The following is a 55887-nucleotide window of genomic DNA, read 5'->3' as shown; positions in this document are numbered from 1 at the left end:
TCGGGTCCGGCCGGAGCGGTGGTGCTCATACGCGTCCCTCCTGGGGATCGGTTGGGTCCCAGCGGCGCGGCGAACGGTACCGGAGCGCCGACCGGGACCCGGACGATCAGGCGTAGAAGCCGCTGGGGGCGAGCCGCATCGTGCGCAGTTGCTCGGCGTCGTGGCCGAAGACGACGGTGGCGTCCGACCGCTCGGCGATGCCGCGGATCTTCTCCACCGAGCCGTACCAGGCGGACAGATCGTTGACGATGGCGGCGGGGGTGGCCGGCGGGCCGTAGGAGTCACCCATATAGACGGCGTCCGAGGTGAAGAGCATGGTCCCGGTCTCCGGCAGTTCGACCTTCATCGCCATGGTGCCGGGGGTGTGCCCGGGAGCCTCGATGAGGGTGACACCGGGCAGGATCTCGGTGTCGCCGCTGACGGTGTCGAAGTCACACGCCGCGTAGTCCGCCTTGAGGTGGGCACCGTTGAAGGCGCCGTCGAAGCCGAAGGCGAACTCCTTCTCCTTCTCGTGGCACACCAGCTTCGCGCCGGTGCCGGTGAACATGCCGATGTTCCCGGCGTGGTCGAAGTGCAGATGGGACAGGACCAGGTAGTCGATGTCCTGGGGTTGGACGCCGAGCTGGCCGAGCCGCGCGTCGAGATACTCCTCGTCGCTCACCTGGTCGTAGGGGAAGTACTCCTGCAGACCGGTCGGGGCCCAGCGGGTCTCCCAGTCACGGGGACAGCTGGTGTCCCACAGCAGGGTGCCCCCAGGGGTTTCCACGAGGACGCAGTGGGTGGTGCAGGAGTACCACTCGGGCGGCCGCTGGTGCTCGGTGCGCGTCCGCATCGTACGGCCGGCCTTGAGCAGCAGCCACGTCAGATCGCAGCTCATCGCTCCGCAGCTCAGTACGTGGACTTTGTTGGCGGTCATGGAGCTTCACCTCCGGTCGGGAAACATCGGGAAACATACGGGTCAGTAGGTGTGGGTTGGGGAGGGCAGTGGGCGGGCGGGGGAGGGAATGCCCCGGCTCAGGTGTCGTGCCGGGGGTGCGGATCGCGGCCCCGGGATTCCCGGACGATCAGCGCGCAGACCAGCCCGACCAGCGCCGCTCCCGCCCAGATCGAGGCGATCGGCCAGGACGCACCGTCGGCCGCGTTGACGAGTGCGCCCGCCACGAGCGGCACGAACCCGGCCACGACACCGCCGAGCTGATAGCCGATCGACGTACCGGTGTACCGGACGTCGGCGGGGAACAGCTCCGCGTACAGCGCCGCGGTGGGCGCGTACATACCCGCGTGCGCCACGGCGAGCGCGAGCAGCATGGCCAGCCAGGCGAGCCCGGTCTGCCCGGTCGCCAGCAGCCAGAAGAACGGGAAGGCGAGAACGGCCGTGAACGCGGCGGCGCTCAGGAACACGGGCCGTCGGCCCCATCGGTCCGACAGCGCGCCGAAGCAGGGCACCGTCAGCGCCTCGGCCACCGCCGCGATGAGCATCCCGGTCATCAGCACACTCCGCGACAGCCCGAGGTGGGACGAGCCGTAGGACAGCACGAAAACCGAGACGATGTAGAAGGGAACACCGGCCGAGACGTACATGCCGACGGTGAGGGCGATCGCCTTCCCGTGGTGGCGGAACGCCTCCATGGCCGGCATCTTGCGCGCCCGCCCCGACGCCTTCACCTGGACGAACGTCTGTGTCTCGGTGATGCGCGAGCGGAGGAACAGCCCGACCGCGATCAGCACGATGCTGAGCAGGAAGGGGATCCGCCAGCCCCAGGCGAGGAGGTCGTCATCGGGCAGTGTGGAGACCGCCGCGAACACGGTCGACGAGAGCACCAGCCCCAGCGGCACACCCATCTGCGGCAGGCTCCCGTAGAAGCCGCGCCGGTCCCGCGGCGAGGACTCCACGACCATGGTCACCGCACCGCCCCACTCGCCGCCGACGGCGAAACCCTGGAGGAAGCGCAGCGTGACCAGCAGGATGGGCGCCCAGATGCCGATGGTCTGGTAGCCCGGCAGCAGGCCGACGATGACGGTCGCCGCGCCCATCAGGAACAGCGTGAGCATGAGCGCGCTCTTGCGCCCCACGCGGTCCCCGAAGTGGCCGAAGATCACTCCACCGAGCGGGCGGGCGATGAAGCCGACCGCGAAGGTGGCGAACGCGGCCAGCGTGCCGGCCGCCGGTGAGAAGTCGGGAAAGAACTCCGTGCCGAAGACCAGTGCCGCGGCGAGGCCGTAGATGTAGAAGTCGTACCACTCGATCGTGGTGCCGATCATGCCGGCCAGGGCCGTTCGGCGGATGGCGGAGGCGGCCCGGGGAGCCTCGGGGGACTGGCCGGCTCTGGTATCGGTTGCTGTGTCGGTGACGGGAATATGGCTCATGCGGCTGCGCTGCTCTCGTCTGAGGGAGTCAGGTGAACTTGTCGACCGCGTCAGAGAGTTGGCACCATGCCGCCGTCACACCGCAGGGCACTGCCCGTGACGTACGCGGCCTGGGTGCTGCACAGAAACGCGGCGACGGCGCCGAACTCATCGGGGTCGCCGTAGCGCCCCGCCGGGATCGTGGCCTTGGACGCGGCCTCGACCTCGTCGAGCGACTGGCCGGTGCGCTGGGCGGCGGCCTCGTCGATCTGCCGGGCGCGCGGGGTGGCGATGCGCCCGGGAAGCAGGGAGTTGACCGTCACGCCGTGGGTGGCGGCTTCGGCGGCGAGGGTTTTGAGATATCCGGCGAGCGCGGCCCGCCCGAGGTTGGACAGTGAAAGGTTCGGCAGGGGCGCCTGCACGCTCGTCGAGCTGATGCTCAGGATGCGGCCCCACCCCTTCTCGACCATGGCCGGCAGGGTGCCCCGCACCAGGATCTGCTGGGGGGTGACCAGCGTGGCGATGGCTTGCTCGACCCCGGCGGTGTCGATGGCGCGGGCCGGTCCGGGCGTTGGCCCCGGCCCGTTCAGTACGAGGATGTCGAGGTCGCCGACGGCCTCGCGGGCCGCCGTGAGGAGCCGCTCCGCGCCGCCGTCCGCGACCAGGTCACAGCCCACGCCGACCGCGCCCGGCAGCTCGCCCGCCACCTCCTTGGCTCGTTCGGCCGAGCGGCCCGTGACCACGACGGTGACGCCTTCCTCCGCCAGGGCCCGGGCGGTCGCCCGGCCAAGACCGGAGGTGGACGCGCAGATGAGAGCGGTTTTGCCTGCCAGACCGAGTTGCATGGCACCTTCCTGTGTCTGAAATATAAGACGCTGTCTAATATGCAAACCAGATGGTGCCCACGTGTGCGGCGCACGTCAAGGCTTGACGCCCGCCGAAACCACGAGCGAGACTCCGATTTCTCAGACAGCGTCTGATATCTCGTCGTTCGTCGAACGGCCTTCGACACCCGCACATCGAGAGGCATGACAGTGACCGGCACCCAGCCCCAAGCGGCATCCGCAGCCCCCAAGCGGCCTCGTGTGGCGCGGCAGCGACCCCGGTGGACCGAGCTCCGGGAGGTTCTGCAACTGCGCCGGCCGACCCTCAACCCGGTCGAGCGGCGGCTCGGGGCCGCGCTGACCATCGGCGATCTCCGCGCGGTGGCGGTGCGCACGACTCCGCGTGCGGTGTTCGACTACGTCGACGGCGCGGCCGACGCGGAGCTGACCGCGCGGCGCAACAGGGCGGCGTTCGCGGCGGTCGAACTCGTGCCGGAGTACCTGTCGCCGGTCGACCATCCGGACTTGTCCACGCGGCTGTTCGGCCGGGAGATCGCGATGCCGCTGATCTTCGCGCCGACCGGTTACACCCGGATGATGCACCACGAGGGCGAGGCGGCGGTCGCGCGCGTGGCCGCCCGCCACGGCCTGCCCTACACCCTGTCCACCGTGGGCACCTCGACCGTCGAGGACGTCGCCGCGGCGGCTCCCGGCGGCGAACACTGGTTCCAGCTCTACCTGACCCGGAACGAGCGCCTCAACGCGGAACTTCTCGACCGCGCGCTCGCGGCCGGGTTCACCACTGTGGTCCTCACCGTCGACACACCGGTGGCGGGCAGGCACCCGAAGGACATGCGCAACGGCCTCACGATCCCGCCCTCGCTCACCCTGCGGACGCTGTTCGGCATGGCCCGCTACCCGTCCTGGGCGCTGAACAAGCTGACCACGGCCCCGATCACGTTCGCGTCGCTGACCGGCATGAGCGGCACGAGTGGCGCGAGCGGCATGACCGGCGACACGATCGACGCCGTGCGGGTGGCCGACGTCGTCTTCGAACCGACGCTGAGCTACGAGCACCTGGCGTGGCTGCGCGCCCACTGGCCGCACCGGTTGCTGGTCAAGGGGATCCTCAGCCCGCGCGACGCCCGCCGCGTCGTCGAGGCGGGCGCGGACGGTGTGATCGTGTCCAACCACGGAGGGCGGCAGCTCGACCGCACACCGGCCACCCTCACGGTGCTGCCCGAGATACGCGAGGAGCTGGGCCCTGATGCCACGGTGATCCTCGACAGCGGTGTCACCCACGGTCAGGACATCCTCGCCGCACGGGCGCTCGGGGCGGACGCGGTCATGATCGGCCGGGCCTATCTGTACGGCCTGATGGCCGGTGGCGAGCGGGGCGTGGAGCGTGCTGTCACGATCCTGCGCGAGGAGTACGCGCGCAGCCTGCAACTGCTCGGCCTGAAGGCGAGCGAAGCCATCGCGCGGCATCACCTGCGCATGCCTTGAGCCGCCTTGCCCGCACGTGCCGTGAGCGGTCGCATCCGTTGAACGGTCCGGGTACGGGAAAGGGCCCGCCGGGGGAAGCGGGCCCTTTCCCGCGCGCACGGCCCCTTTCCCGTGTGCGCCGCGGCGCCTCAGAAGGCCCGCTGGGGGATCCCGAGCGGGTTCGCGTCGCGCAGGGCCGGGGGCAGGAGGTGCTGCGGCACGCCCTGATAGGCGACCGGCCGCAGGAACCGGGAGATGGCCTCGGTCCCCACCGAGGTCGTACCTGGCGCGGTGGTGGCCGGGTAGGGACCGCCGTGCTGTTGGGCGTAGGTGACCGACACGCCCGTGGGCCACTGGTTCCAGAGCACACGTCCGGCCTTGGCGGCCAGGAGCCTGATCAACTCCGCGGCGATGGCATCGTCGTTTTCGCCCTGGATGGACGCGGTCAGCTGTCCGTCGATGACCTTTGCCACGTCGAGCAGTTCACTCTCCTCCGCGTACTCGACGACCAGCGCGGCCGGTCCGAACACCTCCCGGATGAGCGCCTCGGGGTCACCGAGGAGTTCGGCCGAGGTCGTGCACAGCACCGTCGGCGACGGATCGGCGGCGGCGTGGTCGCCACTCACCACGACGCGCACCCCCGCCGTGTCGCGCAGCTCGCGTACCGCACTCGCATAGGAGGTCCGGATGCGCTCGTTGAGCAACGTCAACGAGCTGCCCGGAACCGCGCCGGGAAGCCGGTCCACCAGCTTGGCCGAGGCCGGTACCAGCAGGATGCCGGGCTTGGTGCAGAACTGTCCGGCGCCGAGCGTGAACGAGCCGACGAACTCCGAGACGATCTCGGGCCCGCGCCGCTCGGCGGCGGCCTCCGTCACGAACACCGGGTTGACGCTGCCGAGTTCACCGAAGAACGGTATGGGCTCCGGACGGCCCGCGGCGAGGTCGAAAAGCGCTCGGCCCGCCTCGATCGATCCGGTGAACGCGCCCGCCTTCACCCGCGGGTCCACGATGGCGGTCCGGCCGGCCTCCGTACCGAAGATCACGTCGAAGAGCCCCTCGGGTGCGCCCGCGGACCGCAGCGCCTGGTGCACCACCTCCGCCGTGGCGGCCGAGAGCCTGGGGTGGCCGGAGTGGGCCTTGACCACGACCGGGCAGCCCGCCGCGAGTGCCGAGGCGGTGTCACCGCCCGCCACGCTGAACGCGAACGGGAAGTTGCTCGCGGCGAAGACGACCACGGGACCGAGCGGTTCGAGCACCCGGCGCAGATCGGGCCGCGGGCCCATCGGCCACGCGGGGTCGGCGCGGTCGATCGTGGCCCCGAGATACTCCCCCCGCGTCACCACTTCGGTGAAGAGCCGCAGCTGGAACACCGTGCGGACCATTTCGTTCCGCAGCCGGGTCCGCCCGAGGGACGTCTCCTCGTCCGCGATCGCCACGAGCTTCGGCGCGGCCTCTTCGAGTGCGGAGGCGATGGCCTCGAGAAACGGGGCGCGGTCGGCCGGCTGGAGACGGCTCCACTGCTCGAACGCGCCTGCGGCGGCGTCGAGTTTATGCACCAGGACCTGCGCATTCGTCACATCGGGCATCAGGCACGCTCCCTCAATTCGTCTTAAATGTGAGACATAGTCTCAATCTCAAGACACAGTCGCATGCGTCGGCGTACTCGTCAACGCGCTTGACGGCGGCTGAGACCGGCTCACATACTCAACCCGCAAGACAACCAGTAAGACGACGTCTGAAGTTTCGTACATGGTGATCCGTACACAGTGAGGCGTGGCTCAATGAAGGCAGCAGTACTGCACCGGCCCGGTGCGCCGTTGACCGTCGAGGACGTCGATCTCGACGACCCCGGACCGGGCGAGGTCAGCCTCCGCGTGCTCGCCGCCGGCGTGTGTCACAGCGATCTGCACTACATGAACGGCGACCTCAACGTCCGCCTGCCCGCGGTGCTCGGGCACGAGGGGACCGGCATCGTCGAGCGGGTGGGGGAGGGGGTGACCCGGGTCCGCCCCGGCGACACCGTCATCACCCTGTGGCGTCCGCGGTGTGGCGACTGCGAGTTCTGCACGACCGGCCGTCCCGCCCTGTGCCCGCTCGGCCGGGTGCAGGCGGCCTCCAACGGCCTGCTCGACGGGACGCAGCGGCTGAACCTGAACGGCGAGAAGGTCCACCACCTCATGGGGGTCTCCTGCTTCGCCGAGCAGTGCGTCGTCTCGGAACGGTCGGTCCTCACGATCGACCCGGACATCCCGCCGGAGATCGCGGCGATCGCCGGATGCGCCGTGGTGACCGGGGCCGGCGCGGCGCTGAACGTCATGAAGGATGCCACCGGAGAGGGCGTCGTGGTCATCGGCGCCGGTGGCGTCGGGCTCAGCGCGGTCATGGGGCTGCGCCTCGTCGGCGCCGATCCGATCGTCGCGGTCGACACGGTGGACGCCAAGCTGGAGAAGGCACTCGAGCTGGGCGCCACCCATGCGGTCAACGCCCGTACACACCGCCTCACCGAGGAACTCACCAGGATCTCGCCGAAACCGATGGCCTGGTCGCTGGACGCGGTCGGCACGCCCCAGACACTCGCCCAGGCGGTCGAGGTCGTGGGCACGGGTGGCACCGCCGTCGCCCTCGGCCTCGGCAAGGTGGGCGCCACCGCGGCTGTGCCCATCAACCCCTTGGTGCAGCAGGAGAAGCGGCTGATCGGCAGTCTCTACGGCTCGGCCAACACACCGGTCGACATCCCCAAGCTCGTCGAACTGTTCAAGGCCGGTCGCCTGCCCCTCGGCAAGCTGCTCGGGGAACAATACGAACTGTCTGCGATCAACGAGGCTTACGCCGCGCTGTCGCGGGGCGCCACCGGCCGTGCTGTGATCATCCCTGTTCACCAGCGCTCGTAGGGCTCGAAGGGCTCGTAGAGCTCGTAGGGAGAGATCGATGAAGAAGGACCTGATCGCGGACCTGTGCCGACGGCTGTGGCAAGCCGGTAACGAGGCCACCGCGGACGACTCCACCGCGGTCGACGCCGCCGCGGCCGATCAGCTCGATGACCTCGAAATGGCCTACGCCGTCGAGAGCGCGACCCGCGATCTGGCGGTGGCGGCCGGTGGTCGGGTGATCGGCTACAAGGTCGGCCTCACGGCACAGCCCGTGCGGGACACGTTCGGCGCCGACGAGCCCGCCGCGGGCCACCTGCTCGCCGAACGGCTGCTGGCGGACGGCGAACCCCTCGCCACGGCCGGGCTGTTCGCCCCCATGGCAGAGGTGGAGATCGCCTTCACCCTGGGCGAGGCGCTGCCCGGCCCGCAGGTGACCGCGCAGGACGTCCGCAACGCCACCGCCGCGGTCGCGCCGGCTTTCGAGATCGTCGACAGCAGGTGGCGCGGCGGCGCGCGGACGCTCCCCATGCTCGTCGCCGACAACACCAACGCCGCTCGCGCGCTGCTGGGGTCCCCGGTTGCCCCACCGGCGTCAGCGGACCTGGCGAAGATCACCGCCACGCTGTCGATCGGCTCCCGGACGGTGCCGGGGAGCGCGGCCGCCGTCATGGGCGACCCCGCCGAGGCGGTCGCGTGGCTCGCCCGCCACCTGCTGCGCGGCGGACGGCGGCTGGAAGCCGGGGACATCGTCCTGAGCGGCACCCTGTGCGCCCCGACGGCGATCAGCGCCGGTGACCGCCTGGTCGCCGACCTCGGCGAGCTGGGCCGAATCGCCCTCGACGTCAACTGACGAAGACCGCCTGGGCGGATGGCCGGTGCGTCCGGCCCGTCATCCGGTCGTCTCCAGGAGGTGTCCGGCGCACCGTGACGCCTGCGGCGAGCTACTCCCCTCCCCGCCCCTTCCTCAACGGGGGCTCCGCCCCGGACCTCGGGTCCGGGGGCGAAGGCCCTTGGTAACGGGTGCGGGCGGGCCGCTCCCCTCCCCGCGCCTTCTCGCAGCATCGATATGCGGCTCCGCCGAGTGGCGGGGTTCTGCCCCCCGGGGTCCAGGGGCGGAGCCCCTGGTATCGGGAAGGGGCGGGGTGGGGGAAAGATCCGCCGGACACCCCGTAGCACCTTGGAGCCGACCGGTCTGTGCGCCGTCAGCGGGGGCCGGGGTCAGCGCAGCACGCGGTCGGCGGGGAGGACGCGGGGCGTCTCGGCCAGCAGGGTGCGCAGCCGGTGTGCGGGCAGCGGGGTGCCCGGGTCCTTGGGGGGCCGGGTCTGCGCCGGGCCGCCGGACCTGACCTCCTCGCCCAATTTGGCCATGGCAACCCTCCAAGTGTCAGTGTCGGCGCAGTAGGGCACCACGTAGGCGGCGGTCTCCGGCTCGAAGCGCCAGCTCTCGGCCAGGGGGCCCGCGTCGACGGTGTCGAAGCCCAGCCGGTCGATGAGGGCGGCGGCGCTCGCCTTCGCCTCCGGGTCGTCTCCGGCGATCGGCAGGGCGGAGCGGTCGGCGGCTCCGGCGGGACGGGCGAGCGCCGGGATGTGCTGGTCGCTGATGTTGTTGAACGCCTTGACGAGCTTCGCGCCGACCAGGTGCTTCTGGACGAGTTCGCTCGTGGTGGTCCCGCCCGAGTTCAGCACCTCGAACTCCCCGTCGCGGAACGGGTAGTAGTTGATCGTGTCGAGCACGACCTTGCCCGCCAGCGCGGCGGCCGGAAGCTGCCGGTAGGCGGCCAGCGGGATGCTCACCACCACCCAGTCGCCCGCTCGGGCCGCCTCCTCGGGCGTCGCGGCCCGGGCACGCTCCCCGAGCTCCGCGATCGTCTCGGTCAGGCTCTGGGGTCCGCGGGAATTGGACAGGACGACGTCGATACCCGCGGCGATCGCGAGCCGGGCGATTTTCGTGCCGATGTTGCCGCTGCCGATGAAGCCGAGTGTTGCCATGGAAGGAGGTCTCCTCATCTGGCGGACCTCTGGTCCGCCGGCGGTTCTGTCCAGGAGCCGGGCTCGGGCGGGGACGGTCATGCGGAAGCCAGGGCCTCTCACGCCACTCAACCGGAGCGGGTGCTCCTCTTGAAGGTAACACAACCGGAGCGAGCGCTCCGTAAAGGCCGCTTGTAGTCTGAATGCCGTGACCAGCGCCGACCTGTCCGCACCCACGCAGCCCCCCGTCAAACGCGCCCGCCGCGCGGACGCCGAGCGCAACCGCGCCGCGATCATCGAGGCGGCCGGTACGGTCTTCGCCGAGCAGGGCGGCACGGTCGACGTCCGTGAGATCGCCCGGCGCAGCGGCGTCGGCATGGGCACGCTCTACCGCCACTTCCCGACCAAGGGCGATCTGCTCGCCACCGTCCTGGAGCGGGAGTTCGCCTCCTGGCTCACCGCCGCCCACCAGGCGGCGGAGGCGACCGAAGGCCCCTGGGAGGCCCTGACCGGCTTCTTCGAACAGACCCTCGCCCACCAGGCAGGCAACCGCGCCCTTGTCGAGAGTTACACCGCCACCGGTGGTCCACCGCGTGTATGCGCCGAGTACCGCGATGCCTTCATCGACGAACTGCGCACCCGCTGCCTGAACGCCGGTCTCCTGCGCGCCGGTGTCACCACCGCCGACCTGGTCCTGCTCAGCGCATCCCTGAGCCAGGTCGTCCAGGCGACCGGCGACAGCCGCCCCGGCCAGTGGCGCCGCCTGCTCCGTATCTCCCTCGACGGCCTCCGTGCCCGCAACACCGAGCCACTGCCTGAGCTTGAGCCCGAGCCGACACTCCACGGGGACGGGGACGGGGACGCACCCGCGGGCGACTGACCGGCCGCCTGGTCTCGCAGACCTCGGCGTCTGATATTTTGGACGTCGTCTGTTGATAGGTGTGCTGGGAGGACATCGTGGCGCGACTCACCGCTCCGGCCCTGCGCCGGGGCCTGGACATCCTGGAACTGCTCGTCGACCAGGACGAGGGGCTGCGGGTTCCGGAGATCACCCAGCACCTCGGGCTGCCCCGTGCCACCACGCACGAGCTCGTCAACACACTGGCCGACCGGGGCTATGTGACCGTTTCCAAGGAGACCGGACGCGTCGCGATAGGGCTCAACGCACTGCGGCTCGGCGCCGGTTACGAGCGCGGGCTCGACCTCGCGACCGTGGGCCGGGAGTGTGCCGGCGAGGTGGCGCGGGCATGCGGCGAAACGGTCCAGGTGGTCGTACGGGACGGCAGATTCGCGGTGTTCATCGTGCGCATCGACAGCAAGTACTCGGTCCGGTTGGTGTCGCAGGTGGGCAGCCGGCTGCTCGCGTCCTGCACCGCGGGCGGAAAAGCGCTGCTGAGCGCCCTGCCGGCCCGGGAACTCGATGAGCTGTTCCCGAACGACAAGGCGCTGCAGCAGATGACGTCGAACAGCATCTCCACGCGGAAGCGGCTGCTGGCCGAGGTCGAAGAGGCCCGCGAGCGCGGCTGGACCGAGGAGTACTGCGAGTCCAATGACCACGCGGCCTGTGTCGCCGCGCCGGTGTACGACCGGCTCGGCAACTGCGTGGCGGCCATGAGCATCTCGGTGCCGACCCCGCGGTGGGGCGACGCGGAGAAGGAGCACTACGTCGAGTTGGTCCTCGATGGGGCACGGGCGATGGCCCAGCGCCTCGGAGCGAGCGTGTCGTCGTAAATCCCCCCGAGGTGGCGCGGTACTGACTCGTCACCCGGGGTGGCCGCCCGGGTGGGGTCAGCGTTCCAGCATTCGCATACCGGCCTCGGTGTGGGTGTCTCCGACGGCCGGGGGCAGGCTGGAGAGCCTGGCCAGGACCTCCGCGCTCAGCCGGAGGCGATCGGCGGCGGTGTTCTCCTCCACGCGGGCCACGCGCTTGGTGCCGGGGATGGGCGCGATGTCGTCGCCCTGGGCGAGCAGCCAGGCGAGGGCGACCTGGGCAGGTGTGGCGCCCGCCTCGGCGGCGATGGCCTGGACCTCGTCCGCGAGACGCAGATTGCGCTGGAAGTTCTCGCCGGTGAAGCGCGGGTTGCCGCGCCGGAAGTCGCCTTCCTCGAAGTCGGCCTCGTCGCGGACGGTGCCGGTGAGGAAGCCGTGTCCCAGCGGTGAGAAGGGGACCAGGCCGATGCCCAGCTCACGCAGCACCGGCAGGACGTGCTCCTCCAGTCCGCGGGTCCACAGCGAGTACTCGGACTGCACCGCGGTGATGGGGTGGACGGCGTGGGCGCGGCGGATCGTGTCCGGCCCCGCCTCGGACAGGCCGATATGCCGCACCTTGCCCTCGGCGACCAGCTCGGCCACGGCCCCGACGGTCTCCTCGATGGGGGTGTCGGGGTCGACGCGGTGCTGGTAGTACAGGTCGATGTGGTCGGTGCCCAGCCGTTTCAGCGATCCTTCGACGGCGGTGCGGATGTTGGCCGGGCTGGAGTCGAGGTTCCACGGGCCCGCCCCGGAGTGGGCGATCATGCCGAACTTGGTGGCCAGCACCACCTGATCGCGTCGGCCCTTCAGGGCCTGGCCGAGGAGTTCCTCGTTGATGTAGGGGCCGTAGATCTCCGCGGTGTCGATGAGGGTGACGCCCAGCTCCAGCGCCCGGTGGACGGTGCGGATGGACTCCGCGTCGTCCGTTCCGGCGCCGGTGAGGCCGTGGGACATGCCCATCGCACCCAGACCGATACGGGAAACCTCCAGGTCACCCAGGTTAATGTACTTCATCGGTGGTCACTTCTCCTGATAGGTGTGGTCGGATCGGCCGGTCACCGCGGCCGAGTGCGGTGACCCGCCGGGTGCGGCTGTCGCCCTCGGGTGGCGGGTGTCCGCGAGGAGCGCCGGGAGGGTCACGGGCGGATGAGGACCTTCAGGGCCTCGCGGTCGTTCATCGCCCGGTAGCCGTCGGCGATGTCCTCCAGGCCCAGCGTGCGGTCGAAGACCCGGCCCGGCCGGATCGAGCCGTCGAGGATGTGCGGCATCAGCTCCTCGATGTAGGCGCGGGCCGGGGCGACGCCACCGGTGAGGGTGATGTTGCGCATGAAGTCGCCGAACCCGAACGCGACATCGCTGTACTGCGGGGCGCCGACACGGCTGATCGTGCCGCCGTCGCGGACCACGCCGAAGCTCTGCACCAGCGCGTCCCTCAGGCCCACGCATTCGAGGACCTTACGGGTGCCCTCGCCGCCGGTCAGGTCACGCACCCGGGCGATGCCCTCCTCGCCGCGCTCGGCCACCACATCGGTGGCGCCGAAGCCACGGCCCAGATCGGTGCGCCGGGTGTGCCGGCCCATCAGGATGATCTGCTCGGCGCCCTGCAGCTTGGCGGCGATCACGGCCGCCAGGCCCACGGCACCGTCGCCGACGACGGTGACGCTGTCGCCGCGCTCGACACCGGCGGTACGGGCCGCGTGGTAGCCGGTGCACAGGATGTCGGACAGGGTCAGCAGATCCGGCAGCAGCTCGGAGTCCTCGCCGACCGGCAGCTTCACCAGGGTGCCGTCGGCGTACGGGACACGAGCGATCTGCCCCTGGCCGCCGTCGACACCGTTCACGCCCCACTGCCCGCCGTGCACACAGGAGGTCTGCAAACCGTCGCGGCAGTACCCGCAGGTGTTGTCGGCCCACATGAACGGGGCCACAGGTCACCGGGGACGAGGCCGCGCACCTCGGCGCCGGTCTCCTCGACGACGCCCAGGAACTCATGGCCCATGTGGCGGGGGGTGTCGGTGTGCGGCAGGGACTTGAAGGGCCACAGGTCGCTGCCGCAGATGCAGGACAGCACGATCCGTACGACCGCGTCGGTGGGGTTCTGGATCTTCGGGTCGGCGACGTTCTCGACGCGTACGTCGTCGGCCGCGTACAGCAGGGTGGCGCGCATGGGCGCAGCTCCTCGGTATGTGGGCGGGATGGTGGAAGGGGAGCCGCCAGTGGCGGCGCCGGACCGCTCGACCGTCTCCGGGCCCAGGAGGCCGGTCGGCGCGACACCATCGAGCCTGCCGCCTCGCGCCCGTGTCAGGCAGGCCGAGGTGTGCGGGGGAGCGGCCAGCAGGGGTGTGACAGGGCCCCCTCACCGGCGTGTTCCGGCGGAGGCGGGGAGACACTGGCCCTATGGCACCCGAGCAGCACAGCGGCGGCGAGGAACTGGGGCGCTTCCTGCGCGCCCGCCGCACCCAGACCAGCCCCCAGGCCGCCGGCCTCACCCCGGGGCCCGGCATCCGCCGCACCCCCGGCCTGCGCCGCGAGGAACTGGCCACCCTCGCCGGGGTCAGCATCGACTACTACACCCGACTGGAACGCGGCAAGGAAACCCGCCCCAGCCCCGCCGTGGTCGATGCCCTCGGGCGCGCCCTGCAGCTCGACGACGCCGAGCACCAGCATCTGCGCGACCTGGCCGTCCGCGCCGCCCGCTACGCGCCCAAGCCCGCCCCGGCCCCCGGCCGCACCGTGCGCCCCCACCTGAAGCTGCTGCTGGAAACGTTGCGCCCGAACCCCGCGTACATCCTCAGCCGCAGCATGGACATCCTCGCCCACAACCCCGGCGGCCTCGCCCTCTACGCCGGCATCACCGGCTGGCCCGTCAAGCAGCGCAACCTCGCCCGCTACCTCTTCCTCCACCCCGCCGCCCACGAGGTCTTCCCCGACTGGGAGAACCAGATCCGCGGCTGCGTCGCCCGCCTGCGCGCCCTGGCCGGCACCGACCCCGACGCCCCCGACCTCACCACTCTCGTCGGCGAACTGCTCCTCAAAAGCCCCGACTTCGCGGGCCTGTGGGAACGGTACGAGGTCACCGGCCGCAAGCACACCGCCAAGACCTTCCAGCACCCCCACGTCGGCAAGATCACCCTCGTCTTTCAGGGCATGGCGCTCGAAGGCACTCCCGGCCACCGCATGGGCGTCTACACGGCCGAACCCGGCACCCCGGACCACGACGCCATGCTCCTGCTCGACATGACCGCCACGCCCGCCGAGCCACGGCCCTCCGCCTCCGAACAGAAGCGCTGACCGGCCGAGCCGGGCGGCGAGCGACAGCCCCCGTTCGGGCATCGTCCGTCCGAGGTTCCGGGACCCGTCCCGGACCGGGGCGATGTGACCCAACTCGTACGCCTGCCGGAGCCGTTGAGCCTCGGCGCTGGGGCATGCTCCCCTGTGCGCGGGCTTGCTTTTGGGGACGGGTCCCGGAGGAGGGCGTGGATCCTGGTGGGTGCCCATGCACGCGTCGAGAATCGCCCGAACCGAGGAGACCGCCGATGCCCCTCTCCGCCAGTCTCGCGCGCGGAGTCGCGCCCACCACCCCCGGCACTCTGCCCGCCCGCACCGTGACCGGCGACCTCAGTGCCCCGCCCCGGCCGGGGCTGACGGTCTGCTTCGGGCGCGGCGAGAAGCCGGACGTGGACCTGGGTATGGGCGTGGACGATCTCCGGGTGAGCCGGCGGCACGGCGAGATTCCCCGGCGTCCGCCGGACTTTCCGGCCAGTTCGCTGGCGCACCTGGACGCGTGCACGTTGCTCGACGGCAAGGCGCTGGAGAAGGTGGCCGGCATCGACGCCCGGGAGCCGGACGTCGGATTCGGCCGCTGGGACTGCCAGTGGAGGAGCACCACCAACGAGTTCGAAGTGGACCCGCGCTTCGACCAGGGCGACCTGCCGCGCGACAAGAACGCCCGGTCGATCAAGCTCGGCGACAATCGCCAGGCCATCGTTCTGCCGGGGGACGAGGGCCCAGGGAGCTGCCGCGTCGAGGTGGTCCATCGCGACTACACCGGCCTGGACCGGGTGAAGGGGACCGAGCGGGTGGCCCTGGTCATCAAGGGGGGCGGGCCCCAAGGGCCGGCCCTGCGAACTGGCCACCGACCTCGCCGGCTCGGCCGCCGCCGCGCTACCGCCCGCCTGAACCCTTGGGGAGACGGGCGCGCCAGGTGAGCGACGTCTTCTCCACGCTCGCGGCCAGCCTCTTCGCGGCCGGATCGGCGCCCGCCGAGCGCTGCGAGTGGGCGATCTTCGCCGCCTGGTCGAGGTGGTCGCGCATCGCCGCGAGGAAGAGCGTGTCGAAGGCGGCGCCCTTGGTTCCCTTGATGGTGCGCAGTTCGTCCTCGGTCACCATGCCGGGCATGTCGTGCCCCTGGTGCGGGTTGGTGTCGGGGACGCCCGCTCGGGCGAGTAGCTTCCGTAGCTGGACGAGTTCGTCGCGGTAGGCGATGGCCACCGGTTTCGCCCACTTCTCCACCCCGGTGTCGGAAGAGTGGCCCGGGACCAGGCCCAGCAGGACCGTCGTCTGGTCGTCCATCGCGATCATCAGCTGGATCCAGCCGATATCGGTGGAGTTGAAGGTCCCCGACGTCGCCTGCCCGCTCGGGGACCGCGTGGCGGGGTCCCGTACGGCCGACGTCGACCGCGCCTCGCCCGGCGGTTTCCCGCTGCCGTCCCCGCATCCAGCAGTGAGCAGCGTGGCGGTGGCGAGCAGGACCGCTACGGACACCGCGCGCCGGGTGACGGTTGCCGCTGTCATGTCGACTCCCCTCGTCTGGCGTGGGCGGAGCCCCGGTGAGGGGACTCCGCCCACAGGCAAGGCGGTGTCGCCCTGCCGGGCCACGTGGCCTGCCCTCTGCTCCTCCGTCAGGGACGGCCGTCGGCTCCGCACTTGACGATCACGTTGATGCAGTCACGCACCCGCCGGGCCATCTCGTCCTCGGGCCAGGCGTTGAAGAAGTCACCGTGCATGGTGAATCCGGCACCCGACGCCAGCTTGAAGCGCGCGGGGTCGCCGCTGACCGGGTAGCGGAGCACCTGGCGCAGCTTCGGCACGGCGACCGGGTGCGTTGCCGGGCACTGGCCGCCGACCGGGTAGGCCATGTGGCTCTTGTGGTCGGGGGAGTCCAGGTCCTTGCCGTTCCAGCACTGGGGGAAGTCGAGGTAGGACTCCAGCATCGAACCGGCCGGGCAGTTCACGAAGTCCTTGGAGGGGTTGACCTCTCCGTGGTGCAGGCAGGACCAGCGCGCGATGGACGTGGGGTCGCCGACCCCGGTGGCCTTGGCGTTGCCCGCCACGATCCGCAGCCCCAGGGGGAGCGGCTTGATGGTGGCGATCACGTCGTCGCGCACACCTTCACCGAGGTAGTAGAAGGTGGTGCCGGTGGGTTCGACCTCTTTGCCGTTGTCGTAGAGGGTCGGGGTCCAATACGACGACAGGTCGGCGGTCGGACTGCAACTGGTCCTGCCCCTCTGCAGGGCGGCCAGATCGGTGCGCGCGTTGGTCGAGTTGTTCCCGAAGAAGCTGTGCATATGGGACGCGCCGGGGAGCCCCGGGAACACGATCGGGTCGTCCGGCAGCCGGTGGGTGAACGGGCACTCGGCGACGAACTCCGCTACGCGTACTGGTGCGTTGGCGCTCCGCGGGCTCGATGCCGCGCCCGCCTTGTCGGTGGCGCGCAGATCGGCACGCGCACTGGCCGGGCCGATGGAGAGCAGGGACAGGACGAGACCGACGGCGGCGAAGACGACGCCCGGACCTCGCCAGCGACCGAGGACACGCCGTAAGGGCGGGAAGCGCGGGGGTGTACGGGACATGACTCTCCTTTCCGTGCACGCACGGAAGAGCGAAAAGAGCGGGAGAGAGCCCAGCGGTGTGGTCACACGGGGCTGCCGAGAGAGCGCTCTCTCGGAGCGATGCTGCGGACGCTAGAGGTGGCCCAGGTCACTGTCAAGCGTCCGCGGCGAGGAGGGTCAAGAGCCTGCGGCAGCGGGGAGGCCGCGGCGTCCGCTCGGTCAGTCCTCGGAGCCCGGATCGGTTCGCTCGGCCGAGGGCAGCAGGTGAATGAGCAGCAGGACGATCCCGGAGATCATGAACACGCGCGTGGCGGCCTCCAGGCCATTCCACTTCTCCGACTGCCACATGGCGAACCATTCGCCGCCGATGCCGATGAACCCGGCGCCGAACAGCAGCATCAGCATCAACAGCCCCACGGTGCTGGCCTGACGGGCGCGGCGGACGCGGTTTCCGGGCGGCCCCGCGAACCACATGGCCGTCGCGGCGAGGAGGACAAGAGCGGCGAGGGTCTCCCAGGCGATGATGGCGACGTAGGCGGTGTCCTGGAGCGCGGTGGAGTCGATGGCCCGCCACATCAGGTCTTCGTCCTTGAACGTGGTGTCCATCGCCAGGACATGCCGCACGAACTGCTGGTTGCTGTCGAAGTCGGTGATGTTCCCGAAGGCGACGAGCGTGATGTACAACGCGATCGTCCCGGTGAGCACCCCCGAGGTCATCGAGTAGATACGGGGTGAACGTATTCTGCCGGTTCGCTCTGCCACGATGACCTCTGTCTCCCGTTGGATCCCGCTGACCATGAAGCGTGCGGGAGCCGTAGCGTACAACTGACTGGATCAGGGCGGTGATGGACGCCGTACTGTGCCGAGCTGAGCCGACGGCGGGGAGACGCGGGTCACACGCGTCCATGTCACAGGGGGTCGGGCTACCCCGTCTCAGGGGTGTAGCCACTGAACGACCACAGAGGAGCACACCATGGACGCGCGACTGAACTACTCCGCCAGCCAGACCGCCGGCAAGGTCCTGAGGCCCGTCATGGCGGCGGGCCGGGCGGTCAAGGAATCACCGCTGCCGGCGGCGACGCAGGAGCTGGTGGCGATACGCGTGAGTCAGATCAACGGCTGCGCCGTCTGCATCGACATGCACACCAAGGAAGCCGCCGCGGCCGGTGAGACCCCGGTGCGGTTGAACCTGGTCGCGGTATGGCGGGAGGCCACCGTCTTCACCGATGCCGAGCGGGCCGCGCTGGAGCTGGCGGAGGAGGGGACCCGGGTCGCGGACGCGGCTCGTGGGGTCGGCGACGAGGTGTGGGCGAATGCCGTCAAGCACTATGACGAGGAGCAGCTCACCGCCCTGGTGATCCTGGTCTCCTTCATGAATATGGTGAACCGGCTGAACGTCATCACCCAGCAGCCGGCGGCCGGTGACTACGAGGCCGGGCAGTTCCACTGACCGGCAACGGCATCGGTATCGGCAACGGGCCCAGGGGAGGGGAGTCGGCGTGAACAAGGTCGAGGAGTTCGAGGAGCTGCGGCCGCTGCTGTTCTCGATCGCCTATCGGATCCTGGGCAGTGTGAGTGAGGCCGAGGACGCGGTGCAGGAGACCTGGCTGCGCTTCGACGGCTCGGCGACCCGGCCCACGTCGACCAAGGCATATCTGTCGGCCACGGTGACGCGCATCTCGATCGATGTGCTGCGCTCCGCGCGTGTGCGACGGGAGGAGTACGTGGGCCCGTGGTTCCCCGAGCCGCTGCTCAGCGATCCGTATCAGGACCCGGCCCGGGCGGTGGAGCTGGCCGACTCGGTGTCGATGGCGGCGCTGTTGCTGCTGGAGCGGCTCAGCCCGCTGGAGCGGGCGGTGTTCGTGCTGCGGGAGGTGTTCGCCTTCGGGTTCGACGAGGTCGCCACGGCGGTGGGACGGTCGGAGGCGGCATGCAGGCAGCTCCTGGTGCGGGCGCGGCGGCACATGCAGGCCGGGCGGCCGCGGTTCGAGGCGGACCGGCAGGAACGGCAGGAGCTGGCCACGCGGTTCTTCGACGCGCTGAAGGACGGTGATGTGGGCGCGCTGCGGAATCTGCTGGCCGCCGATGTGCAACTGGTCGGGGACGGCGGCGGCAAGGCCCCGCGGCTGGCCAAGGCCGTCATGGGCGCGGAGAACGTGGCGCGGTTGCTGGGCACGGTCTTCCCGTGGCTGCTGCGGATCGACGTGTCGTTCGAGCTTCATGAGGTCAACGGCCAGCCGGGCGCGGTCTTCCGGGAGCGGGACGGCAAGGTGCTCCAGACCCTGGTCCTCGATGTGCTCGACGGGCAGATTCAGGCCATCCGCGCGGTGATCAACCCCGACAAGCTCGGCCACCTCGGGCCGGTCGGCGACGCCTGGGCCGTCGACCGCGAGGTGCGGCAGGCCCGGCGGCGCTCGAACTGACCTCGATGCGTGGTTTCCCACCCCGTGACCGGTCCGACACCCTGATCGTTCGACGATCTTGATAGTCTCGGGGAGCCAGTCGTGCCACATCCGAGGCCAGGGAATCCGGTGTGAATCCGGAGCTGACGCGCAGCGGTGAGGGGGACGGGCGGGGCATGTGACACCACTGGGAGGAGTCCGCGACGGCCGAGAAGCCGCCGCGGACGAGCACCGGGAAGGGGCCCCGTCCGGACGAGCCCGAGTCCGAAGACCTGCTGGTATCTCCGCGCCCCGTGCGGGGAGTACGTCCGTAGGCCAGGCTCCGCGTTCGAGCCCCGACAACCGAGGCATGCCCGTGCTCTGCTCTGCCCGCCGTACCGCGGCCCTCCTGCTCGCCCCCGCCCTCCTGCTCACCGCGTGCGGTGGCTCCGGCCAGGACGGCGCGGACGCCACAAAGCCCGCCGGTGCGGGCTATCCGCGCACCATCGACAACTGCGGCCACAAGGTCACGGTGAAGTCCGCCCCGAAGCGGGCCCTCTCCCTCAACCAGGGCAGCACGGAGATCCTGCTCTCCCTCGGCCTCGCCGACCGCATGGCGTCCACCGCCACCTGGACCGACCCGGTGATGAAGGGCCTGGAGAAGGCGAATGCGACGGTGCCGCGCCTCGCGGACAACGCGCCGTCCTTCGAGAAGGCCCTGGACGCCGAACCCGACTTCGTCACCGCCTCGTTCGTCTCCACCCTCGGCAAGGGCGGCGTGGCCACCCGCGAGCAGTTCGAGAAGCTGGGCGTGCCCACCTACGTCTCGCCGTCCGACTGCTCGGCGGGCCGGGACCCCGACAGCGGTGGCGATGGCTCCCGCAGCAAGCCACTCACCCTGGACACCGTCTACGGCGAGATACGCGACCTGGCCCACGCGTTCGGCGTCGATGAGCGCGGCGATAAGCTCATCGCGGGGTTGAAGCAGCGCGTGCGTACGGCCACCGAGGGAGTGGACGCCTCCGGCGTCTCGCTCATGTACTGGTTCGCCAACTCCCAGTCGCCCTACCTCGCCGGCTGCTGCGGCGCGCCGGGCGCCATCACCCGGGCCGTCGGAGCGAAGAACGCCTTCTCCGACACCCACGACGAGTGGCCGCAGATCAACTGGGAGACCGTGGCCGACCGCGACCCGGACGTCATCGTCCTCGGCGATCTCACGCGCAAGCAGCAGACCGCGGAGACCGCCAAGGCCAAGATGCGTTTCCTGGAGACCAACGCCGCCACCCGCAATCTCACCGCCGTGAAGAAGAAGCGGTACGTCCTGCTCAGCGGGCAGGCCATGAACCCGTCCATCCGTACGGTCGAAGGGGTCGAGCAGGTCGTCGCCGGGCTGCGCGACTTCGGACTCGCCAAGTGACCACCCGCCTCCTGCTGCTGATCGCGGGAGGGCTGGCCGCGCTGTTCGCGTCGATCGCCGTCGCCGTGACCATCGGCCCCGCCGACATCTCCACGGCCGACGTCTGGGCAGCGGTCACCGCCCATCTCGGCCTGGGCGAGAGCACGTTGCCACCGCTGCGCGACGGCATCGTGTGGAACCTGCGCATGCCCCGCACCCTGCTCGCCGCGGTGTGCGGGGCGGGGCTGGCCCTCTGCGGGGCCGTGATGCAGTCCCTGCTGCGCAATCCGCTGGCCGACCCCTTCGTCCTCGGGGTGTCCTCCGGCGCCTCAACAGGCGCCGTCGCCGTGGTCGTCCTCGGCGTGGGCGGCGGGGCCGTGTCCCTGTCGGCGGGCGCGTTCATCGGCGCGCTGCTCTCCTTCGGCCTGGTCCTGGCGCTCAGCCACAGCCTCGGCGGCAGCACCGACCGCGTGGTGCTGTCCGGGGTGGCCGCCATGCAACTGTTCTCCGCGCTGACCTCGTTCACCGTCCTCACCTCCGCGGACGCCGACACCACCCGCGCCGTGCTGTTCTGGCTCCTCGGCTCGCTCACCGGCGCCGGCTGGACCGATGTGCTGCTGTGCGCCGTCGTCCTGGCCGCCGTCCTCCTGGTCTGTCTCGGACACGCCCGGACCCTGGACGCGTTCGCCTTCGGCGAGGAGGCCGCGGCAGCGCTCGGCGTCCGCGTGGCCCGCACCCGCCTCGTCCTGCTGTGCGCGACCGCGCTGCTCACCGCGACCCTGGTCAGCTCCGCCGGGGCCATCGGCTTCGTCGGCCTGGTCCTCCCGCATGCCACCCGCGCCCTCACCGGGTCCGGCCACGCCCGCCTCCTGCCGGTCACCGCACTGGCCGGAGCCATCTTCCTGGTGTGGGTGGACACCGCCGCCCGCACCGTGATCGACCCCCAGGAGGTCCCGGTGGGCGTGGTGACGTCCCTCATCGGCGTACCGGCCTTCGTCGCCGTGCTCTACCGCGGCCGGAGGAAGACATGAACGACTCCCTTCCCGTTGACACCGCGGATGCGGCACCCGGACTCCGCGCGGACCGCGTCAGCCGCCGCGCCGACGGCCGGCTCATCGTCGACGGCATCACCCTCACCCTGCGCCCCGGCGAGACGCTGGGCCTGCTCGGCCCCAACGGCTCCGGGAAATCAACCCTGTTGCGGCTGCTCGCCGGCATCCTCACCCCCTCCGCCGGAGTCGTCACCCTGGACGGCCGCGCACTGCCGCGGGTCGGCCGCCGCGCCACGGCCCGCCGTATCGCCACCGTCGAACAGCACGCCCACACCCAGACCGAACTGACCGTCCGCGAGGTCGTGTCCCTTGGCCGCATCCCGCACCGGCGCGCGTGGTCGCCGTCCACCGCCACGGACACCCGGGCCGTCGACGCGGCCCTGGAGCGCACCGCACTGACCGACCGGGCCGGCCAGTCGTGGCACACCCTCTCCGGTGGCGAGCGCCAGCGCGCCCAGATCGCCCGGGCCCTCGCCCAGGAACCGTACGAGCTGCTGCTAGACGAGCCGACCAACCACCTCGACATCCAGCACCAGCTCGACCTGCTCGACCTCGTCGTCGGTCTGCCGATCGCCACCGTGATCGCCCTCCACGACCTCAACCTCGCGGCGATGTACTGCGACCGCCTGCTGGTCCTTTGCGAGGGACACGTCGTGGCCGAAGGCACCCCCAGCCAGGTGCTGACCCCGTCCCTGATCAAGCAGGTCTACGACGTCCGGGCCGATGTCACCCACGATCCGGGCCACCCGGTCATCCGCTTTCTGCGCCGCACACCGAAGCCGTGAGCCGGTAGACGGTATCCTGCCGAGCGGTTGCATGAACGACGGCGGCTGGACGGTTCTGGCGCGCTTTACCACTAGGCGGCTCTGGAAGGATCCACCACGTGAGCGATGCCGCGGACACACCGCCCCCCGAAGGCGCCCCGATCCGGGTGCTGATCGCGGATGACCAGGCGATGGTGCGCACCGGGTTCCGGCTGATTCTCGCCTCCCAGCCCGGAATCGAGGTGGTGGGCGAGGCCGCCGATGGCTCCGAGTGCGTGGAGCTGGCCCGGCGGCACCGCCCGGATGTGTGCCTGGTCGACATCCGTATGCCGAAACTGGACGGTCTGGAGGCGACCCGGCTGCTGGCCGGGCCCGGAGTGGCGGAGCCGCTGCGGGTCGTCGTGGTCACCACCTTCGACCAGGACGACTACGTGCACACCGCGATCCGCAACGGCGCCTGTGGCTTCCTGCTCAAGGACGCCGGTCCCGAACTCCTGGTGGAGGCGGTGCGGTCGGCCGCGCGCGGTGGCGCGCTGGTGTCTCCCGCGATCACCGTGCGTCTGCTGCGCCAGTGGGCGAGCCGGCCCGGCGCCGCCACCGTGGCGAACCCCCTGACCGGCAGGGAGCTGGATGTCGCCCGGCTGGTGGCGGTGGGCCGGACCAATCAGGAGATCTGCGCCGAACTGCACCTGTCGCTGTCCACGGTGAAAACCCATCTGAGCAACATCCAGACCAAGCTCGCCGTCCGCAACCGCGTGGAGATCGCGGCCTGGGCCTGGGACACCGGAGCGGTGCACAACCGCTAGCGCGGGCGAGCGGACGGCCCGGGCCCGTCGGGGCGTGTGCCCTTCAGGATGTGTGCCGTCAGCACGTCCGCCCGTCATGACGTGTGCCAGTCGGGGTGGCCGGGCATGGCCGGGAGCTTCGTGGAGTACAGCCAGGAGCGCAGAAAGGGCCCCAGGTCGCGGCCGGCGACGCGGCTTGCCAGGCGGATGAAGTCCGCGGTCCCCGCCGTGCTGTCGCGGTGCTCCGCCACCCAGGCGCGCTCGATGCGCTGGAACGTGGCCTCGCCGACCTTCTGCCGCAGCGCGTACAACACCAGAGCACCACCCTCGTAGGCGCCCCAGCCGTAGGGAGCCATGTCCTTGGGCGTGAAGGCGCCGAGGCGGGGATCGGCGACCGGCCCCTGCTTGCGCAGTTGGGCGGTGGCGTCCCGGTACGCGCTCTTCATGGCGTCGGCCGGATCGGTGCCGTGCGCCTCCTGGCTCCACAGGCCCTGGTAATAGACGGCGTGGCCCTCGTTGAGCCACAGATCGCTCCACCGGCGGGGCGAGACGCTGTTGCCGAAGTACTCGTGGGAGATCTCGTGCGCGACGATCGTGTCCGAGCCGTTGGCCTCCATACCCTCCTTGGTGAGCTCCTCCGTGGCGAGCAGGGTCAGGGACTGCGTCTCGAGCTCACCGCCCAGCGGCGTGGCGTAGATGCCGTACGTCCGCAGCGGGAACGGGCCCAGCCGTCGGGTCAGGAAACGCAGCGCCTTGGGCACGACCGTGTCGAGCTGCGGCATGAGGTCGTTGACTTGGCCGGTGGGCAGGGCGTGGCGCAGCTTGATCCCGTCCGGTCCCCGCCGCTTGACCACGGTGAAGTGGCCGACGCCGATCTGGATCAGTTCGGGCGCCAGCTTGTGGCGGCTCTCGAACCGGCGGACGGTATACACCCCTTCGCGCCGGGTGGCGGTGAGTTCGCCGTTCGCGATGGCGTTCACACGCGAGGGTGCGGCGATGGTGATGGTGGTAGGCGCCTTCTGGGCCGGATGGTCGGCGAACGCCGCGATCCGATGTGCGCCCGAGGGCTGGTTGATGGTCTGGACGACCCCCTTCGCCCGCACCATCCCGATCGCCGAGGTGCCGAGCTTCTCGGCCTCCTCAGGGCCCGCCACGGGCGCGTGCACCGTGACCTCCACCGAGAACCCCCGGCCGTCGGGCACCGGGTCCGCGGGAGTCACGCGCAGCTCCTGACCGGTGCGGGTCCAGGTCGCCTCGCGGCCGTCGACCGTCACCGAACGGACCGTGGTACCGGTCAGGTCGAGGTCGAAACGGGACAGGGCGTGGGTGGCCCGGCCGCGTAGCGTGGTGGTCGCGGTGTACGTCTTGAGGTCCTCGGCGAAGCGCAGCGCCAGGTCGGTATGGCGCACGGTGTAGCCCCCGTTGCCGAGCCCGGGATGCAGCGTGTCCCCGATTCCGGCGGCTCCGGGCGTGGGGGCGGTACGGGTGCCGCTCTGGGCGGACGTCGCGTCGGGGGTGCAGCCGGCCACGCCCGTCAGGGCGGTGGCCAGCGCCGTGACGATCCACGGCGTGAGGTTCGAGTGTCGTGTGTGACGAGCCATGAGCCGAGGGTGGCCCGCGGGGCAACCGTCGTGGATCCACCGGATAGCGGGTTCATGGCCACCGGCATCGGCCGAAAGAACGACCGGCGTGCGGCAGGGCTTGTGGGGCATGACGACACCTGCTAATCATTTAACAGGTGTCGAAAGGAGAGGGGCGGGTCATGAGCGTGCGGCAGGGATCGGTCGTCCTTCGGCAGCCGCACCGTCCTCGGGCCATCAGCTTCCTCGGCCTGGAGACGATCGGCGGATGGGCCGTGAAGCTGTACGGCATCAGCGCGGCGGCCGATGTGCCACGCCCCGCGCTGGTGGCCGCGACCGTGGAAACCGCGGCCTCGCTGCTGCCGAGCCCCGCTCGGACGGACAGCCGCTATGGCATCGGGTTCGCCATCGCGCACGACGCGGCCGACTACTGCTTCGCGCTGGTGGACTGGTGGCACGGTGAGCACGAGATTCATCAGCGACTGTTCTCGGCGCCCCGGGAGCGGCCGGATGCGCTGAGTCCGCATCCGGGTGAGGCCATCGGCTGCGTCTGGGAGTTGGCCGTCACCGACTTCGAGCGCCGGGCATGGTTGCGCCATGTGCTGGCCAACCCCGAGGGCCCGGACCCGGATGCCTATCTCAACGCACACTTCACAGGAAGGGTGTAGCCATGGGGATGCCACTGGAGCGGCTGGATGTCTGAGTTCGACGGCGATCGGATCCGGGTGAAGGATGCCTGCCGGCGGGTCCGCGGAGACATCGGTCGTGTTGCCGCCGACTAGGGCCGAGGACGTCGACGGCCTCCCCGACGGCATCGCGCTGCTCCATCACTTCGCCAACACCGAGGACCTCCGCGGATTCGTCGCGCACGGCCGGCGCCTTACGGCTCACGACGATCTCACCACGCCCGGAGATCTGGAACGCTGGCTGCGGGAGCATGGCCTCCTCGACGGCGACACCCCGGACACCAAGGCTCACCAGGGCCACCTGACCAGAGCCCTCGCCCTGCGCGCAGCCCTGCGTGCCGCGCTGCGCCAGGGTGGCGAGGCCGGCCAGGACGGCGGCGCCGCCCCGGTCGGCTACTCCTTCGACGTCACACTGACCGCGGCTCACGGCGCCCGGCTGACCATCTCCGCCGACCCCGTGCACACCGCCCTCGCGCACCTCGTGATGGCCGCCCTGACCGCCACGGCGAACGGGACCTGGCACCGGCTCAGGATGTGCCCCGCCCCCGATTGCCAGTGGGTCTTCTACGACAACTCCCGCCCGGGCCGCGCCAAATGGTGCTCGCCGCAGTTGTGTGGCAACCGCGCGAAGACACAGACCTACCGCCGCCGCCGATCGGGCTGAACCAAGCCGTAGTCACGCTGTGCCGTACGCCGAGGAGGCGCCACGCGCGTCCGGCGCGGCACGCTCCCCGCACAGGGCTCTGCCGTCGGCCTGGTCCCGTGTGCTCCGCATCACGGAAACACCCCCTGTGCTGCGGACAGTTCACGGTATGACGCACACTCCCACGGCCTCCCGCCCCCAGCGGGACACGGCGCCGGGCCAACGGGCCACGGGGCCGGCGCGGCGCCCGCGCGGCCACCACGTATCCCGCTCCGCCGGCCGTACGCCGAAGACCGCGCTCCGGCGCGACATCCAGGGACTGCGCGGGCTGGCCGTCACCCTGGTCGTGCTCGCGCACGCGGGAGTCCCGTACGTCACCGGCGGATACGCCGGGGTCGATGTCTTCTTCGTGATCTCCGGATTCCTCATCACAGCGGGGCTGCTCAAGGAGGCCGAACACACCGGATCGCTGTCCCTGCGGCGCTTCTACGCCCGGCGCGCGGTGCGCATCCTCCCGCTCGCGACCCTGGTCGCGCTGGTCACCATGGCGAGCTGCCGGCTCTTCGCCTCGAAGATCCGCTACACCGAGTTCATGCACGACGCGCTGGCCGGCGCCCTGTTCAGCGGCTGCCGCCGCGGGGCCCGCGGCGTCTGGTGCAGGGGGCACCTCCCAGCGGTAGCTGGGGGCGCCGTGCCAGGCGTCGCGGGCCCGCGAAGATCCACCGGACAGGGCCTAAGTGCCCAGCGTGTCGGCGGAGGGGCGTGGCGCGGCTTGTAGGGTACGTGCCATGCCGGATGCCCCGCCCCGCCCCGAGCCGTTCACCCCGCAGACCGCACCCGCGGCGCTCGAGGACCTCCGCGCGCGGCTGCGCGCGACCCGCTGGCCGGACGCGCCCGAGGACGCCGGGTGGTCGCTCGGGACCGACCTCGACTACCTCCGCGAACTCGTCGCCTACTGGGCGGAGGAGTTCGACTGGCCGGCGCAGGAGGCGGCGCTCGCCCGGCTGCCCCGCTTCCGCGTCCGGCTCGGCGGCCTCGGGATCCACTTCGCCCACGTCCGGGCCGCCGCCCCGGCCGGGCCCGCCCTGCCGCTGGTCCTCAGCCACGGCTGGCCGGACTCGTTCTGGCGCTATACGAAGGTCATTCCGCTGCTCACCGACCCGGGCGCGCACGGCGCCGACCCCGCCGACGCGTTCGACGTGGTCGTCCCCGACATTCCGGGCTACGGCTTCTCCGACCGGCCCACCGGGGCGCCGCTGAACTCCATCGCCGTCGCCGGGCTGTGGGCCGAGCTCATGGACGTCCTCGGCTATGAGCGGTTCGGCGCGGCAGGCGGGGACATCGGCAGCCATGTGAGCCGCTACCTCGCCCTCGACCACCCCGACCGGGTGGTGGCCGTGCACCGCATGGACGGCGGCCTGCCCGTCTTCACCGGCGACCCGGCGGACCTCGCGCCCGAGGAGCGCGCCTGGTTCGAGGAGGTCGCGGCCTGGGGCGCGGCGGAGGGCGCCTACGCCGCCATGCACCGCACCAAGCCGCAGACCGCCGCCTTCGGGCTCACCGACTCACCGGTCGGGCTCGCCGCGTGGATCGTCGAGAAGCTCCGTTCGTGGAGCGACTGCGACGGTGATATCGAGCGGTGCTTCACCAAGGACGAGATCCTCACGAACGTCACGCTGTACTGGCTCACGGGCACGATCGGCTCGTCGATGCGCATGTACCACGCCAACGCCGCGATCCCGCCCGAACAGCACGCCCGCCGGGTCGAGGTGCCGTCCGGCTTCTCGCTCTTCCGCGGCGACATCGTCCGCCCGCCGCGGGAGTGGCTCGAGCGCATGACGAACGTCGTGCGGGTGACCGAGCCCGAGCGCGGCGGACACTTCGCGCCGTTCGAGGAGCCCGAACTCTACGCGGAGGAGCTGCGCGCCTTCTTCCGTCCCTACCGGGCCGCGGCGACGGACTGAGCCCGAATTCCGCCGCCGCGCCCGGCCCCGCCACGCGTCAGGAGACACGCCACGCGTCAGGGGACCGGCGCCGGTTCCGGGGCCGGGGTCCAGCGCAGGTGGACGGCCTGGTCGGCGGGGTCGGACCGGAGCAGGGACAGCCGGGGCCGTACGGCGTCGGTGCGCGCGGCCGGGGGCTTGCGGCGGCCCGCGCCGAACGGCACCGGCCATTCGGCGCCCGGGCCCCGGTACTCCTGCTCGGCCGCCGCGTGCAGCGTCCAGTGCGGGTCGTACAGATGGGTGCGCCCCACGGCGCACAGATCGGCGCGGCCCGCCAGCAGGAGGGAGTTGACGTCGTCGTACGAGGCGATGGCGCCCACCGCGATGACGGCGGTGCCGGTGGCGGCGGCGACCTCATGGCGGATGCGGTCGGCGAACGGGGTCTGGTAGGAGCGGCCGAAGGCGGGGCGCTCGTCCTTGGTGACCTGCCCGGAGGACACGTCGATGGCGTCCGCCCCGTGGGCGATGAACGCGCGGGCGATCTCGACGGCGTCATGCTCGGTGTTGCCGTCCGGCACCCAGTCGGTGGCGGAGATGCGCACGATCATCGGCCGTTCCTCGGGCCACGCCTCCCGCACGGCGTCGAAGACCTCCAGGGGGAAACGCAGCCGGTTCTCCAGCGGGCCGCCGTATGTGTCGGTGCGGTGGTTGGCGACCGGTGAGAGGAAGGAGGACAGCAAGTAGCCGTGGGCGCAGTGCAGTTCGAACAGATCGAACCCGGCCTCGGCGCCCCGGCGGGCGGCGGCGACGAAGTCCGCGGCGATCCGGTCCATCTCGGCGCGGGTGACCTCGCGCGGGGCCGCGGAGCCGGGGCCGTACGGCAGCGCGGACGGGCCGACGGTCTCCCAGTTGCCCTCCGGCAGCGGTTCGTCCATGCCCTCCCACATCAGCCGGGTGGAGCCCTTGCGGCCCGAGTGGCCGAGCTGGAGGCCGATGCGGGCGGTGCTCCGCTCATGGACGTAGGACACGATCCGCCGCCAGGAATCGCGCTGCTCGCCGTTCCACAGGCCCGTGCAGCCGGGTGTGATGCGGCCCTCGGGTGAGACGCACACCATCTCGGTCATCACCAGTCCGGCGCCGCCCATGGCCTTGGAGCCGAGGTGGACGAGGTGGAAGTCGCCGGGTACGCCGTCGACCGCGGAGTACATGTCCATCGGTGAGACGATCACCCGGTTCTTGAGCTCCAGCCGCCCCAGCCGGTACGGCTGGAACATCGCCGGTGCCACCGTGTCATGGCCCTGCGCGGTGGCGAAGGCGGCGTCGACCTGGTCGGCGAAGTCGGGGTCGCGGGTGCGCAGGTTGTCGTAGGTGATGCGGCGCGAGCGGGTCAGCAGGTTGAAGCAGAACTGGGTCGGCTCCTGGTGGGCGTACATCCCGATGTTCTCGAACCACTCCAGCGAGCCCTGCGCCGCCCGCTGGGTGGACTCCACGACCGGGCGCCGCTCGGTCTCGTAGGCGGTCAACGCCCGCTCTGTGTCCGGGTGTTCGTGCAGACAGGCCGCGAGGGCGAGCGCGTCCTCCATCGCCAGTTTGGTGCCCGAGCCGATGGAGAAGTGCGCGGTGTGGGCGGCGTCCCCGATGAGCACGAGGTTGCCGTGGTGCCAGCGCTCGTTGCGTACGGTGGTGAAGTTCAGCCACTTGGAGTTGTTGGCGAACAGCCGGTGGCCGTCCAGCGCGTCGGCGAAGAGCTCGCGGACGCGCGCGACGGCCCGCTCGTCGGAGGCGCCCGGTGCGCCGTCGGCCCGGTCGGTGGCGTCGAAGCCGGCCCGCCGCCAGACGTCCTCGTGCATCTCGACGATGAAGGTGGAGCCGGTGTCGGAGTAGGGGTAGCCGTGCACCTGCACGACCCCCCATTCGGTCTGCTCGACGAAGAACTGGAATGCCTCGAAGACCCGGTCCGTGCCGAGCCACATGTACTTGCTGTGCCGACGGTCCAGGGACGGGCGGAAGACGTCCGCGTGGGCCGACCGTACCGAGGAGTTGACCCCGTCGGCCCCCACCACCAGGTCGTACGACGCGCGCAGCCACTCGGTGTCCGGTGCCACGGTCGAGAAGCGCAGGGTGACGCCGAGGTCGCGGCAGCGCTCCTGGAGCAGGCGGAGCAGCTCCTTGCGGCTCATGGCGGCGAAGCCCTGGCCGCCGACGGTGTGGCTCTCGCCCCGGTAGTGGATGTCGATGTCGGTCCAGCGGGCGAAGCGCCGGGCCATGGCCTCGGCGATGGTGGTATCGGCGTTCTCGATGCCGCCGAGCGTCTCGTCGGAGAACACGACGCCGAAGCCGAACGTGTCGTCGGGGGCGTTGCGCTCCCAGACGGTGATCTCGTGGGCGGGGTCGAGCTGTTTCATCAGGGCCGCGAAGTACAGCCCGCCGGGACCGCCGCCGATGATCGCGATGTTCACGGGGTTCCCCTCAACTCTCGGCGACGGCCTCGGTGGCCCGCTCGTCGTCATGGGCCTGGCGTACCTGGCGCAGCAGCTTGAAACGCTGCAGTTTGCCGCTGGTGTTGCGCGGCAGGGCGTCCTGGAACCGCACATCGCGCGGGTACTTGTAGGGCGCCAGGAGCTGCTTGACGTGGTCCTGTATCTCCTTCACCTTGGCCGCGTCGCCGGACACGCCGTCCCGCAGCACCACGAAGGCGCACACGACCGAGCCGCGCTCCGGGTCGGGGCGGGCCACGACGGCGGATTCCACGACGTCGGGGTGGGTGTCGATGGCGGACTCGACCTCGGGGCCGCCGATGTTGTACCCGGAGGAGACGATCAGGCTGTCGCTGCGGGCGTGGTAGTGGAAGTAGCCGTCCTCGTCCCGGTGGAAGATGTCACCGGTGATGTTCCAGCCCTCCAGGACGTAGTCCCGCTGTCGTTCGCCACCGAGGTAACGGCAGCCGACCGGGCCGATGACACCGAGTCTGCCCGGCTCTCCGGGGCCGAGTTCCGTGCCGTCGGGGCCGAGGATCGTGGCGCGGAAGCCGGGGACCGCCTGTCCCGTGGCGCCGGGCCGGATGGCGTCCCCGGCGGCGGAGATGAAGATGTGCAGCAGCTCGGTGGCGCCAATGCCGTCGACCACCTTCAGGCCACTGCGACTCCGCAGATCTTCCCAGGTGGTGCGGGGTATGTGCTCGCCCGCCGAGACTCCGATCCGCACCCCGGCGAGCTGTGGTTCCCGCCCCTCGCGCAGGATCGCCCGGTAGGCGGTGGGCGCGGTCGCCAGGACGGTGACGCCGTGCCGCCGCACGATATCCGCGAGCTGCGAAGGGGTGGCGGACTCCGTCAGCAGGGCGCAGGCACCGGCCCGCAGCGGGAAGACGACCAGCATGCCGAGGCCGAAGGTGAAGGCCAGGGGAGCGGTGCAGGCGACCAGATCATCCGGTACCAGGCCCAGGGTGTGGCGGCCGAAGGTGTTGTCGATGGACAGGATGTCGCGGTGGAAGTGCATGGTGATCTTGGGGGCGCCGGTGGACCCCGAGGTGGGGCCGAGGAGCGCCACATCGTCGGCGGCGGTGTCCACGTTGGTGAACTCGCCGGACTTGACCGTGGCCCTGGCCACCAGATCCTCCGGGCCGCCACCGCCGTACCCGACCACCGTCAGCCCGGGCAGCACGGTGTCCCGGACGGTGCGGACCTCCTCGGTGAACCGGTGGTCCACCAGGGCGATCGACGGCCGGGTGCGTTCGGCGATCGGGGTGAGCTCCCGGGCGCGCAGGGCGGCCATCGTGGTCACCACGACGCCACCGGCCTTGAGGACGCCGAGCCAGGCCGCGACGGTCCAGGGGTTGTTGGGCGAGCGCAGCAGGACACGCTGCCCCGGCACCAGGCCGAGGTCCTCGGTGAGCACCTGGGCGACCTGATTGGCGCGGGTGCGCAGTTCGCCGTAGGTGCACAGTCCGCCGTCCGGGGTGCGCAGGGCGGGACGGCCGGGGCCGAACAGCGCGGTGGGGGTGTCGATGAGCTCGGTCGCCGCGTTGAGCCGGTCCGGGTAGCGCAGTTCCGGCGTCGTGAACTCGAGCGTCGGCCACAGGTGCGCGGGCGGCAGCCGGTCGCGCGTGAAGGTGTCGACGTGTGCGGAGGGTGAGAGGGGGAGCGGAAGAGTCACGGAAGAGTCCTTCCGGGAGCCCGCCGGGAAGCGCGGCGGATCAGGTGGGGCGGATCAGGCCCTCCTGGACGACAGTTGCCAGGTGGCGGTGGTCGCGGGTGAAGAAGCGGCCCGTGCCCAGGCCGCGGCCCGCGTCGGCGGCGACGGCTTCCTGGACGTAGAGCAGCCAGTCGCCCAGCGGCCCCGGACGGTGGAACCACATCGCGTGGTCGAGGCTGGCGGTGACCAGCCCGGGCCTGGCCCAGGACAGGTCGAGCACGCGCAGGACGGGTTCGAGGATCGTGTAGTCGCAGACGTACGCCAGGGCGGCCAGGTCCCGTTGGGCGTCGGTCAGCCCGTCGACCGGGCGGAGCGGGTCGAAGGGCCTCAGCCAGACCGCCTGGTGCGGAAGGCGTTCTCCCTCGACGGTGAGGTAGACCGGGCCGGGGACATGCCGCATGTCGAAGCCGCGACCGCCGGACCAGTACGCCTTGGACTCCTTGGTCATGGACCCGCCGTCGCGCTCCGCGAGGTACTCCGCCGAGCTGGGCAGGGTCTCCGGGTCGGGCACGTCGTCTTCGAACGCGGCGTGGAAGGCCGCACCGGCCTCGCCCGCCGCGAAGCCGGCCAGGCACACATACAGCGGCTTGCCGTTCTGATAGCCGCGCACCTGCCGGGTGCTGTAGCCGCGCCCGTCGCGCACCACCTCCACCTCGTAACGCACCTCGGCCCCGATGTCGGCGGGCCGCAGGAAGTAACTGTGCATCGAGTGCAGCGACTTGCCGTCGGTCACCGACCGCATGGCCGCCGCCGCGGCCTGGGCGACGAGATCGCCGCCATATGCCTTGGGCCACGGGCAGGGCTGGGTCGTGGCGGTGAACGCGAGGTCGAAGTGCTCGGGCTGGGCGGGCTTCAGGGTGACGGCGGCGGTGAAGACGGCCGAGGTGGGGGGCGTCCCGGACATCAGCGGTCCAGCCAGTCGCGCAACTCGGCGTCGGCGACGTCGGGCAGGTTGACCACGATGTTCTCCGGCGTCCGGGTGGTCATCCAGGTCAGCGGCTTGGTGCGGGAGAGGTTGCACTCCACGTGCGGCATGAAGGGCGGCACGAAGACCCAGTCGCCCTCCTCCATGTCGACATAGTCTTCGAACCGCTCGCCGAAGTAGATGCGGGCCCGGCCGGAGAGGACATAGCCGCCGGTCTCGGCCTCGCCGTGGTGGTGGGTCACCGAGCGGTAGCCGGGTTCGTTGCTGACCTTGCCGAACCAGAGGCGGGTGGCCGGGGTGTGCTGGATGCTCACGCCCGAGACGCGGACGGCGCCGCCCGAGTCGGCGGTGTTGCCGCTCTCCAGGCCGCCGCGCGTCACCACGGGGGCGACGATGCCGCTGGGCAGCCGGTACATCGAATTGTCGCCTTCGAGGCGGTACTTGCTCAGGTCGGGCTCCATGGGGTCGGCTCCGTTCAGTCGGGGACCAGGATCCGATGTCTCGTGTTTCTCACGGTCGTCATTTAAAGTCAATACACCTGGACGGACCTGCCCGACCGTGGGACAGGACGGAACGCAACCGAGCCGGAGGCCCCATGACCCCCGTCCCCGTGAACCCGACCACCCTCCCGACACCCAGCGGCTACTCGCACGGAACACTCGCCGGAAACACGCTCCACCTGGGGGGACAGACCGCCCTCGACGCCGATATGAAGATCGTTCCGGGCGGCATCGTCGAACAGTTCCGGCAGGCGTTCGGCAACCTGCTCACCACGCTGCGCGAGGTCGGTGGCCACCCCGAGGATCTGGTGAGCGTGACCATCTACCTCACCGACATCCCCGACTACCAGGCACACGGCAAGGAGATCGGCAAGGTCTGGCGCGAGCTCGCCGGGCCGGTCTACCCGGCCATGGCGGGCATCGGCTGCACGGCACTGTGGCAGCCCGAGGCCATGATCGAGATCCTTGGTGTGGCCGTGATCCCGGAGAAACGACTCGTGGCGCCGCACACCGGGGGGTGAGGCGGACCCGACTCGTACGGCCCCGAGGTCGGTCGCGCGGTGCGGCGGTGCACCGGGCCTCGTCCGGGAGCAGGTGATCACTCCGCCGCGCCAGGCGTTAGGGTGCCGGTACATGACCGCGCAGACGACAACGGCCACCACCGCAGCGGGCGAGCGGGAGTCCCGCCACGCCCCGCTCATCCTCACGGTCTTCGGCCTCTACGCCAGGGGCGAGCACAACTGGCTCTCGGTCGCCTCGGTGATCAGCCTCATGGCGGACCTCGGCGTGGAGAGCCGGGCCGTGCGGTCCTCGGTCTCCCGGATGAAACGCCGCGATGTGCTGCGCGGCGAGCGCCACGAGGGTCTCGCCGGCTACTCGCTCGCCGACTCCACCCTGCAGACCCTCGCCGAGGGGGACGTACGCATCTTCCGGCAGGCCAGGGCGTCCCGCGAGGACGGCTGGGTCCTCGTCGTGTTCTCCGTGCCCGAATCCGAGCGCGAGAAGCGGCACGCGCTGCGGACGACCCTGACCCGGCTGGGCTTCGGCACCGCTGCGGCGGGCGTCTGGATCGCCCCCGGACACCTGGCGGCCGAGACCCGGCGCACCCTGGAACGCCGGGAACTGTCCGGGTACGTCGACATCTTCACCGGTGACTACTTCGCCTTCGGGGATCTGCGGGAGAAGGTCCGCGCCTGGTGGGATCTCGACGAACTCACCGCCCTGTACGCGGACTTCCTGGACCGGTACCGCCCCGTCCTGGACGCGGTGACACGGCGCGAGCCACCTCCGCTGGAGGCGTTCCGCACCTATGCGCCGATGCTGACCCAGTGGCGCCGCATGCCCTACCGCGACCCGGGACTTCCCCTGGAACTCCTTCCGCCGGAGTGGAACGGCGTGGCCGCGGGCGAACTGTTCCACCGGCTCCACACCCTGCTGAGCGCCCCCGCGGCGGCACACGCCGCGGGGGTCCTCCGCGCCCGGCGCTGACGCGGCACTCGCCTGCGCGCCGCTAGCCGACCGCGGCGAAGCCCGTCAGGAGCGTTTGTCGATGGTGATGAACGGGTCCCACTGGAAGTAGCCCACCAATTTCTGCTCGCTGTCCAGGAGCTGGAAGAAGAAGCGGTACGTGACCTGGCCGGTCTTCTTGACGTCCGCCTCCCAGTAGTGGTCCTCGTAGTCCTGGGTCTCGAAATCCGGCTGGTCGGTGGCCCCGTCCTTCGGAATCGGGTAGGTGCCGTCGCCGATCACGATCCGCGGCTTGCTGATGAGCTGGTCGTTGCTCAGGTACCGGTACAGCAAGGCGCAGTATTCGCTGTTGAGCGACAGCGTCGTCTCGCGCCACCTGATGATGTCCCGGGGGTTGGCCCGGAAGTTCAGCTCGGCCCCGGAGGTGCCGATGACGCGATCCTGACGCGTCGTCATATAGATCAGGGCATGGTCGACCTGTGTGGGCGCGTCGGGGTTCCTCGATGCGTCGGGGTAGCGCTTGGCGATCGAGACCGCGTCGAACGCGATCATCACGTTGATGAATTCCGACATGTTCCTACTCCTCTTCCAGCTTGTATGCCATCGCCCGCGGATAGTCGTGCCGCTGCAGGCGGACGCGGACCAGCAGCGGTCCAGCGTTGACCGGGTCGGTGGGGTCGGTGAGGCGGGCCAGCAGCTCGTCCAGGTCGCAGGCGTGCGCGATGCTGACCCCGTTCGCCGGAGTCTTCTTGCCGGAGAAGACCTCCGCGAGGCGGTCGTAGTGCCACGGGTGCAGGACGTTGTAGAAGTCCGCGCCGTTGGCGCCGTCCGCGTCGCGCGAGTCCCGGTCCGCGAAGTAGGAGGGGTGCACCAGCATCTGCTCGATGCCGTAGAAGTGTCCGTTGTCCATGACGAACACCACCGACCGCAGCCCGAGCCTGGTGTGGGTGGAGATTTCCTGGCAGGTCTCCTGGAAGGCGCCGTCGCCGACGAACACCATCGGGCGGGCGTGGCCGCGCTCGGGGGCGAGCGCGGCGCCGGTGGCCGCGCCGACGGACCAGCCGATGGACAGCCAGCTGATCTGCGACAGGAACCCGCCCGCGGGCAGGGTCAGGTTCATCGAGCCGATGAGGGAGAACGCTGCGTCGGAGACGACCGTCCAGTCCTCCCGGGTCTCCCGGCCCAGGAAGTGGTTGATCCGGTCGAACACGCCGTCGTAGGTGAGCCGTTCACCGGAGCGGGACGACGAGCCGCCGGCGCGCAGCGTGGCGCGGTGGTCCTGGAGGCTGGCGGGCCGGTCGTCGGGCGCGCCCTGGTGGGCGTGGGCCTCGGCGTAGTAGTCGGCGGTCAGGCCCCCGGAGCCGAAGCGCGCCACCAGCGCGTCCTGGAGAGCGGGGATCAGCCGGGTGAGCTGGACGTCGGGGAAGTACCGGGTGCCGACGCTGACGCCGCCCTGGGCGGCCATCACCCAGTCCGTGCCGACACACTGCTCCCCGTCGAGGTTCTTCGAGGTGGACCAGGCGCCGAGGCCGATCCGGCAGGTGGCCCAGTCCTTGAAGATCCAGTGCACATCCGGGTGGCTGGCCTTGCCGTTGTACACGCCGTGGAACTGCGGCCCCCGCTCGTCGACGACGGCCTTGGCGCCGACGGTGGTGCAGAACGGCACCCCGGTGGCCTGCGTCAGGTCGGTGAGCTGCCCGTCGAGGCGGAACCGCTCGACCTCCTCGCCCGCCCATACGATCGGGCGGGGCCTGCCGTCCGGGCCGGGGTGCTCCTCGATCAGGGTCATGATCGCGTCGACGGCGCCCGCCAGCATGGTCTGGTTGCGCGCGCTGAACGGCCGCTCGCGGCGCAGCAGCGGCTCCTCGGCCACCGCACAGGGTTCGTCCCACAGGTCCTCCATGACCTCCAGATAGACGGGCCTGCGCTCGGACAGGCAGGCGGTGAGCGCGGCGTCGATCTGGCCCGGGGCGAGGCCCGGGTTGGAGATGACCTGCGCCTCCACGGTGACCTGCCGGTAGACGTCCAGATTGCTCTCCCGGCGGGGGCTCATATGCGAGGTGAGCAGGCCGAGGGCGCGGTAGTTCTGCCACTGCTCGTAGGGCGGGCAGGCGTTGATGGCGACGAGCGGGACGTGTTCCACATGGGCGCCGCCGCAGGCATTGAGCAGATTGAACGCGCCGACGCTGTAGGTGACCGCGGCCGCGCCGATGCCGTGGAGGCGGGCGTAGGAGTCGGCGGCCTGGCCCGCGCCGCCCTCGGTGGGGGTGCCGACCCACTCGATGTCGCCCTCGGCCCGCAGGACGGTGAGGAACGGGTCGAGGTGGTTGCCGGGCACGCCGAACAGGTGGGTGATGCCCAACTCGGCCAGTCGGCGGGCCAGATAGCGGGCGACCGTGCACTCGGGGGTGCTCTCGGTCATGAGCGGCCCCCCTGGTCCGGGCCCGGGGTGGTGACGGGCGGGGCCTGGTGGACGGCGATGGCGGCGCGGACGGCGCTCTCCAGGGCGCCCTCGATCCAGGCGTGCTTGAGGGAGGTGTGCTCCCCGGCGAAGTGCACGGGGCCCTCGGGCCGGGAGGCGTCCAGGTGGAAGCTGGTCATCTGGTGCGCGGTGTACGTGGCGGCCTCGCCGAAGGCGTACGGATCGCGGGCCCAGCTCTTGGTGGCGCCCCGGCCGGTGAAGAACACCTCGATGCGGCGGCCGTGCAGGGCCTGGAGGTTCCGCAGGGCGTAGACATAGCGCTCCGCCTCCCGCATGGAGTCCCAGCGTGAGGCGTCGTCGGACCAGGAGTACGAGGCGAGCAGCACGCCACCGGTGCTGCCCTCGACCCCGTGCGAGGGGTAGTACACGAACCGGTTGGGGTTGTCGGTGGCGGAGCCCCCGCCGAAGCAGTGGGTGGCGGGGCGGACGGCGGGGCCGCGCAGCGGCATGGTGCTGTTGAACTGCCGCACCTCGTCGGTGACACCGCTGTCCTTGACCGCGGCGCCGAGCAGATCGGCGATGCCGGCCTCGGCGAGCGCGGGGGCGGGAGCGGCGCCACTCTCGCCGCCTCGCTGGTAGTACTCGTGGAGGCCCGGTGAGATGCTCTCCAGCTCGTTGCGCCAGTCGTCCTCGGTGAACTCCCACCACCGGTGGCTGAACTCCAGCAGTACCTTGGTGGCCTGGTCGTAGTGGGTCTCGATGATGGCGCGGCGCTTCTTGTACGACATCGAGGGGACGATCTCCACGAAGCGCAGCGTGGAGAACGGGATGGTGACGATCGCCAGGTCCGCGGTCCACAGCTGGGTCGGACCCGCCGGATTGTCCTCGGCGACGGTCTGCACGGCCACGCCCCACCCGCCCGGTCCGACGGCGCCGGTGCCCTCGGGAACGGAGTCGCGGCTGGGGTCGTCGTACTCGAGGTGGATCATGCGGTGGCCGAACCGCACCTCGTCGCGCAGGCCCCGGTGGAGGGCGTCGGGCAGCCGCCAACTGCCGCCGGGTATCTCCCAGTAGCGCACGGTGGGGCTGATGTCGGTGTGGCTCAGGAAGCTGTGGAAGAAGGAGAGATGCAGCCGCGAGGACATGTTCTCCAGCGTTCCGACCGCCTCGATGGCCTCGTCGCTGAGCCCCGCGTAGTCGCGCAGGAAGCCGCCCATCGAATAGCCGTCGAAGTCGCGGATCACCCTGGCCCAGCCCTCGACCCACTGGTCGAACGGCTTGTTGACGCGCTGCCCGTCCACGACGTCGGAGTAGTGGTCCCGCACGCTCTCCAGCGCGTCGTCGACCATCTGCACGGCGGGCGCGCGGACCTCGTCGTCGGTGAGGTGGAAGGCCTCGTTGATCCGTTCCGGGGTGGCGGCGTAGTCGGCGCGCCGCACCTGGACGCGGTTGGTGCGGATCCAGGTGTTGCCGCGCTTGTCGGGCTCGCGGAAGTCGGGGCTGTCGTCGCCGTAGCTCCAGGTGCGGCCGGTGAAGGAGGTGTACGTCACCGGGAGGGCGGGGACATCGGGGCCGCTGCCGGTGGTGGGGTCGACGTCCACGTTGTAGAACTGGCGGCGGCCGAGCCCGAGTTTGTCGACGAGGGCGAGGACGAGCGGGTGGAAGTCGGGCAACCGCATGGCCCCGGCCTCGGCGTACTGGGCGGGGTCGTCGAACGGCTGATGGTGCTTGGTGGTGCGGAAGGTCTTGATGCGCCCGCCGACGCGGCCGGTGTTGGCCTCGAGGATGGTGACGTCGTGGCCCGCGTCCTTGAGCAGGCGGCCGGCCACGAGGCCGGTGATGCCGGCGCCGATGATGAGGATTTTCTTGCGGGGGTGGCGGGTGGGGCCGAGGCGGCCGGTGTCGATCAGGGTATGGAGATATTCGAGTTTGAGGTCGGAGTTGTCCGGCCCGATGAGGAGGAGTTCGCGGGCCAGCCTGAGACACGTCTGCCAGCGGGCACGGGCGGCGGAGTTGTCGCGGGGAGCGTCGGTCATAGCTTGCGATCGTAGATATGCAGAAACGATTTATCGATTCTGTGACTTGGTAATGCGTTGGTAAAGTCCAGAAACTGGAGGCCTTGCGGCTGACGGAATTTCGACTTGCCGGATTTCCCTCTGGGGAAAGGCCGAGATCCGGCTGGGGCGCGAGCTCTACCAGGGGTGGAGGGGGTGGGGGAATGCGGGTGCGCCCGTGCCGCGGTGAACTGAGCGGTCGTCACACCGGGATACACAACGGGTCCGGATCGGCCATGCCGAAGCCGTGGAAGGATGTCGAACTCCTGCCCGATAAAGGCAAGGGGGAAGTCGCATCAACACCTGTGGCCGCTTGTGTGTCCTTCAGAAACCCCTTTCGGCGGGGCGGGCGGGATGTCCGTAGGAGTTTCAGGCCGCCGAGGACATGCCGTAGGAGAAACGAGGTGGGCGGGTTTCCGGCCCACCGGCCCGCCGGAAACTCGCCCACCTGTTCGCATGGAATTTCAGTTCGAAGTCGGCACCGCCTCCCGACTCGGTGCGCCGTCCGGAGTGGCCCTGTCCTGAGCGTCCCCGCCCGGCTCCGCGTCCAGGCTTCGGCGGAAGGTCTCGGGAGCGGCCGCCATCGTCGCCGCGGCGATGAGGGCACCCGCCGCGACCAGGAGCATCAGACTCCAGGACGCCCCGCCGCTCCACACGATCAACGACGTGGCCAGCATCGGGGTGAAGCCGCCGAGCACCACACTGCCTGCCTGGTAGCCGATCGACACTCCGCTGTAGCGGACCCGGGCGGGGAACAACTCGGCGTAGAACGCGGCCAGCGGGCCGAACACCGGGCCATGCCCGAAGGCCATGACCACGACCAGGGCCAAACAGATCAGCACCGGCGACCGGGTGTCGACCAGCAGGAAGAACGGTCCCGCGAAGGCCGCCATGAACAGCGCGCCCCCGATGAACACCGGCCGGCGGCCCACCCGGTCGGAGAGCGCGCCCCACAGCGGGATCACCGCGATGTCCACCGCGGCGGCGACCATCACCCCCGTCAGCCCCACCTGCCGTGACAGGTCGAGCTGTTCGGAGAGGTAGGTCAGGATGAAGACGGTGAAGATGTAGTAGTTGCCGCCCTCCGCGAACCGGGCACCGACGGCGATCAGCACCTCCTTGGGGTGCCCGCGCACCACGTCGACCAGGGGCCGCCGCGACCGCCCTCCGCTCTCGGCCGCCTGGGCGATCGACTCGGGCTCGGAGATCCGGGAGCGGATGTAGAGGCCGACGGTGGCCAGCAGCGCGCTGGCGAGGAAGGGCAGCCGCCACCCCCACGCCAGGAACTGCTCATCGGGCAGCAGGGATACGGCGCTGAAGACACCGGTGCCCAGCAGCAGCCCGGCCGAGACCCCCGTCTGCGGCCACGCCCCGTACAGACCGCGTCGGCCGCTCGGCGCGTGCTCGACCGCCATGAGCACCGCGCCACCCCATTCGCCGCCCACCGCGAACCCCTGCACCAGGCGCAGGAACACCAGCAGGGCGGGGGCCCACAGACCTCACCGCCCTCGGCGCCGTCGACGGCGCGATCTCCCTGGGCGTGCGGGTCCCCGAGGACGTCTGGGTGGTCGGGTACGACGACATCGCGATGGCCGCGTGGGAGGCGTACGGCCTGACCACCGTGCGGCAGCCGATCACCGACATGGCGCGGATGGCCGTACGCATGCTGATCGAGCGGATCGAGGACCGCACACTGCCCGCCCGGCGCCGGGAGTTCCCGGCCGAGCTGGTGGTCCGGCGGTCCACCGCCCATACGCCCGCTTCCTGACCCTGCTCGCGTACGCCGCCGCCCGGGCGCGTGGTGCTCCCGGGCGGGCGGTCTCCGAGGCGTTCGGCTCGGCGGGCCGTCAGGCGTTTCCACGTGGCGGCCCGTCAGGCGGTCAGCCCTCCAGGGTGTTCCGCAGGGCGGCGAGACCGTCCGCGTAGATGCCGTGGAAGAGCGCGACCGCTTCGTCCTCGCTGACGTCGGTGGGGGTGAACGTCCCGGACCACTCGACATGCGAGGCGCCGGACCGGCCCGGGACCTCGCGCACGGTCAGGGTGGACAGGTAGTCGGTCACCGGGAACGGCGCGTCGAGGATGGCGTAGCTGTACGAGCGCGCCGCGTCGTCGAACGCCACGAGCCGCTCGACGATCACACCGCCCTGCTCGTTGCGCAGCTGGCGGACGCGGCCGCCCTCGGCGGGGACGCTCTCGGAGATGTACGGCAGCCAGTCGGGCAGCGAGTCGAAGCCGCCGATGAGCTGCCACACCTGCTCGGGTGGTACGGGCAGGTCGAGGGACGCGGTGGTGGAGGCCATGGAAATGCTCCTGTCGGGGTGGGAGACGGGAGGGTGGATCAGTCGGTGGGCAGGGGAGCCAGCGGGGAGACAAGGCCGGCGTCGCGCAGCTCGGTCCAGAACGCCGCGGGGACGGTCTCGTCCAGGGCCGCGACGTCCTCGGCGATGCGGCTGGGCCGGGTCGCACCCGGGATGGCGGCGGCGGTCGCCGGATGGGCGAGGGCGAACTGCAGGGCAGCCGCCTTGACGCTGATGCCGTGCCGCTCGGCGAGTTTCTTGACGCGCGTGACCTTCTCGACGATGTGCGCGGGCGCGTCCTGGTATTCGAAGTGGGTGCCGCCCGCGAGGATGCCGGAGCTGTACGGGCCGCCGACGACGAGGTCGACGCCCTGGTCGACCGCCGTGGGGAGCAGCCGCTGCAGGGCGCGGTCGTGGTCCAGCAGGGTGTAGCGCCCGGCGAGCAGGAAGGCGTCCGGCTTCGGCTCGTCCAGTTCGAGGGTGAGTTCAATGGGCTCGACGCGGTTGACGCCGAGTCCCCAAGCCTTGATCACGCCCTCGTCGCGCAGCCTCTGCAGGACGCGGAAGGCGCCGGTGCGGGCGGTCTCGTAGACGGCGAGCCAATCGTCGCCGTGGAAGTCCTGGGCGACGTCGTGGACCCAGACGATGTCGAGCCGGTCGGTGCGCAGACGCCGCAGGCTGTCCTCGATCGACCGCAGGGTGGCGTCGGCCGTCCACTCGTGCACCATCTTGTTGGGACGGCCGTGTTCGAACAGGCCGCCCTTCTCGCCGAGGTCACGGGTGGCGGGGTCCTCCACCTCGTCCAGGATGACGCGACCCACCTTCGTGCTGAGCACGTACTGGTCGCGGGGGCGTCCGGCGAGCGCGTCGCCGAGGCGTATCTCCGCCAGGCCGGCGCCGTAGAAGGGAGCGGTGTCGTAGTAACGGATGCCGTGGTCCCAGGCGGCGTCGACGGTCGCGGCGGCCTCCTCGGTGGAGACGTCGCGGAACATGCTGCCCAGCGGTGCAGTGCCCAAGCCGAGGCGGCCGGGGAGCAGGGACTTGATGGTCATGAAAGGTCCTTGCGAAGACGGGGAGGTGGGCGGACTCACGGCCGTCAGCCGGTCCGCCGTTCTTGCGTCTTCGACAGTAGGATTGCCACTTCAGACTGTCCAAGACTCTCTTGGATAGAGTTGAGTCCTCGGAGGTCTTACGTGCTTGACCTGCGCCTATTGCGCTACTTCAGCGTGGTGGCCGAGACCGAACACGTCGGCCGCGCCGCCGAGCAACTCCACATGTCGCAGTCTCCTCTCAGTCGGCAGATCGCCCAACTGGAGAAGAACCTCGGCCTCACCCTGTTCGAGCGCAGCCAGCAGCGCATCCGGCTCACCCGCGACGGCGCGATCTTCCTCAGCGAGGCCCGGGCCCTGCTGCGCCACGCCGACCGGCTGGAGAACCTGGGCCGCCGGCTGGGCAGAGGTGAAGAGGGCGGCCTGTGCATCGGCTATGTCGCCGACGCCATGCACACGGGTGTGCTGCCGGGGGCGCTGCGCCGGCTACAGGAGGAGAGCCCCGGCATCCATGTCGCGCTGTACAGCATGCCCGCGGCCGAGCAATTCGAGGGACTGCGCCAGCGCAGCCTCGACATCGCCCTGGTGCGGGAGCCACCGGACCGCGACGACCCCGTGCTCCGGGCCGCGACACTGCTGGAGGACCCGTTGCTGCTGGTCCTCCCGGCGGGCCACCCGCTGGCCGCGAGCGAGACGATCTCGGCGCGGGACCTGGACGGCCAGCCGTGGATCGCGGTCGAGGAGCCGGGCGACCCGGTATGGCGGGACACGTTCGTCGCCGCGTGTGTCGCCTCGGGCTTCACGCCCGACATCCGGCTCGACGCCGCGGACCCGCTGACGGCACTCGGCCTGGTGGCCTCCGGCCTCGGGCTGGCGCTGGTGCAGAAGAGCATGGTGCGCGGGGCGACGGACGCCGTGGCCGTGCGCACACTGCCCTGGCACGAGGCGTCCGTTCACCTGTGGGCGGTCTGGCACCACATCGATCTGCGGCCGGTCGTCGCCTCGTTCCGCGAGACGGTGCTGTCGGACGAACGGGAGACGGGTGCGGGGCCACTGGCCGGTGGGCTCGCCTCCGGGGCGTGAGATCAGCCGGGGAGCCCACACCCCGGAATCCGGAGTGACGAAGCGTCAAGGGGCGATGCCTCCAGTGACGCCACGGCCGCGACCAGGGTGGTGAGCCTCGGGTCCCGGCCGGCCAGGTCGAGCGCTTCGCGCAGGGCGCCTTCGTATGTCGGCCGGGCCCGGCGGAGCAGTACCAGACCGGCCTCGGTGACGTTGGTGTAGATCCCGCGCCGGTCGGTGGGACACAGGTAGCGGGAGAGGAGTTCGCGGTCCTCGAGCCGGGTGACCAGGCGGGTGGTGGCGCTCTGGCTGAGGACGACGGCGTCGGCGACCTGCTTCATCTGCAGATGGCCGTTCTCCCCGTCGTGCTGTCGGCTCAGCACGTCCAGAACCGCGTACTCGCGGGCGCTGAGCCCATGGCGGGTGTGCAGGGCCCCCTCGAGATGCGTCTCGATCCTGCTGTGCAGCAGTGACAGGGCGCACCAGCTCTGGGCGAGGGGAGTGGCGGCGAGGTCCGGCGTGGTCATGGGTGCCTCCTGGGTGGGGCGGGGTGCGTCGGGATGGGCGAGGTCAGGGCCCCGCGGCGGTGACGGTGACGTGATACACAGCACGAGCAATATAGCGCGCTTGCAATTAGTGCGTCTGCAAGTATCGTGGACGCCTGTAAAGGGCGGTAGCAATCACTTGGAGTGAACTTTCATGCCCATCGCACTGCTGGCCCTCGCCATCGGGGCCTTCGGGATCGGAACCACCGAGTTCGTGATCATGGGGCTGCTGCCCGAGGTCGCCGGGGACTTCGATGTGTCCATCCCCACCGCCGGATTCCTGGTGACCGGTTACGCGCTCGGCGTCATGGTCGGCGCGCCGCTGATGACCGCGCTCGGTACGAAGATCTCCCGCAAGCGCATGCTGATGCTGCTGATGGGGCTGTTCGTGGTGGGCAATCTGCTCTCCGCGGTCGCACCCTCCTTCGGCGTGATGGCCGTGGGACGGATCGTCGCCTCCTTCGCGCACGGCGCGTTCTTCGGCATCGGATCGGTCGTCGCGGCCGACCTGGTCGCACCCGAGAAGAAGGCCGGAGCCATCTCGATGATGTTCACCGGCCTGACCATCGCCAACGTCGTCGGCGTGCCGCTCGGCACCTCGATCGGCCAGTCGCTGGGGTGGCGGACCACCTTCTTCCTCGTCGCGGCGCTCGGCGTGATCGGCCTGGCGGGCATCGCCAAGCTCGTTCCCGAGATCCCCAAGCCGGAGGGCGTGCACCTGATCCATGAGCTGGCGGCCTTCCGCAACGCGCAGGTGCTGCTGGCCATGGCGATGACCGTGCTCGGCTTCGGCGGTGTCTTCGCCGCGATCACCTACATCTCGCCGATGATGACCGAGGTCGCCGGCTTCGCGGACTCCTCCGTCACCTGGCTGCTGGTCCTCTTCGGGCTCGGCATGGTCGGCGGCAACCTCGTCGGGGGTCGGTTCGCCGACCGGGCGATGATGCGGATGCTGTACGTGTCGCTGGGCGCCCTCGCGGTGGTCCTGGCAGCGTTCACCTTCACCGCCCACAACAAGATCGCGGCCGCCATCTCCATCGCCCTCGTCGGCGCCCTGGGCTTCGCGACCGTGGCCCCGCTGCAGAAGCGGGTGCTGGACCACGCGGCGGGTGCCCCCACCCTCGCCTCCGCCGTCAACATCGGCGCCTTCAACCTGGGCAACGCGCTCTCGGCCTGGCTCGGCGGCCTGGTGATCTCGGCCGGACTCGGTTACACGGCGCCCAACTGGGTCGGTGCCATCCTCGCCGGATCCGCCCTGGCCCTCGCCGTTCTCTCCGCCGCTCTGGAGCGCCGCGACGCCCGCCACATCCACGACGGCGCCACCGCCGAGCCGGTCCGTGTTTCGACCGCCCGGCACTGAGCTACCCGTCACCGAACAGCACCACCACCGTCAAGGAGACCCACCCGCCATGAGCACCACCGAGACCGCCGTCGCCCCGCTGACCACTCAGGACGCCGAGGCCCTCCTCCAGGCCGCCCGCGCCGCCGCCGAGGCGGCCGGGGTGACGGCCGCGATCAGCGTCCTCGACGCCGGTGGCCACCTCCTGGCCTTCCGGCGCGACGACCGGGCCGTACTGATCGCGGGGGAGACCAGCACCCGCAAGGCGTTCACCGCGCTCCAGCTCAACGCCCCCACCGCGGACCTGGTCGACGCGGTCCAGCCCGGAGGCGTCTTCCACACCCTGCCCACCGCCCTCGACCGCCCGCTGCTGTTCCTCGCCGGTGGTGTCCCGGTCCACCGCGACGGCCGGCTGGTCGGCGCGATCGGCGTGGGCGGCGGCGCGCCCGAGCAGGACCACGGGATCGCCACCACCGCGCTCGCGACGCTCGGCTGACCCCGAACCACACCACATACCCGCAAGCACAAGCGCGAACCGAGAAGGACACCATGACTTCCGTACCCAACCTCACCCTCCACACCGGCCTCGAGATCCCGCAACTGGGCTTCGGCGTCTTCCAGGTGGAGGACGCGCAGACCACCGACGCGGTGCTCTCCGCCATCGAGGCCGGCTACCGCAGCATCGACACCGCGGCCATCTACGGCAACGAGGCCGGGGTCGGCCGTGCCCTGGCCACCTCCGGCGTCCCCCGCGAGGAGCTGTTCCTCACCACCAAGCTGTGGAACGCCGACCAGGGATACGACTCCACCCTCGCGGCCTTCGACGCCAGCGTGGCCAAGCTGGGCACCGACTATGTGGACCTCTACCTGATCCACTGGCCCACCCCCGCCCGCGACCTGTACCTGGACACGTGGCGCGCCCTGGAGAAGCTGCTGGCCGACGGCCGTACCCGCGCCATCGGCGTGTCCAACTTCCAGCCCGCCCATCTGCGGCGGCTGCTGGACCACAGCGGTGTGGTCCCGGTCATCAACCAGGTCGAGCTGCACCCCTACCTCCAGCAGGGCGAGCTGCGCGACTTCCACGCCCAGCACAAGATCGCCACCGAGGCGTGGAGCCCGCTCGCCCAGGGCGCCCTTCTCCAGGACCCCGCCCTCGCCGGGATAGCGCAGCGGCACGGCAAGACGCCCGCCCAGGTGGTCCTGCGCTGGCATCTGCAGCTGGGGAACGTCGTGATCCCCAAGTCCGTGACCCCCGCCCGCATCCGGGAGAACATCGACGTCTTCGACTTCACCCTCACCGCCGAGGACATCGAGGCGATCAACGCTCTCGACCGTGGTCAGCGCACCGGGCCCGACCCCGACACCCTCAACTGATCCGACGCCACTCCTCTCGATCGCGCCGCTGTGGCCGTGCTCATCAGCCGGCCGCGGCGGCGCGGCCCGTTCCCGCCCCTGATTCCCTCCCTCCTCACCCCCCGTTTCCCCTCTCCTGGAAGCCGTCTTCGCGTCATGCCCACTGCCCTGAGCCGCCTGACACACCCCCACGGCGGACGCCTCACCCTCGGCCTGGAACTCCCCCTGGACAACGACTGGGGACAGTCCCGGCTGGCCACCGACCGGAAGGCCGGCCGCCCCTTCGGTGTGCCGTCCCTCGACGCGCACGCCCAACTCGCCCGCCTCGCCGACCAGTCCGGATTCGCCGCCCTGTGGGTCCGCGACGTCCCGCTGTACGACCCGGTGCACTTCGGCGACGCCGGGTCGGTGTTCGAAACCTTCACCCACCTGGGCCACCTCGCGGCGATCACCGAACGCGCCGTCCTCGGCACCGCGGCCGTCGTCCTGCCACTGCGCCGGCCACTCCTGGTCGCCAAGGCGGCCGCGACCGTCGACGTGCTGTCCGGCGGGCGCTTCATCCTCGGCCTGGCCAGCGGTGACCGTCCCGTCGAATACCCGCTCTTCGACGTCGAGTTCACCACCCGCGCCGAAACCTTCCGCAACGGCGTCGAGGTGCTGCGCACCGCCTGGTCCACCCCGCCGCCCGGCCAGGGGCTGGAACTGCCACGCCTCGGCCTCACCGCCGACCGGCAACTCGACGTGCTGCCCAAACCCACCGCCGGGACCATCCCGATCGCGGTCGCGGGCAACGCCCAGCAGAGCCCGGAGTGGATCGCCGAACACGTCGACGCGAGCCTCAACTACCCCCGCGACCTCGGAGCGCTCCGCCTGAAGACGGAGAAGTGGCGGCGGCTGACCGCCGACCACCCCAAGCCCTATCTGACCCCCATGATGCTCGACCTCCTGCCCGACCCCGCGGCCCCCGCCACCGCCATCCGGCTCGGACTCCGTACCGGCCGGGACGGCCTCGTGGAACACCTGGAGAAGATGTCCGCCCTGGGCGTCGCGCATGTCTCGTTCAACCTGCGACCGGGCGACCGCCCCATCGAAGACGTACTGGCCGAACTCACCGACCACGTACTGCCGCGTTTCCCCTCACCGGTCGTCGCCGAGAGGCCCGCGGCGGGGTAGTCGCGGCGCCGACCGAGGCCAAGCTGAAACTGGCACGGGACTTCGGCGCCGACGAGACGGTGGTCATGGACCGCCACGACGCCTCGGCCTCCCGCGGCGCGCTGCGCACGCTGGCGCCCGACGGCTTCGACACCGTTGTGGACGCGACCGGCGCCCTCGCCGTGATCGAGCAGTGCCTGCCGCTCACCCGCGATGGCGGGACCGTGTTCCTCTACGGCATGGCCGGGGAGGAAGAACGTATCGAACTCTCCCCGCACGAGATCTTCAGCCGGGAGCTGACCGTCCGCGGATCCTTCACCCAGGCGTTCAGCTTCGATCGCGCGCCGCGGGTCCTGCGCGCGGGCCGGGTGCGCACCGACGGCATGATCACCCATCGGTTCGGGCTGGACTCCTACGGCGCCGCCCTCGACGCCGTCCGGGACGACCGCGGCTGCGTCAAGGCGGTCATCCACCCTGACCCCGGATGTATGCGTATTGGCCCCTACAGGACGCGGCCGACCTCGGCGGGCGAGGTCGGCCGCGTTCCATGGGGCGTTCCGGGCAGATGCTGTCCGCGGCCGCCGGTGGTCAGCAGGTGCGGTGGTCAGAAGGTGCCGTCGATCGTGATGCCCCCGTCGACGCGGAGGGTGGCAGGTGGCACCGTGCACGAAGGAGGCGTCGGGGGAGAGGAGGAAGGCGATGGAGGTGGCGATCTCGGCGGGCTCGGCCAGCCGCCGCATCGGGGTGCGCCGCACCAGCGCCTCCCGGTCGAGCGCTCCCGACTCCAGGCCACTGCGCACCATCTCGGTGGCCACGTATCCCGGTGCCACGGCGTTGACCCGGATGCCGGCCGGGCCCCACTCGGCCGCCAGGGTCCGGGTGAGGCCCAGCACTCCGCTCTTGGCGGTGGCGTAGCCGAGTCGGCCGGGGAGCCCGAAAGTCGACCCGACGGAACCGATGTTGACCACACTGGCCCGGCCGCTGCGGGCCAGCAGCGGGTAGGCTCCGCGCGCGAGTGCATCGCGCCGGTGAGATGGACCGCGAGCTGATGGGCCCACTGCCGGCTGTCGAAGTCCCGGGCCGCCTGCCGGAAGATCACCCCCGCGCCGTTGACCAGCCCGTCGAGCCCACCGGCCCGCGTCGCGATGTCATCGAACATCGCGGTGACACTGGCTTCGTCGGTGACATCGACGGCGACGGCCAGGTGCCCGCCTGCCACCGGGGATGCCACGTCGAGCGCCGTGACCTGGTCCTGGGCGGCGTCGCTCTTGAGGTCGGCGACGACGACACGCCAGCCGCGTTCGGCGAGGACCCGGGCCGTGGCGGCCCCGATCCCCTGTGCGGCGCCGGTGATGAGAACGGTGGGGTAAGCCATGGGACTTCTCCGTGGTGGATTCGGCGAACCGGGCATCGCGGTGGCCCGGTGTGGCGGAGCGGACCTGAAGCCGGCGGATGTCCGGGGCCCGCGGTTCCTTCTCGGTCACGGGCGTGGGGCGGTCGGGGAGGGTCATCGCATCTCCTTGGCTCGGGCGAAAGCCCACCTCGATGGTGGTGTGACGGCTACCACCGTGACATTCTCATAGCATGGACGTCATGTCCGGTGAGTGGTAACTTCCGATGTCGATGGTGGCGCGGGCCGGATATGGCCGTGTCACCGATCGGGCTCACCGACTGGGGCTCACCGACTGGGAGAGACACCGAATGACTGCACAGACGCCGGCCGAGCCGGCGGACAGTGAACTGATCAAGCGCATCGAGGAGCGGGCCCTGTTCGCCCGCCTGGAAACTGTGCGGCTGATCTCGATCGCCAAGACCGGCCACTACGCGTCCGGATTCTCCTGCGCGGAGATCCTGGCCACCCTCTACTACGGGGTGATGCGGCTGCGGCGCGGTGAACCGGACTGGCCCGACCGTGACCGTTTCCTCTTCGGCAAGGGCCATGCGGCGGCCACGCTGTATCCGCTGCTGGCCGACTGGGACTTCTTCGAGGCGGCCGAACTCGACGAGTACACCCGCCTGGGGAACGCCTTCGGCGACCACCCGGACATGACCCGCATCCCCGGGATCGACTTCAGCTCCGGGTCGCTCGGCCACGCCCTGTCCACCGGGACCGGCATGGCGCTGGGCGGCCGTCTCCAGCGGCGCCCGTACACCACGTTCGTCCTGCTCGGCGACGGAGAGCTGCACGAGGGACAGGTCTGGGAAGCGGCCCTGGGCGCCGCACACCACCGGCTGGGACGGCTGGTTGCCATCGTCGACCGCAACGACCACTCACTCGACGGCCGCATCGACGGCGTGACCGGGATCGAGCCACTGCTGGACAAGTGGCGGGCGTTCGGATGGCAGACGCACGAGGTCGACGGACACGACGTCCCGGCCCTGCTGACCCTGCTGCGCTCGCTCGCCCAGGACACCGGCCGCGACCGTCCGGCCGTGGTCGTGGCCAACACCGTCAAGGGAAAGGGGATCTCCTACATGGAGTCCGAGTTCGGATGGCATCTCGGCTGGCTGGCCGAGCGGGACGAGGCCAACGCCCTGGCCGAACTGCGGGGGACACGGTGAGCGTCGCACCCGGTCTGCAGCCGGAATCCTGGCATCTGCTGAGCCTGCTGGAACAGGCTCCGGGCCTTCAGGCCCTCGGCGACACCCTCGCCGACCTCGCCGACGAGGGCCACCCCGTCGTCGTCGGCACCGCCGACCTGAAGTACTCCAACGGACTGGTGCGCTTCCAGGACCGCCACCCGGACAAATACCTCCAGTTCGGGATCTCCGAGCAGCACATGGTGTCCACCGCGGCGGGCCTGGCCACCACCGGCCTGCGCCCCTACGTCGCCACCTTCGCGTCCTTCATGGCACTGCTGGCCTGCGAACAGATCCGCACCGACGTCGCCTACACCCGCCAGCCCGTCCGGCTGATCGGCCACCACGCGGGCATCACTCTGGGCTTCTACGGGACCTCCCACCACGCGACCGAGGACCTGGCCATCACCCGGAGCATCGCCGGGCTCACCGTGATCGCACCGGCCGACACCGCGGCCCTGGCCGCGGCGCTGCGCGCCTCGGTGGACCACCCGGGCCCGGTCTACTTCCGTATCGGCCGCGGCCGGGACCCGGACGTCTACCCGGTCGGCACCACCCTGGAGATCGGAAAGGTCATCGAGCACGGCACCGGAAGCGACCTCACCCTCATCGCCACCGGCTCCATGGTCCACCCCGCCCTGGAGGCCGCGGCGGCACTCACCGCGGACGGGTACAGCGTCGGGGTGCTCGACATGCACACCGTCAAACCACTGGACGAGACGGCGGTACTCAAGGCCGCGCGAGGTTCCCGGCTGCTGATGACGGTGGAGGAACACAATGTGCTCGGCGGCCTCGGCGGCGCCGTGGCCGAGCTGATCAGCGAACACGGCATACCGGTCCGGCTGCACCGCCACGGGATCCGCGACCAGTACAGCCTCATCGGCCCGCCCACACATCTGTACCGGCACTACCGGCTGGACGCCGCCGGAGTCGAGACAGAAGCCCGCGATCTGCTGCACGCCAGGACCCGCTGACCCCGCAACGGCCGATCCTCCGCGTGATCCACCCGCCCCGGCGCAAAGGCCGGGGCGGGCATGCGGCTCTGCCGGATCAGCCGAAGTCGGCGACGGCCCCGGCCACCGCCTTCCAGCCCAGCGCCCGCGAAACCTCCTGGCCGGCCTCGACCAACCGCTCACGCAGACCAGCCGCCTCCGCGCCGAGGATCGCCTCCCGGACCCCGCTGATGGACAGCGCGGCACGCACCTGCCCCCGGTAGTCCAGGATCGGCACGCCGAGCGCGGCCACACCGATGGTCACGTCCTGATCGCTGACCGAGATTCCGGTGCCGAGGGTCTCCTCCAGCACCGGCACCAACGCGTCCGCCGTGACCGGGGTGGACGGGGTGAACCGCTCCAAGACCCCCTGCTCAAAGTAGTCCGGCCAGGTGGAGCGGTCCTGGAAAGCCAGCAGGACACGCGAGGCCGCCCCCGCGTGCAGCGGCAGCGCACCACCGAGCTTCAGGGCGAGGGACTGAACCCGCCGCCCGTCCAGCCGCTCGATGCACACCGCCTCACGCCCGCGCCGGACGCACAGGTACACCGTCTCGCCGGTCTCGTCATGGAGCCGCTCCATCACCGGCTGCGCGAAGCGCCGCTCATCGAACCGCTCCACCACGGCGGTGCCGAGGCTGAGCAGATGGAAGCCCAGACGGAAGGTGCCGCGCCGGCTGCCACCCTCCACCATGTCGAGGTGCTGGAGGCTCGACAGCAGCCGGTAGACCGAGCTACGGGGCTCACCCAGCTCCTCGGCGAGCTGGGCGGCCGTCGCCTCTCCTCGCGCCGCGAGCAGATCGAGGACCTCAACGGACTTACGGACGAGAGCCAGACCACCATCATGCGCCACGCGGCCAAAGATATCACTCAGCGGACAAATGGTCTACTGGTCAGTAATCGACGGGGGAGGTGGTGCGGGGTGCCGGGATCCGGTCGTCGCGCACGCGGCGCCGGAACCAGATGACCTTTCCGGTCGTGGTGACGCGGGCGCCGAAGGCGTCGGCGAGCGCGGCGACGAGGAACAGTCCGCGGCCGTTCTCGGCGTCGGGGTCGCTGTGGCGCAGCCGGGGCGCCTCCTGGCAGCCGTCCCCGACCTCGCAGATCACGCAGCATCCGCGGCGCAGCCGCAGCCGCAGCCACACGGGGCCGGTGGCGTGCTCGATCGCATTGGTCACCAGCTCGTCCACCATGAGGACGATGTCGTCGGCGGTGGTGTCGGGCACCCCCCAGCCGCGCAGCGCGCCGGTGGTGGCGTGGCGGGCCCGGCCCACGGCGGCCGGTTCGGTGGCCAGTCGTAGGGCCAGCTCCTGCGGGGTGGGGTGGATATCGGGTGAGCCCGTCCGCCGACGCGGCTGTGGGCCGTTGGGGGGTGAGGGGGGCACGGTGGCGACCGCCCCTGCTGGGTTCACTGTCATTTCCGTGCTCCTTCCCGGGCTCCTTGTGGTCCGGAAGGGTTCGTGGCCAGCCCGTCATGGAGGGCTTCACCTCTCCAGCGTCGCAGCGATTTCTATCACAGTCAAGATCATTCGAATAAATTTCCACACCCCTGCCACTACCCCGGAATCAAGGGGTGCGGAACGTGTCGATCATGTGTCGTAGAAATTTCTTCGAGATGCATTGACAGGTCTCGAAACCTCTGCGACGTTGTGGATCGAGCCGCTGAACACGTCGAACCGGCCCTCCCCAGCCCGATCAGGGCGAACCTCGGCCCGATCAGGGCGCAGCCGACAGATGAACGCGTCGGCACCTGCAGTCCCCCGCTGGAGCGCGAACCGGCACCCCGCGGGCGGCGAACTCCCCCCAGCCACCCCCCGCACGTCGAGAAAAGGCAATCTCATGGCACATCGGGTCAAGCTGCGCCACAGAGCGCTCGCGGTCTCGTCCGCGGGAATCGGTCTCACCCTGCTGCTCACCTCATGCGGGAACGGCATCAGCGGCCAGGGCGACGACAAGCCGATCGTCGGGCTCGTCACCAAGACCGACGACAATCCGTTCTACGTGAAGATGCGCGAAGGCGCTCAGAAGAAGGCCCGCGAACTCGGCGTGGATCTGAGGACCTTCGCCGGCAAGGGCCAGGCCGACAACGACTCCCAGGTCAAGGCCATCGAGAACCTGGTGGCCGCGGGCGCGAAGGGCATTCTGATCACCCCGGCCGACTCCGGCGCGATCATCCCCGCCATCGACCGGGCCCGGAAGGCCGGCGTCATGGTCATCGCCCTGGACTCGCCGACGGAGCCGGCGTCCGCCGTGGACGCCACCTTCGCCACCGACAACCGGCTCGCCGGCCGGATGATCGGCAAGTGGGCCAAGGGGCGAATGGCGGGGCAACGGCCGCGGATCGCTCTGCTGGACCTCAGCTCGGAGCAGGTCAAGGTGGACATCCTGCGTAACCAGGGCTTCCTGGAGGGCTTTGGAATCGATGTCCGCGATCCGAAGCGGATCGGCGACGAGCGCGACTCCCGGATCGTCGGTCGTGAGGTGACCGGCGCGAACGAGGAGGGCGGACGCGACGCCATGGAGAAGCTGCTGCAGAAGAACGGGTCCATCAACCTCGTCTACACCATCAACGAACCCGCCGCCGCCGGTGCTTACCAGGCGATCAAGGCGGCCGGAAAGCAGAAGGACATCACCATCGTGTCCATCGACGGCGGCTGTCCCGGCGTCAAGAACGTGGCCTCCGGCGCCATCGGTGCGACGTCGATGCAGTTCCCCGGGAAGATGGCCGCCGAGGGCGTCGCCGCCGCGGCCGCGCACGCCAAGGACGGCGACAAGCCCTCCGCCTCCTCCGGACACGGCTTCACCAACACCGGAGTCTCCCTCATCACGGACACCCCCGTATCCGGTCTGGAATCGAAGAAGTCGGACTGGGGCCTGCGCCACTGCTGGGGCTAGCCCCGGCAGGCATCCGACACACCCACCCTTCCGCACCGATTCCAGGAGTTGACCGTGGCCCACGACACCGTCCCCCAACACGCCACAGACCCACCCACCACGCGGCCGGAGCAACGCGGACCGCTCGCCCGCGGACAGGCGGCCCTGCACACCAAGCCGCTGCTCGGCCCGCTCGTCGTCCTCCTCCTCGCTTCGCTGTTCTTCAGCGTGTGGGTGGGGTCCCGGTTCAGCGATCCGCTCAACATCTCGCTGATCGTCCAGCAGGTGCAGATCATCGGCATGGTCGGCATCGCACAGACGCTGATCGTGCTGACCGCGGGCATCGATCTGTCGGTCGGCGCCATCACCGTGCTCGCCTCCGTGGTGATGGGCAAGGCGGCGGTGGACCAGGGTCTGCCCGTGCCACTGGCCCTGTTGCTCGGCGTCGTCATCGGCGGTGTCTGCGGCGGGCTCAACGGCGTGCTGGTCACCCGGTTCCGCATTCCGCCGTTCATCGCCACGCTCGGCACCCTCAGCGTCTTCTCGGCCCTGACCCTCTTCTACTCGCGGAGCGAGACGATCCGGGCTCAGGACGTGCCGCCCCTGCTGAGCTGGCCGGGCCGCTCCATCGACGTCCTGGGCACCGATGTGACCTACAGCTCGCTGCTGATGATCGGCTGTTTCGCCGCCGTGGCCTATCTGCTGCGGGGCACCGCGTGGGGCGCCCATCTGCACGCGGTGGGAGACAACCGCGAAGGGGCCCGCCTCAGCGGGATCCGCAC

The 55887-nt window shown here is 70.7% G+C and carries 53 protein-coding genes, 2 pseudogenes and 1 riboswitch (2 of these 56 cut by a window edge); of the genes and pseudogenes, 30 read left to right on the top strand and 25 right to left on the bottom strand.

Annotated elements, in window-relative coordinates; genetic code table 11:
* The 4 genes from CGL27_RS07310 to CGL27_RS07295 form a co-directional block, all read right to left on the bottom strand.
* Positions 1–29: the 5' portion of a hydroxyacid-oxoacid transhydrogenase gene (locus CGL27_RS07310; protein WP_078645291.1), read on the bottom strand. It extends 1261 nt beyond the left edge of the window; only the first 29 of its 1290 coding nucleotides appear in the window; its start codon is at positions 27–29; its stop codon lies off the left edge, out of view.
* A 77-nt stretch (positions 30–106) separates the two neighbouring features.
* Entirely contained in the window at positions 107–916 is an 810-nt protein-coding gene (locus CGL27_RS07305) for an N-acyl homoserine lactonase family protein (RefSeq protein WP_119985403.1), read from the bottom strand.
* 98 nt (positions 917–1014) lie between these two features.
* Positions 1015–2367 (bottom strand): MFS transporter, encoded by a 1353-nt coding sequence (locus CGL27_RS07300; RefSeq protein WP_119985401.1) that lies wholly within the window; start codon positions 2365–2367, stop codon positions 1015–1017.
* A 50-nt stretch (positions 2368–2417) separates the two neighbouring features.
* Positions 2418–3191, bottom strand: a complete 774-nt coding sequence (locus CGL27_RS07295; RefSeq protein WP_119985399.1) for an SDR family oxidoreductase — start codon at positions 3189–3191, stop codon at positions 2418–2420.
* 240 nt (positions 3192–3431) lie between these two features.
* Here CGL27_RS07295 and CGL27_RS07290 point away from each other — a divergent pair, with 240 nt between their 5' ends.
* Complete coding sequence (locus CGL27_RS07290; protein WP_346345725.1) at positions 3432–4676, top strand: alpha-hydroxy acid oxidase; 1245 nt, start codon at positions 3432–3434, stop codon at positions 4674–4676.
* Positions 4677–4804: 128 nt separating this feature from the next.
* Here CGL27_RS07290 and CGL27_RS07285 read toward each other — a convergent pair whose 3' ends face one another.
* Positions 4805–6241: an aldehyde dehydrogenase (NADP(+)) gene (locus tag CGL27_RS07285; protein ID WP_119985395.1), complete on the bottom strand. Its 1437-nt coding sequence runs from the start codon at positions 6239–6241 to the stop codon at positions 4805–4807.
* Between the two features lie 195 nt (positions 6242–6436).
* Between CGL27_RS07285 and CGL27_RS07280 the strand changes: the two genes are divergently transcribed.
* A complete protein-coding gene (locus CGL27_RS07280) occupies positions 6437–7546 on the top strand; it encodes an alcohol dehydrogenase catalytic domain-containing protein (protein WP_119985393.1) in 1110 nt (369 codons plus the stop codon).
* 37 nt (positions 7547–7583) lie between these two features.
* Positions 7584–8375, top strand: a complete 792-nt coding sequence (locus tag CGL27_RS07275; protein ID WP_119985391.1) for a fumarylacetoacetate hydrolase family protein — start codon at positions 7584–7586, stop codon at positions 8373–8375.
* 368 nt (positions 8376–8743) lie between these two features.
* On the opposite strand, the gene CGL27_RS07270 is transcribed toward CGL27_RS07275, so the two are convergent.
* Positions 8744–9514, bottom strand: a complete 771-nt coding sequence (locus CGL27_RS07270; protein ID WP_119985389.1) for an NADPH-dependent F420 reductase — start codon at positions 9512–9514, stop codon at positions 8744–8746.
* 187 nt (positions 9515–9701) lie between these two features.
* Here CGL27_RS07270 and CGL27_RS07265 point away from each other — a divergent pair, with 187 nt between their 5' ends.
* Positions 9702–10373: a TetR/AcrR family transcriptional regulator gene (locus CGL27_RS07265; protein WP_119985387.1), complete on the top strand. Its 672-nt coding sequence runs from the start codon at positions 9702–9704 to the stop codon at positions 10371–10373.
* Between the two features lie 77 nt (positions 10374–10450).
* The gene (locus CGL27_RS07260) at positions 10451–11224 is read left to right on the top strand and encodes an IclR family transcriptional regulator (protein WP_159037895.1); all 774 of its coding nucleotides are present in this window, start codon (positions 10451–10453) and stop codon (positions 11222–11224) included.
* Between the two features lie 57 nt (positions 11225–11281).
* Here the strand turns inward: CGL27_RS07260 and CGL27_RS07255 are convergent, their stop codons facing one another.
* A complete protein-coding gene (locus tag CGL27_RS07255) occupies positions 11282–12259 on the bottom strand; it encodes an aldo/keto reductase (protein ID WP_119985385.1) in 978 nt (325 codons plus the stop codon).
* A 122-nt stretch (positions 12260–12381) separates the two neighbouring features.
* A pseudogene (locus CGL27_RS07250) lies at positions 12382–13412 on the bottom strand (alcohol dehydrogenase catalytic domain-containing protein).
* Between the two features lie 230 nt (positions 13413–13642).
* Between CGL27_RS07250 and CGL27_RS07245 the strand changes: the two are divergent.
* Both CGL27_RS07245 and CGL27_RS07240 read left to right on the top strand, forming a co-directional pair.
* A complete protein-coding gene (locus CGL27_RS07245) occupies positions 13643–14536 on the top strand; it encodes a helix-turn-helix transcriptional regulator (RefSeq protein ID WP_119985383.1) in 894 nt (297 codons plus the stop codon).
* A 245-nt stretch (positions 14537–14781) separates the two neighbouring features.
* Entirely contained in the window at positions 14782–15453 is a 672-nt protein-coding gene (locus tag CGL27_RS07240; RefSeq protein ID WP_240450383.1) for a hypothetical protein, read from the top strand.
* On the opposite strand, the gene CGL27_RS07235 is transcribed toward CGL27_RS07240, so the two are convergent.
* The 3 genes from CGL27_RS07235 to CGL27_RS07225 all read right to left on the bottom strand — a co-directional run bounded on the left by CGL27_RS07235 (position 15410) and on the right by CGL27_RS07225 (position 17793).
* On the bottom strand, positions 15410–16039 hold the full coding sequence (locus CGL27_RS07235; RefSeq protein ID WP_119985381.1) for a DUF305 domain-containing protein: 630 nt from the start codon (positions 16037–16039) through the stop codon (positions 15410–15412). The two genes, CGL27_RS07240 and CGL27_RS07235, sit on opposite strands and share 44 nt — an antisense overlap.
* 107 nt (positions 16040–16146) lie before the next feature.
* Positions 16147–17097 carry a DUF1996 domain-containing protein gene (locus CGL27_RS07230; RefSeq protein ID WP_119985379.1) on the bottom strand — a complete coding sequence of 317 codons (951 nt, stop codon included), beginning with the start codon at positions 17095–17097 and terminating at the stop codon, positions 16147–16149.
* 198 nt (positions 17098–17295) lie between these two features.
* Positions 17296–17793 (bottom strand): DUF2165 domain-containing protein, encoded by a 498-nt coding sequence (locus tag CGL27_RS07225; RefSeq protein ID WP_119985377.1) that lies wholly within the window; start codon positions 17791–17793, stop codon positions 17296–17298.
* 256 nt (positions 17794–18049) lie between these two features.
* Between CGL27_RS07225 and CGL27_RS07220 the strand changes: the two genes are divergently transcribed.
* The 6 genes from CGL27_RS07220 (at position 18050) to CGL27_RS07195 (ending at position 23475) form a co-directional block, all read left to right on the top strand.
* The gene (locus CGL27_RS07220) at positions 18050–18526 is read left to right on the top strand and encodes a carboxymuconolactone decarboxylase family protein (RefSeq protein ID WP_078645320.1); all 477 of its coding nucleotides are present in this window, start codon (positions 18050–18052) and stop codon (positions 18524–18526) included.
* Positions 18527–18575: 49 nt separating this feature from the next.
* On the top strand, positions 18576–19499 hold the full coding sequence (locus tag CGL27_RS07215; protein ID WP_078645322.1) for an RNA polymerase sigma-70 factor: 924 nt from the start codon (positions 18576–18578) through the stop codon (positions 19497–19499).
* A 59-nt stretch (positions 19500–19558) separates the two neighbouring features.
* Positions 19559–19773, top strand: a riboswitch (cobalamin riboswitch).
* A 54-nt stretch (positions 19774–19827) separates the two neighbouring features.
* On the top strand, positions 19828–20874 hold the full coding sequence (locus tag CGL27_RS07210) for an ABC transporter substrate-binding protein (protein ID WP_205587634.1): 1047 nt from the start codon (positions 19828–19830) through the stop codon (positions 20872–20874).
* A complete protein-coding gene (locus CGL27_RS07205) occupies positions 20871–21884 on the top strand; it encodes an iron chelate uptake ABC transporter family permease subunit (RefSeq protein WP_078645324.1) in 1014 nt (337 codons plus the stop codon). Before CGL27_RS07210 ends, CGL27_RS07205 begins: the two co-directional genes overlap by 4 nt.
* Positions 21881–22690, top strand: a complete 810-nt coding sequence (locus CGL27_RS07200) for an ABC transporter ATP-binding protein (protein ID WP_119985375.1) — start codon at positions 21881–21883, stop codon at positions 22688–22690. Before CGL27_RS07205 ends, CGL27_RS07200 begins: the two co-directional genes overlap by 4 nt.
* A gap of 98 nt (positions 22691–22788) precedes the next feature.
* Positions 22789–23475, top strand: coding sequence for a response regulator transcription factor (locus tag CGL27_RS07195; protein WP_078645327.1), 687 nt, complete (start codon positions 22789–22791; stop codon positions 23473–23475).
* A gap of 74 nt (positions 23476–23549) precedes the next feature.
* On the opposite strand, the gene CGL27_RS07190 is transcribed toward CGL27_RS07195, so the two are convergent.
* A complete protein-coding gene (locus CGL27_RS07190) occupies positions 23550–25055 on the bottom strand; it encodes a M1 family metallopeptidase (RefSeq protein ID WP_162952897.1) in 1506 nt (501 codons plus the stop codon).
* A 161-nt stretch (positions 25056–25216) separates the two neighbouring features.
* On the opposite strand from CGL27_RS07190, the gene CGL27_RS07185 reads away from it, so the two are divergent.
* The 4 genes and pseudogenes from CGL27_RS07185 (at position 25217) to CGL27_RS07170 (ending at position 28327) form a co-directional block, all read left to right on the top strand.
* On the top strand, positions 25217–25702 hold the full coding sequence (locus CGL27_RS07185) for an isochorismatase (RefSeq protein WP_119985372.1): 486 nt from the start codon (positions 25217–25219) through the stop codon (positions 25700–25702).
* Positions 25703–25799: 97 nt separating this feature from the next.
* A complete protein-coding gene (locus CGL27_RS07180; protein WP_162952896.1) occupies positions 25800–26384 on the top strand; it encodes a CGNR zinc finger domain-containing protein in 585 nt (194 codons plus the stop codon).
* A 148-nt stretch (positions 26385–26532) separates the two neighbouring features.
* Positions 26533–26985: pseudogene (locus CGL27_RS07175) on the top strand (acyltransferase); the annotation flags it as partial.
* Between the two features lie 166 nt (positions 26986–27151).
* Complete coding sequence (locus tag CGL27_RS07170; RefSeq protein WP_119985368.1) at positions 27152–28327, top strand: epoxide hydrolase family protein; 1176 nt, start codon at positions 27152–27154, stop codon at positions 28325–28327.
* A gap of 56 nt (positions 28328–28383) precedes the next feature.
* Here CGL27_RS07170 and CGL27_RS07165 read toward each other — a convergent pair whose 3' ends face one another.
* From CGL27_RS07165 to CGL27_RS07150, 4 genes are read right to left on the bottom strand one after another with little or no spacing between them, the layout of a single operon-like run.
* The gene (locus CGL27_RS07165; RefSeq protein ID WP_119985367.1) at positions 28384–30765 is read right to left on the bottom strand and encodes a bifunctional salicylyl-CoA 5-hydroxylase/oxidoreductase; all 2382 of its coding nucleotides are present in this window, start codon (positions 30763–30765) and stop codon (positions 28384–28386) included.
* Between the two features lie 10 nt (positions 30766–30775).
* Positions 30776–32458 carry an AMP-binding protein gene (locus tag CGL27_RS07160; protein ID WP_119985365.1) on the bottom strand — a complete coding sequence of 561 codons (1683 nt, stop codon included), beginning with the start codon at positions 32456–32458 and terminating at the stop codon, positions 30776–30778.
* A gap of 40 nt (positions 32459–32498) precedes the next feature.
* Entirely contained in the window at positions 32499–33401 is a 903-nt protein-coding gene (locus CGL27_RS07155) for an acyl-CoA thioesterase domain-containing protein (protein WP_078645338.1), read from the bottom strand.
* Positions 33401–33883 carry a cupin domain-containing protein gene (locus tag CGL27_RS07150; protein WP_059149298.1) on the bottom strand — a complete coding sequence of 161 codons (483 nt, stop codon included), beginning with the start codon at positions 33881–33883 and terminating at the stop codon, positions 33401–33403. The genes CGL27_RS07155 and CGL27_RS07150 overlap by 1 nt, the downstream gene beginning before the upstream one ends.
* 134 nt (positions 33884–34017) lie before the next feature.
* On the opposite strand from CGL27_RS07150, the gene CGL27_RS07145 reads away from it, so the two are divergent.
* Together CGL27_RS07145 and CGL27_RS07140 are read left to right on the top strand one after the other, a co-directional pair.
* Positions 34018–34443 (top strand): RidA family protein, encoded by a 426-nt coding sequence (locus CGL27_RS07145; RefSeq protein WP_119985363.1) that lies wholly within the window; start codon positions 34018–34020, stop codon positions 34441–34443.
* Positions 34444–34555: 112 nt separating this feature from the next.
* Complete coding sequence (locus CGL27_RS07140) at positions 34556–35410, top strand: PaaX family transcriptional regulator C-terminal domain-containing protein (protein WP_119985362.1); 855 nt, start codon at positions 34556–34558, stop codon at positions 35408–35410.
* Between the two features lie 45 nt (positions 35411–35455).
* Here CGL27_RS07140 and CGL27_RS07135 read toward each other — a convergent pair whose 3' ends face one another.
* The 4 genes from CGL27_RS07135 to CGL27_RS07120 form a co-directional block, all read right to left on the bottom strand.
* A complete protein-coding gene (locus CGL27_RS07135) occupies positions 35456–35962 on the bottom strand; it encodes an inclusion body family protein (protein ID WP_119985360.1) in 507 nt (168 codons plus the stop codon).
* 4 nt (positions 35963–35966) lie between these two features.
* A complete protein-coding gene (locus CGL27_RS07130; protein ID WP_119985358.1) occupies positions 35967–37811 on the bottom strand; it encodes a thiamine pyrophosphate-binding protein in 1845 nt (614 codons plus the stop codon).
* Complete coding sequence (locus tag CGL27_RS07125; protein ID WP_119985357.1) at positions 37808–39847, bottom strand: FAD-dependent oxidoreductase; 2040 nt, start codon at positions 39845–39847, stop codon at positions 37808–37810. The genes CGL27_RS07130 and CGL27_RS07125 overlap by 4 nt, the downstream gene beginning before the upstream one ends.
* 482 nt (positions 39848–40329) lie before the next feature.
* On the bottom strand, positions 40330–41346 hold the full coding sequence (locus tag CGL27_RS07120) for an MFS transporter (RefSeq protein WP_346345780.1): 1017 nt from the start codon (positions 41344–41346) through the stop codon (positions 40330–40332).
* On the opposite strand from CGL27_RS07120, the gene CGL27_RS07115 reads away from it, so the two are divergent.
* Positions 41298–41633, top strand: a complete 336-nt coding sequence (locus tag CGL27_RS07115; RefSeq protein WP_119985353.1) for a substrate-binding domain-containing protein — start codon at positions 41298–41300, stop codon at positions 41631–41633. The genes CGL27_RS07120 and CGL27_RS07115 overlap by 49 nt on opposite strands.
* A 112-nt stretch (positions 41634–41745) precedes the next feature.
* Here the strand turns inward: CGL27_RS07115 and CGL27_RS07110 are convergent, their stop codons facing one another.
* Positions 41746–42165: an SRPBCC family protein gene (locus CGL27_RS07110; protein ID WP_119985351.1), complete on the bottom strand. Its 420-nt coding sequence runs from the start codon at positions 42163–42165 to the stop codon at positions 41746–41748.
* 38 nt (positions 42166–42203) lie between these two features.
* Positions 42204–43214 (bottom strand): aldo/keto reductase, encoded by a 1011-nt coding sequence (locus tag CGL27_RS07105; protein WP_119985349.1) that lies wholly within the window; start codon positions 43212–43214, stop codon positions 42204–42206.
* A gap of 141 nt (positions 43215–43355) precedes the next feature.
* Between CGL27_RS07105 and CGL27_RS07100 the strand changes: the two genes are divergently transcribed.
* Positions 43356–44294 (top strand): LysR substrate-binding domain-containing protein, encoded by a 939-nt coding sequence (locus CGL27_RS07100; protein WP_119985347.1) that lies wholly within the window; start codon positions 43356–43358, stop codon positions 44292–44294.
* A gap of 2 nt (positions 44295–44296) precedes the next feature.
* Here the strand turns inward: CGL27_RS07100 and CGL27_RS07095 are convergent, their stop codons facing one another.
* Positions 44297–44800 (bottom strand): MarR family transcriptional regulator, encoded by a 504-nt coding sequence (locus CGL27_RS07095; protein WP_119985345.1) that lies wholly within the window; start codon positions 44798–44800, stop codon positions 44297–44299.
* Positions 44801–44972: 172 nt separating this feature from the next.
* Between CGL27_RS07095 and CGL27_RS07090 the strand changes: the two genes are divergently transcribed.
* From CGL27_RS07090 to CGL27_RS07055, 7 genes are all read left to right on the top strand, one after another.
* Positions 44973–46178 carry an MFS transporter gene (locus CGL27_RS07090; RefSeq protein WP_119985343.1) on the top strand — a complete coding sequence of 402 codons (1206 nt, stop codon included), beginning with the start codon at positions 44973–44975 and terminating at the stop codon, positions 46176–46178.
* Between the two features lie 49 nt (positions 46179–46227).
* Complete coding sequence (locus CGL27_RS07085; RefSeq protein WP_119985341.1) at positions 46228–46653, top strand: heme-binding protein; 426 nt, start codon at positions 46228–46230, stop codon at positions 46651–46653.
* A gap of 53 nt (positions 46654–46706) precedes the next feature.
* A complete protein-coding gene (locus tag CGL27_RS07080) occupies positions 46707–47531 on the top strand; it encodes an aldo/keto reductase (protein ID WP_078645364.1) in 825 nt (274 codons plus the stop codon).
* A 135-nt stretch (positions 47532–47666) separates the two neighbouring features.
* Positions 47667–48683, top strand: coding sequence for a TIGR03571 family LLM class oxidoreductase (locus CGL27_RS07075; RefSeq protein WP_119985339.1), 1017 nt, complete (start codon positions 47667–47669; stop codon positions 48681–48683).
* A gap of 23 nt (positions 48684–48706) precedes the next feature.
* Positions 48707–49711: a zinc-binding dehydrogenase gene (locus CGL27_RS51575; protein ID WP_240450953.1), complete on the top strand. Its 1005-nt coding sequence runs from the start codon at positions 48707–48709 to the stop codon at positions 49709–49711.
* Between the two features lie 652 nt (positions 49712–50363).
* Positions 50364–51224 carry a transketolase gene (locus tag CGL27_RS07060; protein ID WP_119985337.1) on the top strand — a complete coding sequence of 287 codons (861 nt, stop codon included), beginning with the start codon at positions 50364–50366 and terminating at the stop codon, positions 51222–51224.
* Positions 51221–52216: a transketolase C-terminal domain-containing protein gene (locus CGL27_RS07055; RefSeq protein ID WP_119985335.1), complete on the top strand. Its 996-nt coding sequence runs from the start codon at positions 51221–51223 to the stop codon at positions 52214–52216. The genes CGL27_RS07060 and CGL27_RS07055 overlap by 4 nt, the downstream gene beginning before the upstream one ends.
* Positions 52217–52292: 76 nt before the next feature.
* Here the strand turns inward: CGL27_RS07055 and CGL27_RS07050 are convergent, their stop codons facing one another.
* The gene (locus CGL27_RS07050) at positions 52293–53084 is read right to left on the bottom strand and encodes an IclR family transcriptional regulator (RefSeq protein WP_119985334.1); all 792 of its coding nucleotides are present in this window, start codon (positions 53082–53084) and stop codon (positions 52293–52295) included.
* Positions 53085–53124: 40 nt separating this feature from the next.
* Complete coding sequence (locus CGL27_RS07045; RefSeq protein WP_119985332.1) at positions 53125–53649, bottom strand: ATP-binding protein; 525 nt, start codon at positions 53647–53649, stop codon at positions 53125–53127.
* A gap of 421 nt (positions 53650–54070) precedes the next feature.
* Between CGL27_RS07045 and CGL27_RS07040 the strand changes: the two genes are divergently transcribed.
* Together CGL27_RS07040 and CGL27_RS07035 are read left to right on the top strand one after the other, a co-directional pair.
* Positions 54071–55126, top strand: a complete 1056-nt coding sequence (locus tag CGL27_RS07040; protein WP_119985330.1) for a substrate-binding domain-containing protein — start codon at positions 54071–54073, stop codon at positions 55124–55126.
* A gap of 54 nt (positions 55127–55180) precedes the next feature.
* On the top strand, positions 55181–55887 hold the 5' portion of the coding sequence (locus CGL27_RS07035) for an ABC transporter permease (protein ID WP_203348580.1). It continues 331 nt past the right edge of the window; 707 of the gene's 1038 nt are visible here — the first part of the coding sequence; its start codon is at positions 55181–55183; its stop codon lies beyond the right edge, outside the window.

The sequence above is a fragment of the Streptomyces sp. 11-1-2 genome (assembly GCF_003595545.1).
GTDB classification, from domain to species: domain Bacteria; phylum Actinomycetota; class Actinomycetes; order Streptomycetales; family Streptomycetaceae; genus Streptomyces; species Streptomyces hygroscopicus_B.
This window is presented reverse-complemented; position numbering and strand designations above follow the sequence as displayed.

Excerpts from the sequence above, each read along its gene's own strand:
- CGL27_RS07130 (WP_119985358.1), bottom strand. The coding sequence starts at position 37,811 with ATGACCGAGAGCACCCCCGAGTGCACGGTCGCCCGCTATCTGGCCCGC.
- CGL27_RS07305 (WP_119985403.1), bottom strand. The coding sequence starts at position 916 with ATGACCGCCAACAAAGTCCACGTACTGAGCTGCGGAGCGATGAGCTGC.
- CGL27_RS07105 (WP_119985349.1), bottom strand. The coding sequence starts at position 43,214 with ATGACCATCAAGTCCCTGCTCCCCGGCCGCCTCGGCTTGGGCACTGCA.
- CGL27_RS07230 (WP_119985379.1), bottom strand. The coding sequence starts at position 17,097 with ATGTCCCGTACACCCCCGCGCTTCCCGCCCTTACGGCGTGTCCTCGGT.
- CGL27_RS07150 (WP_059149298.1), bottom strand. The coding sequence starts at position 33,883 with ATGGAGCCCGACCTGAGCAAGTACCGCCTCGAAGGCGACAATTCGATG.
- CGL27_RS07235 (WP_119985381.1), bottom strand. The coding sequence starts at position 16,039 with ATGACAGCGGCAACCGTCACCCGGCGCGCGGTGTCCGTAGCGGTCCTG.
- CGL27_RS07045 (WP_119985332.1), bottom strand. The coding sequence starts at position 53,649 with ATGACAGTGAACCCAGCAGGGGCGGTCGCCACCGTGCCCCCCTCACCC.
- CGL27_RS07245 (WP_119985383.1), top strand. The coding sequence starts at position 13,643 with ATGGCACCCGAGCAGCACAGCGGCGGCGAGGAACTGGGGCGCTTCCTG.
- CGL27_RS07085 (WP_119985341.1), top strand. The coding sequence starts at position 46,228 with ATGAGCACCACCGAGACCGCCGTCGCCCCGCTGACCACTCAGGACGCC.
- CGL27_RS07135 (WP_119985360.1), bottom strand. The coding sequence starts at position 35,962 with ATGTCGGAATTCATCAACGTGATGATCGCGTTCGACGCGGTCTCGATC.
- CGL27_RS07280 (WP_119985393.1), top strand. The coding sequence starts at position 6,437 with ATGAAGGCAGCAGTACTGCACCGGCCCGGTGCGCCGTTGACCGTCGAG.
- CGL27_RS07170 (WP_119985368.1), top strand. The coding sequence starts at position 27,152 with ATGCCGGATGCCCCGCCCCGCCCCGAGCCGTTCACCCCGCAGACCGCA.
- CGL27_RS07075 (WP_119985339.1), top strand. The coding sequence starts at position 47,667 with ATGCCCACTGCCCTGAGCCGCCTGACACACCCCCACGGCGGACGCCTC.
- CGL27_RS07040 (WP_119985330.1), top strand. The coding sequence starts at position 54,071 with ATGGCACATCGGGTCAAGCTGCGCCACAGAGCGCTCGCGGTCTCGTCC.
- CGL27_RS07275 (WP_119985391.1), top strand. The coding sequence starts at position 7,584 with ATGAAGAAGGACCTGATCGCGGACCTGTGCCGACGGCTGTGGCAAGCC.
- CGL27_RS07200 (WP_119985375.1), top strand. The coding sequence starts at position 21,881 with ATGAACGACTCCCTTCCCGTTGACACCGCGGATGCGGCACCCGGACTC.
- CGL27_RS07060 (WP_119985337.1), top strand. The coding sequence starts at position 50,364 with ATGACTGCACAGACGCCGGCCGAGCCGGCGGACAGTGAACTGATCAAG.
- CGL27_RS07285 (WP_119985395.1), bottom strand. The coding sequence starts at position 6,241 with ATGCCCGATGTGACGAATGCGCAGGTCCTGGTGCATAAACTCGACGCC.
- CGL27_RS07225 (WP_119985377.1), bottom strand. The coding sequence starts at position 17,793 with ATGACCTCGGGGGTGCTCACCGGGACGATCGCGTTGTACATCACGCTC.
- CGL27_RS07255 (WP_119985385.1), bottom strand. The coding sequence starts at position 12,259 with ATGAAGTACATTAACCTGGGTGACCTGGAGGTTTCCCGTATCGGTCTG.
- CGL27_RS07080 (WP_078645364.1), top strand. The coding sequence starts at position 46,707 with ATGACTTCCGTACCCAACCTCACCCTCCACACCGGCCTCGAGATCCCG.
- CGL27_RS07190 (WP_162952897.1), bottom strand. The coding sequence starts at position 25,055 with ATGGCTCGTCACACACGACACTCGAACCTCACGCCGTGGATCGTCACG.
- CGL27_RS07125 (WP_119985357.1), bottom strand. The coding sequence starts at position 39,847 with ATGACCGACGCTCCCCGCGACAACTCCGCCGCCCGTGCCCGCTGGCAG.
- CGL27_RS07240 (WP_240450383.1), top strand. The coding sequence starts at position 14,782 with ATGCCCCTCTCCGCCAGTCTCGCGCGCGGAGTCGCGCCCACCACCCCC.
- CGL27_RS07220 (WP_078645320.1), top strand. The coding sequence starts at position 18,050 with ATGGACGCGCGACTGAACTACTCCGCCAGCCAGACCGCCGGCAAGGTC.
- CGL27_RS07090 (WP_119985343.1), top strand. The coding sequence starts at position 44,973 with ATGCCCATCGCACTGCTGGCCCTCGCCATCGGGGCCTTCGGGATCGGA.
- CGL27_RS07185 (WP_119985372.1), top strand. The coding sequence starts at position 25,217 with ATGAGCGTGCGGCAGGGATCGGTCGTCCTTCGGCAGCCGCACCGTCCT.
- CGL27_RS07300 (WP_119985401.1), bottom strand. The coding sequence starts at position 2,367 with ATGAGCCATATTCCCGTCACCGACACAGCAACCGATACCAGAGCCGGC.
- CGL27_RS07095 (WP_119985345.1), bottom strand. The coding sequence starts at position 44,800 with ATGACCACGCCGGACCTCGCCGCCACTCCCCTCGCCCAGAGCTGGTGC.
- CGL27_RS07145 (WP_119985363.1), top strand. The coding sequence starts at position 34,018 with ATGACCCCCGTCCCCGTGAACCCGACCACCCTCCCGACACCCAGCGGC.
- CGL27_RS07155 (WP_078645338.1), bottom strand. The coding sequence starts at position 33,401 with ATGTCCGGGACGCCCCCCACCTCGGCCGTCTTCACCGCCGCCGTCACC.
- CGL27_RS07210 (WP_205587634.1), top strand. The coding sequence starts at position 19,828 with ATGCCCGTGCTCTGCTCTGCCCGCCGTACCGCGGCCCTCCTGCTCGCC.
- CGL27_RS07110 (WP_119985351.1), bottom strand. The coding sequence starts at position 42,165 with ATGGCCTCCACCACCGCGTCCCTCGACCTGCCCGTACCACCCGAGCAG.
- CGL27_RS07270 (WP_119985389.1), bottom strand. The coding sequence starts at position 9,514 with ATGGCAACACTCGGCTTCATCGGCAGCGGCAACATCGGCACGAAAATC.
- CGL27_RS07295 (WP_119985399.1), bottom strand. The coding sequence starts at position 3,191 with ATGCAACTCGGTCTGGCAGGCAAAACCGCTCTCATCTGCGCGTCCACC.
- CGL27_RS07140 (WP_119985362.1), top strand. The coding sequence starts at position 34,556 with ATGACCGCGCAGACGACAACGGCCACCACCGCAGCGGGCGAGCGGGAG.